Source organism: Pseudomonas viridiflava, assembly GCF_003702045.1.
Classification (GTDB): domain Bacteria; phylum Pseudomonadota; class Gammaproteobacteria; order Pseudomonadales; family Pseudomonadaceae; genus Aquipseudomonas; species Aquipseudomonas viridiflava_C.
On the sequence record NZ_RBTP01000036.1, the window covers coordinates 57,672 to 114,275 of the forward strand.

Consider the following 56,604-nt stretch of genomic DNA (forward strand, 5'->3'; position numbering starts at 1 on the left):
GCGACGATAATGTGCGAGCCTGTCTCGATCCAGCTCCTGTTTGGGCATGTCCCAGTCGGCGTCCCAATACAACGCCGGCACACGTAACGCCATCCATTTGATCGGACGCATAGCGCTGAGAATGGTCGCCAGATAACCCCCGTAGCTGGTGCCGATGACCGCGATGGCTTGCGGGTCGACAGAAGGATGGCTGACCAGCCGATCATAAGCCGCCATCAGGTCTTCAAGGCTCTGCTCCCGTGAGACGGTGGCCCGCAGGCCTTCGGTGCGCTCATGACCGCGCAGATCGAACGTCAGGCACACACAACCCAGTCCGGTGATGTTCTTGGCGCGGGCCAGATCGCGTTGCTGGCTGCCGCCCCAGCCGTGGACGAACAGGATGCCTGGAAATTTCTCGCAAGGCGTGACGATCGATCCGGAGATGGAATACGTATCGACCTTGATTTCGATGGTTTCACTGCGCACGCTCATAAGGCTCAACCTGAATGAATTTGGTGATGAAGCCCACTTGAGGGTCGTCGCCCTCATAGAGCACTTGGGCATCGGGGGGAAGCGTGGTGGTGCCGTAGACCTCGTGACTCGACACGTCGATCCGGTTCAGGTCCGGGTCATCATGAAAGCGCAGCAACGCCTCGATTTCCGCAGGACTGGCACCGCCGATACGCCATGATTGCTCCAACACGCCCGAGCATCGTTTGCCCTGTCCGTTGGTGCCCAAGGCGATGTCGTAGTTTCGCCGCGACGCGATGAAGCCGGGAAAGCAGGCGAAGGCTGCGTTTTCATACGCCAGCGCCTGTTTCAAGGCGAGCCTGACCGTGTCGTCGAGTGGCCGCTCCAGCAGCGCCCGATAATCGCCACGCACCACGTGCAGGCGCGAACCGCCGTAAACGGTTTCCCTTTGGTTATCCTGAGTCAGGGTCTGCGTGCCGTAATAGCTGGCCGTCAGTCCGGCGACGTGTACTTGGCCCACGCTTAACGTCACCACGTCGTGCAGGTTTTCTTCCAGCACCAGCCCGTACTCTTTGACCTCGCGCAGGTTCTGCTGAGCAATGGCCTCGCTTAGCTCGGCTTCTGATGCCACGACCACCTGACCGCGTCCTGCCGTTGCCAGCACCGGCTTGACGCGCAGGGGGCCGCTGGCAAGCATCCGTTTGCCGACGCTCAGCGCGTCCTGCTCATCAAATACCGAGAACCCAGCGAGTACCGCGTGCTGTGCCTGACGATGGAAGTCATCGGACCAGCCGGGCGGTCTGAACGTCGCATTCTCGGGCAGCGGATGCGAAAGGGCTTTGGTTGCCATGAACGGTTCTGCAATCACTCCGCCAAACAGGTCGTCCGCAGAGCGGATGTCAGGATAGGCAAGGGCGGCGCGGTCGATCAGTGTGTCGGAAGGTACGAAGTACAACCCGGCGCCTTGATGCAGGGCGCGGTCATACACACCGACAAACTCTGCCTTCAGCAGCTCCGCCAGTTTTTGCGCAAGCACCTGATGAACCACCACCTCGTGGGTTGAGAGCGTCTTATGGGTAGGCAGCAGAACAACCTCGGACTTGCCTGTGAGTATCCCGTTCATGGACAACTCCTTAAAACGAACTGCAAGGGCAGGCCTCAGGAAGCCTTTTTGAGGGCTGTGATCAGTTCCTGTTTGCTCATGGTCGAGCGCCCGGAAATGTTCAGTCCTCGTGCGCGCTGCATGAGATCGACCTTGGTCTGGGACTCCAGCGGTTCATCAGTGCGCGGCTCGCCACGCTTGGTCGCCACAGCCCGTTTTGCCGAATCCTTGCGCGCGGCGGATTTGCCGGATGCCGATTTATGGGTGCCCGAGCCCCCCTTGCGCTCGCCGCCACCGGACTGTTTGTTCACCGTGGCCCAGGCCCGCGCCTCTGATTCGCTTTTGGAGACGCCTTTGGCCTCGTAGCCCTCTTCAATATGCTCGGCCTTGCGCTTTTGTTTGTCGGTGTATTTGTCTTTGTTCGAGTTCGTGGCAGGCATGACATCTCTCCTCTCGATCCTGAATGACATTCCGGTGCCGTGGTCAGGCGCACCATTACCCACTTGGCGCATTCCACGCAGCCCTTGGAGTTAGGAAGGACGCGGCGGCGAAGGAGTTCAGCAAAAAAGGATGAGCGGCGCAGTGGCAAAAATCTGAAACTCTGCAATTCTTCTGCAATGACGAGGTGTTTACATGCTCGCCATCCCTACCCGATCAAGGAGAAACTCATGTCGACGATTAGCAGATGGGCGTTGCAGGTTATTGCGCTGTTTTTGCTGGGATGGATGGCGACGGTGACCGCCAGCTGGAGCAGCTCGGTAGCGAGCGGGACGAGCAATGATCGTCTTGCCGAAGTGAACATCGGAGCGTTGACCACGGCGAAAGGCTCAGGGTTGGTCCAGACACACGTGCAATGACTTGAAGACTCCGCCCCTTGTTATGGTGCACTTTTTCGCAGGCAAAAAAATGGCCCACAACAGGGTGGGCCAAATGGGATTCATCAAAGGAGTGGGTTCAATTTACCCAGCCTGACGTGAAGAAGATGTGAAATGGATGTCAGCGAAACGAGAACGGTTTTCAGTTTTTATTCAGCGGCAACCGAATAAAAAACGCCGCTGCGAAGGCAGCAGCGTTTCAAGTGTTACGGGAATCAAATGCGGTGAACGCTCAGCGGGCGATGGCCCGTGATTGTCGTTCAGGTGCGGCGCGTTCAATGGGGGCGTGCCGTGTAGAGAACGGCAGCGAATGGGGGGCGTCGATTCTGGATTTCATGCGATCGGCAAATTCTTTGGCTTCCTGCCAGCTCCGGCATGTCACCGGGTAATCGTCCAGCTTCACGACCCAGTGGGCCCCGTAAACACCTTCTTCAATTCGGATAAGCATTATTGGCATCTCCAGTCAGCAAGGATGAGTCTGTGCCGAGCACCGGCGCGAAAGCAGACCGGCAAAATCCTGCGCCGAAAATCCGCGTCGGGCCACTAAAAAATGCAAATCCCGACAAGTGTGCGTTGCAAGCCACACACCTCAGGTTTCCAGGGCGAGACTGACGCAAGCATGTGACAGATTGACGTTGTGAGTGATCAGAATGCCAGTTTGAAGCCGATCATCCCCAGCATGATTGCCAGAAAGGGACGCAGCAGATCATCGGAAACGCGCCCGGCCATGTGACTGCCGAAGTAGATGCCGGGCAGTGAGCCCATCAACAGCCAGCCCAACAGCTCCCAATTCATGTTGCCCATGCTGGCATGACCCAGGCCCGCCACCAGCGTAAGTGGAACCGCGTGGGCGATCTCCGTGCCCACCAGGCGGCGGGTCGGCAATAAGGGGTAAAGGATGAACAACGCGACGGTGCCAAGGGCACCTGCACCGATGGACGTCAGCGCAACCATCGTGCCCAGGATCAGACCGGTGATAACCGTCAGGACGGTCAGGCTGGTGCCGGCAAAAAAGGAGTGTCCATCGCCACGGCCGTGGGCGAAGGCCAGCAATCGTTTCTTGAACAGCACAGCCAGCGCGGTCAGTAGCAATACGACGCCCAGCGCTTGTTTGATAATCGCGTTCAGGGCATCAGGTGCGGCGTGCAGGGTACTCAGGAACCACAACGTCAGCAACACCGCAGGCACACTGCCCAAGGTCAGCAGGCCGGTGACTTTCCAGTCTATGTTGTCGTTCTTCCGGTGGACCAACACCCCACCGGACTTGGTAATCGCGGCGTATAGCAGGTCCGTACCCACGGCAGTTGCAGGGTTGATCCCGAACCACAGCAGGATCGGGGTCATCAACGAACCGCCCCCGACACCGGTCATGCCTACGATAAAACCCACCACCAACCCTGCAACGACAAAACCCAAACCACCCGCTTCCATATCCAACCCTGTCCAGCAAACGTATCAGGCAAAAAGTGGCGGGCAGCATAGCGGCTTATGTTATGACCGGTTATGAAGATGTGTTCTAAGGTTATAACCGTTTGTCCCGTGAGGCGGCCGCGCGTGTTGCTTCAGCGACGCTTTGCAGCGGGTGCGTAGGGCTGAGCCAGCTCACCATCGTGTCGGCTTCGATGGGTTTTGCGATCAGGTAGCCTTGGCCTTCATCGCAGCCCCATTGTTTGACCAGCTTGCGGATTTCATCGGTCTCGATGCCTTCGGCCACAACGCAATAGCCCAGCTTTTTCGCCAGACCAATCAGCGCTTTCACCAGACGTTGATCCGTCTCGTCCGACACCAGGTTACGAATCAACGACTGATCCAGTTTGACGGTGGTCGCGGGCAACTGGCGCAGGTAGTTCCAGTTGCTGTAGCCCGTGCCGAAATCGTCGATTGCCACATCCATGCCCATCTCACGCATACGCTCCAATTGGCTGCGCACTTCGGCCGGGTTCTGCATCAGTGCGCTTTCGGTGAACTCCAGTTCGAAGCGGGTGGGGTGGATGTCATGCTCTTTCAGCAGCCTGATCATCGTGTCAGTGAATGCAGGACCGGTCAGGTCCTCAGGCGTAACGTTGATCGCAATACGGAAATCGAAACCTTCGCTTTGCCACTGGGCAGCCTGCTCGATGGCTGTTTTGAGCACCCACAGACTCAGGGGACGCATGAGCGCGGTCTTTTCCGCCAGGGGCACGAACTCTGCCGGGCCAATCGGTCCCATTGTCGGGTGGTTCCAGCGCAGCAGCGCTTCTACGGACGTACAGTGGCCGGAGACAAGATCAATGCGTGGCTGATAAACCAGTCGCAATTGATCATGAGCATGCACGGCGTGGGTCAGCGAGCTAAGCAGCCTGAAGGCGCGCTGCTGGGCGGCGTCTGAGTGGGGCTCGTACATGGCCCAGCCCGCGTTGCGATCACGCGCGTTGTCTGCGGCGCTGATGACCAGACGCATCCAGTCCTCCTCGCTGCTGGCATCGTTATCCAGAGCCACGACGCCCAAGCCCACCTGCATCTGCACGGGAATGCCGCGACACTGCACGGGCATCTCGAAGTCCTTGAGAATGGCGCGAAACATGTCTTCGTTCGCGGCATCGCCAGGCAGTAGAAAGCCGAAGCGTGTCGGGCTGACCTTGTAGAGCGAGCAGTCGACGGGTAGCAGATTCTGCAACCGTTGCTTGATCGCCATCACCATGTCTTGCGAATAGCTGTAGCCCAGCGCCTTGACGATGTCGTTAAGGAACTCAGGGGTGATCATGTCCACGGCCACCAGTCGGTGAGGCTGCTTCGAGCTGAGTGCCTGGCTGATGTCTTCTTGCAAGCGCGAGCGGTTGTACAGGCCGGTCGGCTGGTCGATGAAGCAGCTCATCCTCAGGCCAACGATGCGCTTCATCACCAGCGAGGCAAAGCGCTTGAGCATGAGCGCCTGCTTTTCGCTCATCGGTGGGCGAGGGCTGGTGTCGATGACACACAGGCTGCCCAGTGCGATCCCGTCGTCCGTGATCAGAGGAGCGCCTGCGTAGTAACGAATGTTTGGGTGCCCCGTGACCAGATTGTTGTCCATGAACCGTTCATCGAGCGTCGCGTTGGGCACCTCGAAGGGCTCATCGGCCAGGATCGTGTAGGCACAGAACGACACATCGCGTGGGGTTTCCTGAGCCTGTAACCCAACCCGGGCACGGAACCATTGGCGATGTTCGTCCACGATGGAAATCAGCGCGATGGGGGCATCGAAGAACTCGGCGGTCATTTCCACGATTTCATCGAAGACATCGTCCGCCGTATTCTCCAGCACGCACAGCTCCGCTATACGCAACAGGCGTTGCGTTTCGTTAAACGGGATGGGGGCGCAAGCGTTCATGGGTTTCTCGGCGGGGGCTACATGGGTGATGACTATATGACATCACAAAGTTCACTTTATCAGCGCACCATTTTTATCTATAGCCCCTGTCGCCTCTCTCAATGCATCAAAAGGCAGGGTTTAGAGCTGAAATAGAGAGGCGAGCCCCTTTTAAATCGGCCGGTCCAGCGCTTTCTGAACAACACTGAACCATTTTTACCATTCGTCGTTCGGCCTTCAGATTTCTGGATCGACTGCCTTCGCGTCGGCTTCAAAACCTTACGACAGCAATAACGCGGTCGGGCGATAACGGAGGACACAACAATGGCTAGCACTGGGGGAAACAATCCCGGCAACTTCGCCAACGACCCCGAACGGGCATCCGAAGCAGGCAAAAAAGGCGGTCAGGCTTCCGGCGGCAATTTTGCCAATAACCCGCAGCGTGCATCCGAAGCCGGAAAGAAAGGCGGGCAGGCATCGGGTGGCAACTTCGCCAATGATCCTGAGCGTGCGTCCGAAGCGGGCAAGAAAGGTGGAAAAGCATCAGGCGGTCAAGCAGGCCGTTCCGAAGACGCCGAGCAGTAGCGTCATTTGCCGAGCAGGCAGGCTTTTCTGGCGAGTGAGCAGGTGTAAGACGGCGTAGCTGCTTCGGTGTGCCGCTGCGTTGCGCTTAATAAGAAGCCCGGTTCATGCCGGGCTTTTTGATGGGCTCTGTCCCCCAGCATCCCACAGCCCGTTAAAGCCCTGGCTTGACGACCGGGAGCGTGCGCCAATCAAGGCGCGGGCGCTCAAGCGTTGGTCTGCTCCGGTTGCAGGTCACCCATCTGTGCCTGCAGCATCGTCAACTGCTGGTGCGCATACAACGTGTTGGCAATCAGCGTGCAGAACACTTTGAGGGTGTCGAGAAGCTGTTCATCGTCGAGCTTTTTCGGCATCAGATCCAGACCGCACAGTGTGCCGAAAAAGTCCCCGGTGGGGAAAATGATCGGCAACGAGAAGTAGCTCTGGAACTTGAACATCTTGGGGATAGCGTGATCGGCGTACACCGGATCGGTTGCCACTTCGTTGATCACGATGGGCTGGTGATTCAATCTCAGTTCGTTACAGAACGTGTTTTCAAGCTTGAGTTCGTGGCCGGCTTCCAGTCCGAAGTTGATCTCGTCATATACCGCGCACGCAGTCCAACTGCTCTCGGTGACTTTGGCGATTGCGGCAAAACGTAGCCCGGTGAGTCGTGTCACCAGCCTGAGCAGGCTGGAGGTGGTTTCGATTTCACTGATGACGGCCAGTTCTGCGGAAGTCAATGTGGTGTTCAATTGCGTTGCCCCGACCTGATCGTTGAGAAGCCGGCAAATTAGTGGACAGTTCTTGAACTGCGTCACACTTTCGCCGACGGTGATCCTGCCATACCTGATCGCGGGTTACATGAAATATTCCAGGAAAATTGTCGGCAGCCCCAATAATGACGGGGCGCTGGCGTCAATGAATGAGCCGCACTTAGATGCACTAACACAAATGCCGACCTGAAAAGGTCGGCATCTTTGTGTGGGGGGCAATCAGGAAACGGTGCTCTGTGGCCTGGCGTCTCACCCGTGCCTGAGAGACGGGGACCTGCCGGGATTTCAGTTGGCGCCTGGGCATTGGACGGGTAAAGCGTCACTGGATCACGTCTTGAATCGCAACACCAGGTCATTCATGTTCACGGCAAGGCGTGACAGTTCGCTACTGGCCAGCAGTGTCTGGCGCGTACCTTCGCTGCTCTGGATAGACAGATTCCGAATGCTGATCAGGCTGCGGTCGACGTCGCGTGCAACGTGCGCCTGTTGCTCCGAAGCAGTGGCGATTTGCAGATTGCGGTCATTGATTTCCAGAACCGAATCAGTGATCTGTCGCAGCGATTGGCCCGCATCCTCGGCGGTCTCGCGTGTACTGTGCACCTCTTGCGTGCTTTTTTGCATGGATTCAACGGTGGCCGAGGAGCCTGCCTGAATCGCGGAAATCATCTGCTCGATTTCCTGGGTGGACGTCTGTGTGCGGTGAGCCAGCGCCCGCACTTCGTCGGCAACCACGGCAAACCCACGACCCTGCTCACCAGCCCGTGCTGCTTCGATCGCGGCGTTGAGCGCCAGCAGGTTGGTTTGCTCGGCAATGGCGCGAATCACATTGAGCACTTTGCTGATGTCCTGGGCTTGAGTGGCCAGCGCCGATACCTGGGCTGAAGAACCCTCGACCCATTGAGTCAAGCCGTGCATGGCGGTCAGCGTTTCGGCGACCCGCTTGTTGCCCAGGTCTGCGGCGACATGGGACTGCTTGGCGGCCTGGGACGTTGATGTCGCGTTGCGTGCGACTTCTTCAACCGCTGCGCTCATTTCATTGACCGCGGTGGCGGCCTGTTCGATTTCGCTGTTTTGCTGTTGGAGGGTACGGTCGGCGCTTTCGGTGATGGACGTCATTTCGACGGCGGCCGTGCTCAATTGTGTCGAGGCACCGGAAATCTGCTGAACAGTGTCGCGCAGGTTTTTCGACATCAAGTTCAATGCGTGCATGAGCCGTGAGGCTTCGTCTTTTCCCGTCACCTCAAGTTGTCGGGTCAGATCGCCTGCGGCGATGTCCTCTGCCAGTTTTAGGGACGAACTGATCGGCTCGACAATACTGCGGGTCAGGGCAATGGCCAGAAACACCGTCAGAATGAATGCGACGACCACAACGACTAAAAGCACGGCGACGCTATGGTCATAAACGGCAGTGGCATCGTCGCCGGAGTTTTTGGCTTCCTGTGCATTATGTTGGCGCAGCGCGGTCAGGGTGTCCTGATAGACGCTGGCACGTTGTGCCTGTTCGGTATTGGCAAACGCGACGGCTTTTTCGTGATCAGTAGTGTCCAGCGTGATGATGCGTTTAACACCATCGATATACTGCGCCATCTTGGCGCTGGCATCATCGAATTGAATCCGCTCTTCCTCGCTCGAAACAAGATTCTTACGGTAGAAGTCGCTGCTCGATTGAAGCGTGACGACGGCCTCATTGGTCTTTACAACAGCCGCCCGGTGCGCGTCTGCTTCGGTGCTGGCAAGCATCCTGATACTTTCCAGACGCGCATGGAGCAGGGCCACTTGAATGTCGTCGATCACCTGAATGCTCGGTAGCGAGTTCAGCGATATATTCTGTTCGGACGCACGCAGGTTGCCCATCTGGACGTACGAAAACACACCCAGGCCCACGAGAAGAACGGTAATGAGCCCAAAACAGAGCGACGCCCTGTGGGAAATAGTGAGTGACCTGAGATTCATATCTGCCTCCGGCAGTAAAAAGTTTGCGGAGAGGTTGGTGCCCTTCCTGTAAACAATATTTCTGCCGGCGTTGACGTTGCTTGAACTAAATCCTGATTAAACTTTATTCATGTTGGCGGGGTGGGTATTTAATAAGAATTAGCGTTTCAGTTGTAAAAATAAGCAGAGCATGTCAACTAATGTGTGCATGGTATTAAGCGTGTTTTTTAACGTATTTGCTCTAAATAATTGATGGCGAGTAGTGGCGGCCTACAAATAGTTCTGGAAATACTGCATTGTCGTATGCCCACCATGCAAAAAAAGATGTGTTCAATGGCGCAGCACCGTCTAGTTAGAGTAAAAACTCCTCATGCCGTTGAGCCTGAAGTTCAAATTTGGATGCCGTGTCCGCCTTATCCAGAAACTTGGCGACAACGCCCATGCACGCCATGCGTTCTTCCACACGGGGCATATGGCTGGACTCTTCGAACACCACCGCCTGGATATTGCAGACTGTAGGCGCTCTCGGAGGTTACGACGGCAGCGATGGGCTGCGCAGCGGCCCTAGGTTTTGTCTGGTGCACCGGGCTTGCAGGGTTTGCTGCCGGTGCCCGGCAGATCGCGGACGAGTCCGCTCCCACGGTTTTGCAGGACGTAGGAACTCTCGGAGTTTACGACGGCAGCGATGGGCTGCGCAGCGGCCCTTTGGTTGTATCTTGACGTATGGATGAAGAGCAAAATTGTTTCTCCAGATTTGCTCGGGCTTTTCAAGCATCGACGGATGCTAAGGTGGCTGCCTTTTTGCGCTGCACAGCGGAGACACACCATGCAAGGAAACAGCGGTCGCACCGAATCCCCTGGCGCACGGGCCTTTATCATCCGTTTTTTTGCCGCCGAGTCTGCTGGCGGGCTGGTGCTGATGGCGTCAGCGCTCATCGCGTTGATCGTCGCCAACTCGCCGTTGGCCGATGGTTATTTCTCGACCCTGCACACCGTCGTTGCCGGCCTCTCGGTCGAGCATTGGATCAACGACGGCCTGATGGCCATCTTCTTCATGCTGGTGGGGCTTGAGATCAAGCGCGAAATGCTGGCCGGCCAGTTGGCGTCATGGAGTCAACGGGCGTTGCCGGGCTTCGCTGCCTTGGGCGGCATGATCGTTCCGGCGCTGATTTATCTGGCGATCAATTGGGGATCTTCTGAAACCATCGGTGGCTGGGCCATTCCTGCCGCCACCGACATCGCCTTCGCGTTGGGCGTGCTGTCGTTACTCGGCAAGCGAGTGCCACTGTCGCTCAAGATATTCCTGTCCGCATTGGCCATTCTGGATGATCTGGGTGCGGTGCTCATCATCGCCCTGTTTTATACCAGCGATCTCTCGGTCCCCATGTTGCTGGCCGCGCTGGGTTCGATCGCGGTGCTTATCGCGCTGAATCGTTCAGGGGTGAGAAAGCTGCTGCCTTATCTGGTCGTCGGTGCGCTGCTGTGGTTCTTCATGCTTCAGTCCGGCGTACACGCCACACTTGCAGGTGTGGCGTTGGCCTTGTGCATCCCCTTGGGCAAGCCTGATGAAGAAGCCCGCTCGCCGCTGTTGTACCTGGAAGAAAAGCTGCACCCGTGGGTCGCGTTTGCGGTGGTGCCTGTGTTCGGATTCGCCAATGCGGGTGTGTCGCTTTCAGGTGTGACCGTCGACACGCTGCTGCAACCCGTCCCGCTCGGCGTTGCCTTGGGGCTGCTGATCGGCAAACAGGTAGGCATTTTTGCATTGGCTGCCCTTGCCATTCGTGCAGGGTTGGCGAAACTGCCCGACGCAAGCAATTGGGGGCAGTTGTACGGTGTCGCCGCGCTATGCGGCATTGGCTTCACCATGAGCCTGTTCATCGGCGCGCTGGCGTTCCCCGGCGCGCCGCATCTGGTCGATGAAGTGAAAGTAGGCGTGCTGATGGGGTCTTTGTTGTCAGCGGTCCTGGGTGTCATCCTGTTGCGTAAATACGGTCACCGGCCCTGACGTCAAGCGCGATGTCAGTGACAACGCTCACTGACACCGCGTAAGGCGACGCTATCCACACGCTTATCGATCAAGCCGCTCTGCGCCAGTGGTGAGTGGCCGCCTGCCGCTCTATCTCGTCCCCAAGTAACGGCAACGTCCGTGCATTGTTTATCCCAGACCTTCACCCGTAACGCCCGACAGTTGCTCAATGTTGTTAACATGAGCGACTCAAACTCGTTTTACCATAGGAACAGCGGGGATATCAGGCGTGCAAAGCGTCTAACATGCTGTACATAGGAGGTTCTTGTGGATAAAAAGCCTGTAGATGAATTACCGGAGTCCGCGCAAGGTGCGGGGATGGAAGGTATACCGGCGCCCAGCGGCGACGCTAATCTGATCGATACCGACTATGTCATTGGTCAGGATAATATCAAAGGTCAGTTTTCCTTCTCTCTTGATATTCACGGCAAAGTTTTCATTATTTCAGCGGCCACTGTTTTGCTTTTTGTCGTTATGACTCTGGCGCTTCAGACCGAAGTAGAGCCGCTGTTCAGTTCCATTCGAAGCTGGCTGACAGGGCACCTGGCCTGGCTGTTCATGAGCGTTGCCAATGTTTTCGTCGTGCTGTGCCTGGGGCTCATCCTGTCACCGCTTGGCAAGGTACGTATCGGAGGCGTGGAGGCCAAACCGGATTACACGTACGTGGGCTGGTTTTCGATGTTGTTTGCCGCCGGTATGGGTATCGGGTTGATGTTCTACGGCGTGGCCGAGCCGATGTCCCATTACGCTGCCGCGATGGGCGGCGTGAATGTCGATGCGTCTGGCGTGCGCACGGATTGGGCGCCATTGGGTGGCACACAAGGTGACATGAAGGCATCTGCCGATCTGGCGATGGCGGCGACTATTTTTCACTGGGGCCTGCACCCGTGGGCCATTTACGCAATCGTGGCGTTATCACTCGCGCTGTTCTCTTATAACAAGGGACTGCCGCTCTCCATCCGGTCGATTTTCTATCCGTTGCTGGGTGAGCGCGTGTGGGGCTGGCCGGGGCATATCATTGATATTCTTGCGGTGTTTGCCACGTTGTTTGGTCTTGCCACTTCGCTGGGTATCGGCGCAGAACAAGCCGCCGCAGGTATCGAATATCTATTCGGTATCAAGTCCAGCAATCTCAGCAAGGTTGTGCTGATTGTCGGTATTACCCTGATTGCCCTTTGGTCGGTACTTGCCGGTCTGGAAAAGGGTGTGAAGATGCTCTCGCAGATCAATATGGGACTGGCGTTGCTGTTGCTGGTATTCATTATTGTGGTCGGTCCGACCCTGGCCATCTTTACCGGGTTCTTCCACAATCTGGTCAACTACGTAGAATATTTACCCGCGCTTTCCAATCCGTTTGGCCGTACCGACACCGAGTTCACGCAGGGCTGGACCGCGTTCTACTGGGCCTGGTGGATCAGTTGGTCACCCTTCGTCGGGATGTTCATCGCGCGCGTAAGCCGCGGTCGTACGGTGCGTGAGTTCCTGGTTTCGGTCTTGCTGGTGCCCACACTGGTCTCTGTACTCTGGATGACCACCTTTGGCGGCACCGCCATCGATCAGGCAACGATGCAGGGACTGATGGGCGTAAAAGACGCGGTACTCGAGTTGAAGCTGTTCGCCATGCTGGGAGAACTGCCGCTCAAAGAAATCACCTCGTTCCTGGGCATTGTTCTGGTGATCGTGTTTTTCATTACCTCGTCCGATTCCGGTTCCCTCGTCATCGATACGATCACCGCAGGCGGCAAAGTCGATGCTCCCGTGCCGCAGCGCGTGTTCTGGGCTGTCATCGAGGGTGTGATCGCCATTGCCTTGCTGTTGGGCGGAGGATTGGTCGCCTTGCAGGCGATGGCTGTTTCAACCGGCCTGCCGTTCGCTATCGTTCTGATGCTGGGCTGCATATCGTTGGTCAAAGGACTGATGTCCGAGCCTCGCTCGTGACCTGAAGCGCGTTGAACGCAGCGAGCCGTCAGGCTCGCTGCTGGCTTCTTCGCCCATCCCCCCCTCAGTTCCAGACCTCACCCAACGGGATCGATGGATCGTAATGGGTGGCTATCTGCGCGTGTAACAACTCTGCCGTGGCCAATGCATCAGTCAATGCATGGTGCGCGTGATACTGCGGCAAGTGATAGCGCGCTCGGCTGTCGGCCAGCCGGATGGAAACGGGCTGACGCCGCAGCAGACGGTCAATCCATCCGCGAGCCTTTCGATGCAGTCTCGCCTCCAGTTGCATGGTATCAATGACCGGAAACTGAAGGCCCTCGCCAATCTGGCGGCGTAATGCCCGATCCAGAAAGTGACGCTCTATGGACCGGTAATGCACCACCATGACCTTGCCTGCCATCGCAGCCAGCAACTGCCCCATCACCTCGGACAGCTGAGGCGCGCCGTGAATATCGGCATGGGTGATGTGGTGAAACACGACGGACTCACTGCTCAGCTCGCTCGGCGGCTTGATCACCCAATACAGCGCCTTGCCACACTGAATGCGCTTGAGCGTGAAGGGCATGATGCCGATGCTGACGATGTTGTCTGATTCGGCGTTCAGGCCAGTGGTTTCAAGGTCCATCGCAAGCAGTTCGACCTCTCCCAAAGGGGTGTCGGCGCCCGGGACCCCTGACCGGTAATAGCGTTGCAGCAGAGGGTTGCGAGACTGCTGCGCCAAGTGATCGAACGCCTCTGGCCAATTCAGCGCCGTAGCGCCTTTGCCAGTCGTTAACGTGCGGCTCATCGCAACGGCCGCGCATGGCCAGGGTAGCGAAAACGCAGAAACTTCTGCGCGCTGCTCAGCACTTGAAACGCCTCTTTCAGATTGTGGCGCTCGCTGGTCGTAAAGCGCTCTGGCTCGATGTAATTGTCTGGCTGTTTCCCGTGTTCCATCGCATCCGTCTGGTGCCTAATCCTCACCATCGATAGAAACTCCAGCGCATACCGCAAATGTTCAAGCCCTTCAGGCTGGATAAGCCGCGTGGCGCTGATCGCGTCCAGTCGGTCGAACGAGTTCTGCGCAGTCGACCCACACGCCAGGGCGTGCACGCGGATCAGGTCTGTCAGCGGCGCAGTGCCGCGTCCTTTCAGGTTGATGATCTGCTTCTGGCGACCATCAGTTTCCATCACGAACGTCCGGAAAAAGCCCAGAGGAGGGGTGCGATTGAGTGCGTTTCTGGCCATCGCCGCCAGAAATTCCGGGGTGTCCTTCGATTTGCTCGCGCAAAGCGCTTTGAGGGATTCCACCATCTCGACTTGCCCGTGGACACCGTCCAGGTCAAAGAAAATGCAGCTGTTCAGCAGGGTGGCGGCATTGGGTTTTTCGATCCACTGGGTGAAGTAGGACTTCCAGACATGCAAAGGCTGACGCCACTGAGCATTGGTCGCCATGATGCCGCCCTTGCAATAGCTGTAGCCACAGGCTGCCAGTCCGTCGCTGACGAAGGTGGCCATCTTCTTGAAGTAGTCGTCGTGCAGGTTCGGGTCGAAGCTGTCGTCCAGTACCAGCGCGTTGTCCTGATCGGTCACCAGCAGTTGCTCGTCTCGCGCCATAGAACCCAGCGCCATGAAGCAATACGGTATGGGCGCAGGCCCGAGTTCACGCTCGCTCAATTCGAGCAAGCGTTGCGTGAACGCTCGACCGATGCCCGAGATGGCGCTGCCGATCATGTGTGCCGTTGCACCGTCGCGAACCATGCGGATGTACGTGCCGCGCAGATCCCGTAGCAATGATTGCAGGCCTGCGACAGACGTCTGGTTGGAGATGCTGTTGACCAGATACAGGCTGCTCTGAGATTCGTGCCGGATGATGTCCGACAGGTTGATCAGTCCCATCGTACGCCCATGATGCACGACCGGCAGATGGTGAATATTACGCCTGAGCATGCATAGCATCGCTTCGAAGACCGAGTCATTGGCCTTGATGGTCACAGGGTTCTCGGACATGACCTGCACGATACCGGTATCGCCACTCAGGTTCGTGGCCACCACGCGGTTGCGCAGATCCCGGTCGGTGACGATGCCCAGCATGCGGTCGGTGCCATCGGCTGATTGATCGATGACCAACACGCAGGACACGCTCTCCTTGCTCATCAACTGTGCGGTTTCCTGCACGCTGGCCTGTGGCGGCACCCATACAAGGGAGCGGGAAATCAATGCCAGGGATTTGATCTGTATGAGCTCGCTTGCACGTCCCTGGGCTTCGACGGCCGACTTGAGCCGCGAATGGCCTTCGGCTTCGACAAAGTCGGCGAAACTGTCGTGACGTTCGCACAGTTCGGCGAACACGTCCGACGGGATGAAATAGATCAGGCTGTCTTCAAGGGCTTTTGCCGGGAAGCGGACCTTGTTGCTTCGCAAAAGTCCGGCCTGGCCGAACACATCGCCTTCGACGAGTCGGTTGTAAAGCTCGCCGCTGCGCCGGTAGATTTCAACCGCTCCGCTGCGCACGTAGTGCAGGTCGGTGATGTCCGATCCAGCATCCAGGATCGTGCTGCCCGCCCTGAAATAGCTGACTTCCACTCTTTGGGCAATTATGTCCAGCGTGCTTTTGGGCAACGCATCAAAGGGAGGGAAGCGATGAAGGTGATCACTGATCTCCTGTAATTCGATCTGCATGACGCCTCGTGAATTAAGGGTGTAGGAACGCGATGCCTGAGCGGTCACGCGCACGGGATGGCTGTGCGCGTGAGGGTTGGACAACGCAATGCATCACGCGTCTCGGTGACCGTTGCCGTTAAGGTGCGTGACAGTCAGCGTCGGCCGAATTTTATTTTTCCCCAGATCAGCCCGATCACAGCTGCAATGGAGGAGGCCGCCAAGACACTGAGTTTGGCCGACGACAGCAGAGACGGGTCCGAGAACGCCAGTGATGCGATGAAAATGGACATGGTGAACCCGATACCGGCCAGCAACCCCACCAGTCCGACCCCTGCCCATGTCACACCCTCCGGCAGCTTGCAGATGTTGAGTTTGACCAGCGCCAGGCTGGCAAGAATCACGCCCAGCGGCTTGCCCAGAACCAGCGCCAGCATGACGCCAATGAACACGCTCTGAGGCATCGCCTCGTCCAGATTGGCACCCGCCAGGCTCACCCCCGCGTTAGCCAGTGCGAACAGCGGCATGACACCGAAAGCAACCCAGGGATGCAGCGCGACCTGAACCCGCAAGACCGGAGGCAATACTTCCCGCTGGGCATGTCGCAGCTGTTTCAACGGCTCTGCCAACGCTTTGGGATCTTCCTTGGCGTGGGAGAAACGCCCCATCAACTCGTGAAATGTACGTCCGATGGTGTCCAGCGGACGCTCTGTGGCGGGTCTGGAATTGACCGGCGTCATCAAGCCCAGGATCACGCCGGCAAGGGTGGGATGAACGCCGGTTTTCAACAGCCCGAACCACACGATTGCGCCAGGCACGACGTAGGCATAAGCCTTGCCGATGCCCATGCGTTGCAGCACGAGCACCAGTGCCAGGCCGCAGACGGCGATGAGCAGGCCGGTGTAGTTCAAGCTTTCGGTATAGAACACCGCGATGATCAGGATGGCGACGATGTCATCGATAATCGCCAGCGCCAGCAACATGATACGTACGCCACTGGGAATCGATTTGCCCAATAGCGCAAGAACGCCCACGGCGAACGCGATGTCGGTCGCCGTCGGTACGGCCCAGCCTGCGTTCGCGGCGGTGCCATGATTGAGCGCGATGAAAATGATGGCGGGCATCATGACGCCGCCCAGTGCAGCGCCGAGCGGCAGGGTGGCCAGCTTCATGCTCGCCAGCGCCCCATCCCTTATTTCCTGACGTATCTCGGCACCCACGACCAAAAAGAAAATGGTCATCAGCCCGTCATTGACCAGAAAGTGCAGCGACTGGGAAATCTGGAAGTCGCCAAAGCCCAGGCTCACCTGGGTGTGCCAAAAGTGATCGTAGGTGTGAGCGACAGGACTGTTGGCCCAGACCAGCGCCGCCAACGCAGCAAGCAGAAGCACGATGCCGCTGACGGCTTCAATGTGCGAGAACCTTTCCAATGCCGACAAGGCGCGCTCTGTCAGGACCTGCGGGCGTGGAATCGAAGGGGTGTCGGGTTTTGTATCAGGCACGGGCACTCTCCGTTGGCGGCCCGACCAACGCGTGAGCTTTAACCTGCACCGTGCGACATGCATCGATACACCCGGGGCGATGATAAGAACCCGTGCGCCGAGATGCAATGAATGACATGGCGTGGGGAGCGTTCGGTCGCGCTATTGCCCGGCCACATGAAGCGCCAAGCGTGCATCGCTTACGCCTGATGCTGGCGCCGGGCATCGCTGAGCATCGAGATCGTCAGCTTGCGAACTTCTACCTTGCTGATCTCGACATGTGAGCGCAGCAGCAACAGCGCTTCATCGCGCTTGCGGGCGTGCAGAGCGTTGAGGATGGCGGCGTGTTCCAGGTAAGTGTGTTCGATGCGTGCGCTCTTGAAGAAGTCCAGCCGTCTGACGATGCGGATGCGCTCGGTGACGTCGTGGTGCACCCGGGCCATTTCCTGATTGCCCGAGGCGGCCACCAGTTGGGTATGGAATTGCTCGTCGAGGTCGGCGACCACCTGCATGTCGGTCTGCCGCTGGCTCTCGTCCACCAGCCAGTGCCCACGCAACGCAGTGAGTTCAGGATGAACCTGAGCAGACGCGCAGATGCGGTCGATGGCTGCGCATTCCAGCACGATGCGTAAATCGTAGAGCTGGTCGATTTGGGTGAAGTCCAGCGGCTTGACCGACCAGCCCCGACGAAACTCCACTTCCAGATAACCTTCGCGCTGCAAGCGATAGAGTGCGTCGCGAACCGGTGTGCGGGACACCTGATAGCGATCGGCCAACTGGTTTTCAGTGAAGCGGTCGTAGGGCAGCAGGTAGAAGTCGAAAATCTCCTGTTTCAGTCGACGGTACACGTCTTCGGCCAGCGCATTGGTGGAGTGAGGTGCGTTCATGGCATTCACTCCAGGCTGCTCAGGTCGATGCTCACATGCGCGGCGACGACTTTCCATGCGCCGTCGAAACGGGCCCAGGTCTGCATCTGGCGCCCCAGTCGCTGGGTGACGCCATCCTGAAACTCGGTGCTGACGGTGGCGAAATCCTCGCCGAACGTGCTGACCACCGTGCGCAGCAATTGCCGTCCGGGACCGACCGGCTGGCAGTGGCGTCGATACCGCGCAATGGCGTCTGCGCCATGCAGGTTCTCTGCAACACCGTAGCGAACGGTGTGTTCCGAATGCCAGAAATAAGCGTCCAGCGTGGTCAGCTCATTGGCCAGCAATGCGCGCTCATAATCGATGAAGGCGTCGGTGACGGCGGCCACCACATGGGGCAGGTTGATATCCATCAGTGTGAACTCCTTGTGTGCAGTGCCTGCTCCAGGGCGGACAACGGCGCGACTCGACCGACGATGCCGCCCTGGGCGGTGATCATGTCGAGCGTCGCTTGCTTGAAGGCGGGAAAGTAACTCTCGGTGGCGTCTTCGATCAACAGGCAGCGATACCCGCGATCATTGGCCTCGCGCATGCTGGTCTGCACACAGACTTCGGTGGTCACGCCCGCAAAGATCAGATGAGTGGTGCCCGCAACGCTCAGTTGCCCATGCAGGCCGGTGGAGAAAAACATCCCCTTGCCCGGTTTGTCGACGACCCACTCGCCCTTCACCGGAGCTAGCTCGTCGATGATCTGATTACCCGGCTGACCGCGCACCAGAATCCGTCCCATTGGCCCGACATCGCCAATGCGCAGGCCGGGCATGCCGTGTTCGAGTTTGGCGGGCGGGCAATCGGTCAGGTTTTTATCATGGGATTCACGGGTATGAATCACGGCGATGCCATGAGCGCGGGCCAGTGCCAGCAGCCGCTGCACGGTAGGGACGATGGCTTGCAGCGGGCGCACGTCGTTACCCAATGCCGCGCCGAAGCCGCCAGGTTCCAGAAAGTCGCGCTGCATGTCGATAATCACCAGCGCGGTGCGGGCGGGCTCGAAAACGAATGGGCTCGGGTTGGCCTGCACCTGGATCATGCGGACTCCTTTTGCAGATGCTCCGCGCCTGCCATGTGTCGGCCCAGCTCGGTACGGTTTGCATCGTGTGCCGATGTTTCGAACACCAGCTCGCCATCGTGAATTACCGTGATACGGTCTGCCAGGCTCAGCAGTTCGTCGAGGTCTTCGCTCAGCAACAGCACGGCCGCGCCGTTGTTTCGGGCATCGATCAGGCGTTGATGGATCAGCGCCACGGAGGAGAAATCCAGACCGAACACCGGGTTGGCCACGATCAGTACGGCGATGTCGCAGGTCAGTTCGCGCGCCAGTACGGCGCGCTGAACGTTACCGCCGGACAGCGTGCCAATGGGGCGGTCCGGATCGTTGGGCGTGACTTGAAAGCGCTCGATCAGACCACGCGCCTGGGCGGCAACCGCACGACGGTCGATGCGCCAGCCCTGACTGCAGAGCGGTGGGCGGTCAAAATTGCGCAGCGCAAGATTGTCAGCGACGCTCAACCCGCCGATGCAGGCGTTGCGCAGCGGTTCTTCCGGCAGGCTGAACACACGCAAGCGCTGCATTTGTTCGCGGCTGGCGTGATAGGGCTGGCCATCGATCAATACGCGTCCGGCGCTGAAAGGCCGCTGGCCCAACAGGGCTTCGGTGAGTTCGCGCTGGCCGTTGCCGGAGATGCCAGCAATGCCGAGGATTTCTCCGGGCCGTATGGCCAGGTTCAGTTGCTTGACCGCCAGCGTGCCTTTGTCGCCCGGCACGTCGAGTTGTTCGACCTGCAACTGCGGCGGGTTTTCAGGCACCGGCGGACGTTGACTGCTGACGCTGCTCGTTTGCGCATGGCCCATCATCCAGGTGGCCATCTCCTGAGTGGTCGTGTCCGCGACCGCGCTGCTGGCCACCCAGCGCCCTTTGCGCAGCACCGTAACGTCATCGGCATAGGTGCTGACCTCGCGAAACTTGTGGGTGATCATCAGCACCGTCAGTTCGCCCCGATGGGCCATCTGCTGCATAAGCCCGAGCACTTCGTCGGCTTCCTGGGGTGTGAGCACCGAGGTGGGTTCGTCGAGAATGACCAACCGTCGCTCCAGATACAGCTGCTTGAGAATCTCCAGCTTCTGCTTTTCACCGGCTGCCAGGCTGCTGACCGGCCGTTGAATGTCGAGGCGAAACGGCATGCGTGCCATGAATGCTTGCAGGCGCTCATGCTCGGCGGCCCAGTTGATGCGCCACGGCAGGTCGCCACGGGACAGCACCAGATTTTCCGCCACGCTCAGGCCCGGCGCGACGGTAAAGTGCTGATACACCATGCCGATCTGCAACTGGTGGGAGTCGCGCGGATTGCGGATCTCATGCTCGCGGTTGTTCACCAGAATGCTGCCCGATTGCAGCGGGCCGTAGCCGATGATGCCTTTGACCAGTGTGCTTTTGCCGGCCCCGTTTTCGCCCAGCAGCGCATGCACTGTGCCGGCCCGCACTTTGAATGACACTTCATCCAGCGCACGAAAGGTGCCGAAGCTTTTGGTCGCACCGATGGTTTCCAGGCTCAGAGCACGCATGTTCACACCCCCAGCACGTCGCGAAGCATCGATGAATGCCCCACGGCGCCAAACACGCCGCCCTGCATCTTGATCATGCTCAGAGCGGCAGCGTGGTTGGTCGGGTCGGTGGCGCCGCAGCAGTCTTCGAGCAGGATGCATTCGAAGCCACGATCGTTGGCATCGCGCATCGTGGTGTGAACGCAGACGTCAGTGGTGATGCCAGTGAGGATCAGGTTTTCGATGCCCCGGGTACGCAGCACCAGCTCCAGGTCGGTGGCGTAGAACGAGCCTTTGCCAGGCTTGTCGATGACGATTTCACCGGGCAGCGGGGCAAGCTCTTCGATCAATTCCCAGCCGGGCTCGCCGCGTACCAGAATCTTGCCGCAAGGGCCGGGATCGCCAATGCCGGCGCCGATGCGCTGCGAACGCCAGCGTTTGTTGGCGGGCAGGTCGCTGAGGTCAGGGCGATGGCCTTCGCGGGTGTGAATGATGGTGAAGTCCAGCGGACGCAGAAGCGCGAGCAACGCTTTGATCGGCTCGATGGGCGCTCGGGTCAGGGCCAAATCGTAGCCCATGCTGTCCACATAGCCGCCGACGCCGCAGAAGTCGGTCTGCATGTCGATCACGATCAGTGCGGTGTTATGTGCGTTGAGCCTGCCATTCCACGGCCACGGATAAGGCTCGGACGCCAGATAGCATTCGTTCATCGGGTCATTCCTTCCAGGTGGTCGGGGTGGGCTTGAACGTACGCTGGGGCGTATCGAAGCCGCAGGCGCTGCCGTCGGTGTGCACCACATCGGCTTCCCACGGCAGTCGATACTGCCCGGCCGCCAGATCGTGCATGTAGGTGTAGGGACAATCCTGCGCGCCGCCTTTGACGGCGACGTAACCACGATGGCCAAACTGATAGATATTGTTCTCCACGCCCCAGTTGACCCGCGCTTCGCGGACCAGGTCCGGGCGCAGTTCGCAGCAGACGATTTCATCCGCGCGTCCACCGCCTTCGGCCATCACAGTGCCGTCGAAGTCGACGAACATCGCTTCACCCATCGAATCGAAGGTGCCGTCCGAGCCACACATGCAGACGCTGGCGGTCTGCATCAGGTTGGTGAAGGCGTTGCTCTGGTTGGTGATCTTCCATGAGTGGCGAATCGGCGCGGTGTAGCCCGCCGTGCGTAGCATGATGTCTGCGCCTTTGTAGGCGCATTCGCGGGCCATCTCCGGGAACATGCCATCGTGGCAGATGATCAGCGCCAGCTTGCTGCCGCGAGGGCCGTCGCACACCGGTATGCCCAGATCGCCAGGCTCCCAGGGTTCGACTGGCACCCAGGGATGCAGCTTGCGGTAGTAAAGCTGAATCTCGCCGAAGTCATCGACGATCAAGCCGCTGTTGAACGGGTTGCCGTGGGGGTTGGCTTCCATGATCGAGAAGCAGCCCCAGATGCGGTGATCGCGGCAGGCCTGACGTAACGCGGCCACTTCGGGGCCGTCCAGGCTGCACATGATCTCTGGTGCCGTGCTCATGGACAGGCCATGCAGCGAATACTCGGGAAACACGATCAGGTCCATGCCGGGGTTGCTGCGCCTTGCCTTGGCGACCATCGACACCACTTTTTCGGTTTGCGCCCACAGCGCTTCGCGGGTATGCGGGTCGGGGAGCGCCAGTTGCGCCAGACCGATCACCACGCCGTTGGGCGATTTGTTCAAGCCACCAAGACCACTGGCCATGTCATGCCTCCTCTTATCAAGCCACACATAATGTTGTGGAAAGGCCTACCACGTCTGCGACGTAGCGCTGTCACGCAGCAAATCTGTGGTTGCCGACCGGGCGGCGTTCCGTTTGTCCGCAAAAATGCGGGTGCATCCGACGAAGACTCAGCGATTGAAATGCTGCATTCGCGGACAAGTCCGCTTCCACGCAGGCTTGCTGCGCGACAGCGTTATGTCTAAGCAGGCCTCTCACAATGCGTTCATCGGGTCATGCTCAGTTCGCCGGGCGCGCCGTTCAGGGTGCGGCCGCGACGGCAGGTCGCATACATCACGCCAAGGGTCAGCGCGTAAGGTGCGGCGGCGAACAGGTAGTAGCCGCTGCTGATACCCACGGCCTGCAACGCCGGCCCAATCGCTCCGGCTGCGCCGAACAGCAGCGATGCCCACAGGCAGGCGAGTGGCCGCCAGCGGGCGAAAATCACCAGCGCCACGGCCATCAAACCTTGGCCGCTGGACAAGCCTTCGTTCCAGCTGCCGGGGTAATACAACGACAGGTAGGCACCGCCGACGCCCGCCAGTGCGCCACCAAAGGCGGTGGCAACGATGCGCACCTTGATGGGTCGATAGCCCAGCGCTTGCGCGGTTTCGGCATGGTCGCCGACCAGTCGCAACATCAGGCCCCAGCGCGTACTGCGCAGCCCCCAGTGCAACGCAAAGGCCAAGGCCACGCCGATGAAAAACAGCACGTTAATGTTCAGCGCCGAGCGCAAGCGTTCCTCGCTGCTCCAAGCCCCCAGCGCCAGTGACGGCAGCATGGGGGCCTGCGGCTGGATGAAAGGCTTGCCGAGAAAGAACGCCAGACCGGTGCCGAGCAGGATCAGCGCAATGCCGAAGGCGATGTCGTTGACCCGAGGCAAGGAGCAGGCAAGGCCGTGCAACAGGCCCAGCAGCAAACCGACGCCCGCTGCCGCACCAACGCCCAGCCAGGCCGAGCCCGTCAGGCACGCGGCGGCATACCCGGACATCGCCCCGGCAACCAGAATGCCTTCCAGGCCCAGATTGATACGGCCACTCTTTTCCGTCAGGCACTCGCCCAGGCTGACGAACAGGAACGGCGTGCCGACGCGGATCGATCCGGCCAGCAGCGCCAGTAAAAAGGTGCTCAGGTCGATATCAGCCACGTTGCAGCGCTCCTTTCTCGGTGTTCTCAAGCGGTTGCGCAAGCCGGATTTTCCAGGCCGCCAGACGTCCGCTCAGCGCTTCCCAAAGCAACAGATTGGTGAACAGCAGCCCTTCAAGAATCAGCGTGGTGGCGTCCGGCAAACCGAGACGACGCTGCAACAGCCCGCCGCTGGCTTCCAGCCCGCCCAACAGAATCGCGCAGAAGATGATCGCCAATGGATGGTGGCGTGCGGCGAACGCCACCAGAATGCCGCTCGTGCCATACCCCGCGATCAGCGCCACGTTGGCGCTGCCTTGCACGGCCGTGACTTCGAACATGCCCGCCAGACCTGCCGCTGCGCCGCCGAGCAGGCAGCTCAACAGAATCAGTCGATCCACCGGCAAACCGATCATCAACGCCGTGCGCACATTGCCGCCGACCACCGCGAGGGCGAAACCCTTGACGCTGTGACGCACCAGTACATAGGCGAGCAGACACGCGACGACGCCCGCCACCAGCCCCCAATGCACTTCGAAGCTGTCGCTGATGGTGCCGACCAGATAGGCGTCATCCAGCGGCGGCGTGGACGGTTTGTTCAGGCTCGCCGGGTCGCGCAATGGTCCTTCGACCATCTGTCGGAACAAGGCCAGTGCGATGTACGACAGCAACAGGCTGCTGATGGTCTCGTTGACGCCCCGGTGCTGGCGCATCCAGCCGCTCAGACCGATCCACAGCGCGCCCGTCAGCATGGCGACCATGCCCATGCAGCCGAGCATCAGCCAGGGCGCTACAGGCGGCAGCCAGAGTGGCGTGACCGCTGCTGCCAGACCGCCAAGCACCAACGCGCCTTCGCCGCCTATGATGATCAGCCCGGCCCGTGCGGGCAGCGCGACACAGAGTGCGGTCAACATCAGCGGCGCGGCACGCTGCAGCGTGTTCTCCAGCGCAAACCAGGAGCCAAAGGCGCCTTCGCCGACCAGTTGCAGGGCTTGCCACGCAGGCTTGCCCTGAACGGTGAGAAACAACAGAAACAGCACGCACGACGACAGCACTGCCAACAGCGTCGGCAGACCAGGCAACAGCGCTCCGGCAAGGCGTCGCAGGGTTCGTGAAACGAACATCGGGCGCTCCTCAGATCTGGCCAACAATGCCTTCCACCAGATAATTCATGCTTTCCAGCGCGATATCGGTCTGCGCCTGGGCGATGCCGTCGGCAATCACCACCTGACCTTTGTTGTCCTTGAGCGGGCCTTTGAAAATCACGAAGCTGCCGGCCAGCATCTGCGCCTTGATAGCGTCGGCGTTCTGCTTGGCTGCGGCGGTGACCGATGCGCCATAGGGGGAGGTCTTGACGAAGCCATCCTTCAGGCCGCCACGCAGAAAGTTGATCATCGGCGCGCCGCTCTGAAGGGCGGCAACATGGGCGCGGTAAGGGGTTTCCCAGTTCCATTCGGCACCGGTCAAATAACCCTTTGGTGCGAGTGCGGCCTGACTTGCGTGATAGCCGCAGGTCATGGCGCCGCGTTTCTCGGCCGTTTCCACGATCACCTTGGGGCCGTCTACGTGGCAGGTCAGCACGTCACACCCCTGATCGATCAGGCTGTTGGCGGCTTCCGCTTCCTTGATCGGCAACGACCAGTCGCCGGTGAAAATCACCGTCGTCACGATGTTTGGGTCTACCGAACGCGCGCCCATCGCAAAGGCGTTGAGGTTGCGCAGCACCTGCGGCACCGGTTTGGCGGCAACGAAGCCAAGCTTTTTGGATGTGCTCATATGACCGGCCACCACGCCGTTGAGGTATTGCGCTTCGTCGATGTAGCCGAAGAAGCTGCCCGCGTTCATCGGGTCGCGCCCTTCTTTCCACAGGCCGCCACAGTGGGCGAACCGCACGTCCGGGTACTTCTTCGCCACCTTGACCACGTGTGGGTCGAAGTAGCCGAAGGAGGTCGGGAAGATCAGCGTTGCGCCGTCCTGGCGGATCATGGCTTCCATCGTCTTCTGCACGGCCACGGTTTCCGGAACGTTCTCTTCCTCGATCACTTTGACATTGGGCAGCGTCTTGATGATGGCGGCGGCCTGCGCGTGGGCCTGGTTGTAACCGAAGTCATCGCGAGCCCCCACATAGATGAAACCCACCACCAGCGGTGCGTCGGCCGCGTACACACGGCCGAACGGCAGCGCCGCGCTGAGTCCGATAAGGCCCGCCAGTTTGATGAAACTGCGACGATCGACATTCGACATTGGTGCTACCCCTGATCAATGAGCCGTGGAAGAAGTGGTGTGGGTGGCGCGATAGGCGCGCCAGCCTTTGAATTCGGTGATGTCCAGCGCGCCCTCAAGCCCGCCCGGTTCGCAGATGAAGCCCTTGACCCATTGGCCATCGGCCAACTGCAACGAGCCAATCCCCAGCGGTGCGGGGATGGCGGCAACGAACTCACCGAACTGGCTGAGGGGCATTTCCCAGACCTCCACTTCAATGTGCTCGCCGTGGGCAGGCACACGCACCAAGCCGGGTTTCGCAGGCGTGGTGTTTGCCAGCGCGTACAGCCGGTAATCGGCACTGGTGGTCGTCAGGCTACGCAGACGAGCGCCGCCTTCCAGCAACTGCCAGTTGAGCGGCTGGCCCTGAAGATGAGCGCCGACCACAGCGACCTGAACGGTAGGCGCAGTGAAGGGCAGGGGGGCCAGCGCCACGCTGTCGCGCTGATCGATCGCACCGAAGTGGGCCTGCCAGCCCGCAGCGATCTCGGCAAGACGCTGGTCGGCGCCCGCCGGACCAATCAGGGTGATTCCCGCAGGCAGACCGTCACCACGCCGATGCGCCGGAATGGCGATTGCGCTCATGTTCATCAGGTTGACGAAGTTGGTGTAATAACCCAGTTGCGAATTGAGTTCGACCGGATTGGCCAGTACCGCCTCTATGGTCGGCATGCACGGCGCAGTCGGCACCACCAGTACGTCGACATCGGTCAGTAACTCGGTGGCCGACCGCGTCAGCTCGGCGAGGCGATAACGCGCCTTGAAACTGTCCACGGCATCGTACTGATCTGCGCTTTGCATAATGCCGCGCACCACCGGGTGAATATCGTCTGAATGGGTATCGAAAAAACCACCTACCGCCGCGCGCCGCTCGGCCACCCACGGACCCTGATAAAGCAGGGCCGCCGCTTCGGCAAAGGCTTCGAACGCGACGTAGGTCAGCGTCACCTGTGGATCGTTTTCAAGCGATTGCACCGCCTTGTCGAACGCCGCTGCCGCTTGGGTATCGCCAAAAAACTCACAGCGCTGCGGCACCGCCACCCGTCGCGTGCGACGCAGCACGGGCAACGCCTGCACCGCAACGCTGGCCGGGTCCTGCGCATCGAAATCAGCCATCACCTGTGCGACCTGCCAGGCCTGCGCCACATCGTTGGCGAAAATCGACGGACAATCCAGCGTCCGACAGGCCGGCACCACTCCGCGACTGCTGAACAGCCCAAGGCTGGGCTTGAGCCCGACGATGGCGTTGAACGCCGCAGGAACACGGCCCGATCCTGCCGTATCGGTGCCCAGCGCAAAACACACATGACCCCGCGCCACCGCAACCGCAGACCCCGAGCTCGATCCGCCGCTGACATACGCCGGATCACAAGCGTTGCGCACCGCGCCATACGGCGACCGAACCCCCACCAGCCCGGTGGCGAACTGATCCAGATTGGTTTTGCCGATCAACACCGCGCCCCTGTCCAGCAGGCGCTGCACCGCATGCGCAGTGACCGTGGGCACGTAGGCGAATGAGGGACACGCCGCCGTGGTGGCCAGGCCTGCGACATCGAAATTGTCTTTTACCGCAAACGGGATACCGAACAGCGGCAGGGTGTCGTACAGCGAGTCGCCCAGCTCCTGCGCAAGTGTTTGCAGGACGTGCGCTCGTTCCAGAAGATGCGCAAGCGGCTCACGGTGGATCCAGACTTCCGGTCGGTCGTCTGCCTCGATGCGGGCATGCAGGTCTTGCAGAAACGTCGCCAGCGTGGTCTGGCCGGTGCGCAGTGACGTCTGAACGGCAACGATATCGAGAGCGGTCATGGGCGTGTTCATTCATGTATACAAGATGAATGAGCTAGAGCAGGATTCGTGCCGGAGAGATTGGAAGCCTTGTTTTAGAGTCGTTGAGGTGAACGCTTAACGGGTGGCGCTGCGCATCCATGCGCCATTGGCGAGCGTCATGAAGAGAGGTGCACGAAAAGGGAACATGCTATTGAAGTCAGGGCAGTCGGTGCCATCCTGGATACTGGAAATGAGCCCGACTGACCTGTTCTACTCCCTGAACTCAGCCAGCAGACAACATCCACTCAAGCGTTTCGCGCAGGAGAGGTGTGCTCCATCCGGGTACTGATCGCTTTAGCCGGACGTTGCTTCCACACAAGGTCTTCACTTCATTGTCGCGAACGAAATCAGGGTTCACGCGAACCTCGATTTCATGCCCGGTGATCTCTTGGCACATGTCGATCACCTCACGCAGCGAGTGCGTCACGCCGGAGCACACGTTGAGGGTCTTCCCCAAGGGCCGAGACTCCAGCAAGCCTCGATAGGCGCTGGTAACGGCACGTACGTCGCTGAAATCACGCCACACGTCCAGGTTGCCCAGTTCGATGGTGCTTTCTCTTCTCGTGAAGTGAGAAACGATCTTGGGCAGCAGGAAGTTCTCTGCTTGCCCGACCCCGGTGTAGTTGAACGGGCGCGTGATCACCAGCGGCAGCCGGGCGTGCCAAAGGCTTGCCATGTACTCCATCGCAAGCTTGCTCACGGCGTAGTCATTGGCGGGCGCGGGAGGTGTAGCTTCATCCAGCATGCCGGAGGACGCATTGCCGTAAACGTTGGCACTGCTGGCGAGCAGAACGCAGTCAGGCGTTTTTCCGCTGGCTGCGATGGCCTCCAACAGGTTACGCGTGCCGATAAGATTCACCTGATAAAAGGCCTCCGGCGACCCATGACCCACGAAGGCCAGAGCAGCCAGGTGGACGACGATATCCGGCTGAATCTCGGCAAGCAGCGCACTCATGCCATCGACATCCAGCAGATCGACCTGATGGTAGTTGTCGCTGTCCGATGGCTGACTGCCCATGCCGACAACCTCGCACCCTTGGGCGGTGAGTTCTGCGGCCATGAAGCTTCCCGTAAAGCCGTGGATGCCCGTTATCAATGCGCGTTTACCGGCGATGCTCATCAGAAGGAAAAACCTTTTTCGTTTCGACGAAGATCCGCTTCAACCATCATGCGGCACAGTTCCTCAAGGTGGGTCTTCGGTTCCCAACCCAGTACTTCACGGGCTTTGGCAGGATTGCCGATCAACAGTTCCACTTCGGTAGGCCGGTAAAACTTCGGATTGACCGACACCAGTACTTTGCCGGTGGCCGCATCCACACCACGTTCGGACTCTGCCTCGCCTTCCCACTGAACCGTCACGCCCGTGGCCTTGAACGCCATGCTCACAAAGCTTCGAACGGTTTCGGTGCGGTTGGTCGCCAGTACAAAGCTGTCAGGCGTTTGGGCCTGTAGCATCCGCCACATGCCTTCGACGTATTCTTTGGCAAAGCCCCAGTCACGCTTGGCGTCCATGTTCCCCAGTTCGAAGGAATCCATGAGCCCCATGCTTATCTTGGCGACCGAATCGGTGATCTTGCGGGTGACGAACTCACGGCCGCGCAGCGGTGACTCGTGATTGAAGAGAATGCCGCTGGCACCAAAAATGCCATAGGACTCGCGGTAATTGATGGTCATCCAGTGAGCGTAGAGCTTGGCCACGCCATAAGGGCTGCGAGGGTAAAAAGGCGTACTTTCGACCTGAGGAATGGCCTGAACCTTGCCGAACATCTCGGACGTGGAGGCCTGATAAAAGCGGATCTGCGGATTGACGATCCGGATGGCCTCCAGCAGGTTGAGTGCGCCTATGCCGGTGATCTGTGCCGTGGTCAAAGGCTGTTCGAACGACACGCCGACGAAGCTCTGTGCCGCCAGGTTGTAGACCTCGGTGGCCTCTGTGTTTTGCAGCAAGCGGATACTGGCGGACAGGTCGGTCAGGTCATATTCGACCAGATTGAGGTTCGCATCGTGTTGAATCCCGAGTTCTTCTATGCGCCAGAAATTGACAGAACTGGTCCGGCGATAAGTGCCGTAAACGGTATAGCCCTTATCGAGGAGCAATTGCGCCAGGTAGGCGCCGTCCTGACCCGTGATGCCGGTAATGATTGCTTTCATATGAGGTGTTTTAACTCCAGCAAGGAACGTGTATCCCGACGCTTTTCGAGGTTGCCTGCGCTTCAAGCGAGGGGGAGTTTCTGGGTGAAAGGCTTGGATACGACGTGCCTAGCCCGGTGGCCATCACGGCCTCCCGGCAAAGGTTAGCCGGTGTTGTGAAAGTTTGCCGCGATCTGACGCGCTTCACATTTCAGACGAAGCGGATTAATCCTGACTACGCTTGTGCCGATATCCCCCGTATAACCCACATATCGGTGCAGTCATGTTCAATACTCGCTTGAAAAAGGAATTACAGGCCCAGCAGGACGAGTTGTCGATGTACCGGCAGATGCAAAAGGGTATCGACGCGTGCATGGTGGCTTTGACGCTGGATGCCAATTACCGCATCGCGCATGCCAACGACAATTTCCTCAAAATGCTGGGGTACGGGGGTGAGCAGCTACTGGGGCGGGAGCTGGATCAGTTGGTCCCGGCGTACGTCAAGCAGCTCCCCTGCTATCGCAATCTGAGGGCCGCGGTGCAGAAGGGCGAGTCGGTCATCGACAATTACCGCTTTCTGCGTGCCGACGGCAGCCTGGCGTGGATACGCGCCATGTGGCAGCCGGTGCTGGATCAAAACGGTAAGCTGGAAACCCTGCGCTGCTATGGCTCGGACATCACTCAAACGGTCGAGGTAGCAGCTGAAAACTCGGCGTTCATCCAGGCGCTGCTGCGCTCCACGGCTGTGATTGAGTTCGATCTGGGCGGGCATGTGCTCACAGCGAATGAACAGTTTATGCGCGGCATGGGCTACAACCTGGCGCAGATCAAAGGCAAGCACCACAGCATGTTCTGTGATCCGCATGAAGTGAATCAACCCTCGTACAAGGATTTCTGGGCAACGTTGAACCGGGGCGAGTTCGTGGCCAGCCGGTTCAAGCGTGTCGACAGCAGTGGCCGTGATGTCTGGCTGGAAGCGACCTATAACCCGGTTCACGATGCCCAGGGCAAGCTCTATAAGATCGTCAAGTTCGCGACCGTGGTGACTGATCAGGTCTCGCGGGAAGAAGACGTCAGTCAGGCCGCGAGCGTGGCCTTCGAGATTTCCCAGCAGACCGACGTCAGCGCCCAGCGCGGCGCAGAGGTGGTGCAGAACACCGTGCAAACCATGCGCAAGATCTCCCAGGAGATGGAGTCGGCGTCGTCAGGCATCGAGGCGCTGGGCAAGCAATCGTTGCTGATCAGCTCCATCGTGCAGACCATCGGCGGTATCGCCCAGCAAACCAACCTTCTTGCCCTCAACGCTGCCATCGAAGCCGCCCGTGCGGGCGAGCAGGGACGAGGGTTTGCGGTGGTGGCGGACGAAGTCAGGCAATTGGCTGGTCGCACGAGCGCGGCGACGGAAGAAATCGTCAGCGTGGTGCAGCAAAATCAGGCGCTGGCAGACGAAGCCGTACGCGGCATGGCCAACAGCCGCAGCCAGGCGGAGCAAGGCTTGATGCTGGCCAACGAGGCGGGCTCGGTGATCATCGAGATTCAGGAAGGTGCCAAGCAAGTAGTGGGCGCGGTCGGGCGGTTTGCCAATCAGTTGAAGTGACAGGCTAGCCCCCATGAGTGTATTCAAGTGCGAAGGGATGAGCCCTGTGTTCTCTGTCGGCCAGAGCAGGGCCCTCAGTCCTCAAGCGCTGTAAACCTATACATGCACCGCACCGGTTTTTCCTGCTTCGACCACAAAACGCTTGAGCGTCGACACGGTAGCCGCCGGGTTGAGCACATCCGAAACGACCTGAAAGCGCGTCTGCATCTGTTGTTCACTCATGTCCACCGACACATAGCCGCGTTGCCGGCTGTCAAAGAATTTGACGTGCGGATTGAGCCCGAGAATAGAGTTGAAGGCTTCATACGGTGGCCCTCCGGAGGTCACCGAAGTGCCGACGAATTCGGTGGCAACGATTTTGGAGTCCGGGTCGTTGGCATCGGCGTGCAGGTCGGTGGTCCAGAAGGAATGGATGTCTCCGCCCCAGAACACCGGGTTGCGGGTCTGGTGGCGCTCCAGTGAGGCGAGCATGCGTTCGCGGGTAGCGATGTAGCCATCCCAGCCGTCGGTCCAGCGGCCTAGCGCCTGAGTGTCCGGGTTGCGCTGGGTCAGCGGGGCAACCAGCAAGTCCTGGGCAATCACATTCCATTGCCCGGCAGAACGGGCGAAGCTGCGGTCCAGCCAGGCTTCCTGCTCCCAGCCGAGCATGGTGCGTTTCGGGTCGCGCAGGTCCGGGCAATCATTACTCACGACACGGCCTTTATGGCTGCCGTTGGCCTGAATGCACGGCTGTTCGGAACGGTACTGTCGACCATCCAGGACGTTAAAACGCGCCAGACGTCCGTAGTCCATATGACGGTAAATGCGCATGTCCGCGCCTTTTGGGAGGCTGCTGGCGCGCAAGGGCATGTGCTCGTAAAACGCCTGATAGGCCGCGGCCCTGCGCCGCAGAAAGCTTTCGGTGGAAACACCGGGATCCTGGGACCATTGGGCGGCGTAGTCATTCTGCACTTCATGATCATCCCAAGTCGCCACGCTCGGCGCGCAGGCATGCAGCGCTTGCAGGTCCGGGTCGGTCTTGTACTGGGCGTATCGATTCCGGTAACCGGCCAGGTCCATAGGCTCGGGCGTCACATGGCGGCGTGGGAGGTTGGCCTTCTGCGAGGAGATTCCAGACTCGTAAATGTAATCGCCTAAAAAGAACACCAGGTCCGGCCGCTCATCGGCCAGATGCCGGTACGCGCTGAAATACCCCGCCTCCCAGTGCGAGCAGGACACGAATCCAAACCGGGCCGTCGGCATGGCGGCTAACGGCGGCAAGGTGCAAGCCTGGCCCACTGTGCTTTGCGCACCCAGGCTTTCGAACTGATACCAGTAAGGGCGGCCGGGTTGCAAACCGCCCACTTCCACGTGAACCGAATGGGCAAAGCGCGGTTGAGCCATCGTCTGCCCGGTGCGAACGATCCGGGTCATCGCTGCGTCGCTGGCGATTTTCCAGCGCACGGCCACCGCCTTGTGCAGACCGCCGTCACCGCGCTCTGTCGTCACCTGCGGGGCCAGTCGGGTCCAGATCACGAAACCGTCCGGCAACGGATCGCCGGATGCCACCCCCAGTGTGAACGGATAATCGACACCCGCGCTGCGGGCAAACGGGCTCAGTATCGACAGCAGGGCGGCACCAGCCACTCCCGTGATGATGCGACGACGATCCGGATCAAAGTCAGTCATGACGCGCCTCCAAAGACTCGTACTGCGAACGCAACAGCCCGAACACCAGCATGTCCTTGAACACGCCGTTTTTGAGAAATACCTGTTTCATGTGGCCTTCATAAGCCAGGCCGCAGGCCTGCAATACCTTGGCGCTGGCCACGTTGTCGCTGAAGCATTGGCCTGCGATGCGATTGAGGTTCAGGGCCGTAAAGCCATAGTCCAGCAAGCCTTGTGCGGCTTCGCGCATGTAGCCGTTGCTGCGATAGGGGGCGCCCATCCAGTAGCCCAGGCCAGCGCTGCGATGCGCCGCGGCCAGGCGCATGGAAACGACGCCGATCAGTGTTTGAGTGTCAAGATGCACCCCCAGACACAGCGCCTTGCCGGCGGCGAACTGCGGTGCGCCCTCTGCAATAAAGGCATGGGCGTGTTCCAGCGTGTACGGGGAGGGCAGCATGCCGGTCATGGCAGCCGTCACCGGGTCATCAGCCAGTTGCGCCAGACTCGTCGCCTGCTCGGGTCTCAAGGGGGCGAGCAACAGGCGCGAGGTCTGAATACTGGGCAGCTCGGTACTCATCTGAGGTTTCCGTCGAGTTAAATGCCCGAATCTGCCGCGCCTGGATGTCGGTTTCGTGACAGGCGCAAGAAACCTTTAAGTGTCACCAAATGTGCGTTTCTGAGCCACGCAATGGTCATCAAAAGCTAACTGATCGGACATATTCGGTTGCTAGATTCTCGGCCTCTGACAAGCGGTGGAAGACGGCATGAGAACGTGGGACGAACCTAAGAAACGCAAGGCGCACATCGAACTGATCCCGATGATCGATGTGATGATGTTTCTGCTGGTGTTTTTTGTGCTGGTGAGCCTGAACGTGATTCCGGCGCTGGGCATGAAAACTCAGTTACCCAGTGCCAGCAGCTCTCAGCAGCTCAAGCCGCAGAACAAATCGATCCTCACCCTGGGGCTCAATGGCGAACTGCAGCTCGACGGCAAAGCGACCACGGTCGACGCGCTGGTGCCTGCATTGAAAGCGCTGGAAAAGCCTGACACCAAAACCACCATCATCGTTAACAGCGACAAGGGCGTTGAAGTGGCGCGACTGGTCGAGATCATGGACACCCTGCGCCTGGGTGGTTTCACGTCCGTGTCCATCGCCACGCGTAAGTCCTGATCATGTACGTCCTGTTTCGCATACGTCAGTGGCTGGGCGGCCTGCCCGCCCTGTTGGCGCTCATCGCGATCGTGATGGGAATGCAGACCCGACCGTTGAAAGTGGAACCGGTTTACGACGAGTCGGCCGTTGAGCTGGCCTTGGTCGAGCCGGAGCCGACTGTGCCGGAGCCTGTTGTGCCGCCAGACACTCAGCCGGTCGAGCCTGTTCAGCCTGATGAACCGCCACCGCCGCCCGTGCCTGTCGTCGACAGCGAAGAGGCCGAGCCGCCGCCACCGCCGCCCAAACCGGTGCCCAAACCCGAGCCCAAGCCGAAGCCAGAACCCAAGCCTCGTCCTAAACCGGTGCCCAAGCCTACGCCTGCGGTAGCGAAGCCCGCCGAGCCCGTACCTGTGCCTCGCCAGCCGGTGGTCAGTGCGCCTGCCGCTCCGGTTGCGCCCCCCGCGCCACCGGCTCCGCCCAAGGTCGATACGCAGGGGCTGGAAGGTGGCTACCTGAAAGGCCTGCGCAACGAGCTGGACGGTTACAAACAGTACCCCACCGGACGTCAGGCATCGCTGGAGCGCCCCAGTGGCGAGGTGATCGTCTGGCTGCTGGTTGATCGTCAGGGACGCGTGCTGGATTCAGGCATTCAGAGTCAGGCCTCCAGCATGCTGCTCAACCGCGCAGCGACCAGCAGCCTTCGACGCATCAAACAGGTCAAGCCATTTCCCGAGCAAGCCTTCGGCGGACGCAGCGAGCAGCGCTTCACCGCTACCTTCAACTACAGCGTGCAGTAGTACTGACAAGGAACAACGTGATGAAGTTTTCCAGAATTCACCTTGCTTTGGTCGCCGCCGGCATGAGCCACGGTATGGTCATGGCTGACACCAGCAGCGACGTCGGCACCATCGGCGTACAAGGCAAGGCAACTTCAGGCGGCGGTTACATGGTCCAGGAGGACAGCATCAAGGCGCGCTCCACGGTGACCAAGGAAGCACTCGACAAGCAGACCGCAACAGGCAACGCGATCGACAAGCTCAAATACACCCCGGGCCTGAACATCTCCAGCGAGGACGCCACGGGCCTGTCCGGTTTCAAGTTCACCATGCGCGGCCTCAACTCCGATCAGGTGGGGATGTCGGTCGACGGCATGCCAATCAATGATTCCGGCAACTACGCGCTGTATTCCAACCTGCTGGGCGACCCGGAAAACATCGACCAGATTTTCGTCACCCAAGGCTCTGCCGAGAGCGACGGCCCGCACATCGGTTCCAGCGGCGGCAATATCGGCATCGTGACGATTCGGCCGACCAAGGAAACCGGAGCGTTCGTCAAACAGGTGGCAGGCAGCAATGGCACCTACAAGACCTTCGCCAGGCTGAATACCGGTGAGGTTAACGGGCTGAGCAACTGGCTGTCGCTGTCGCACACCGAAGGCGAGAAGTGGCGTGGCGACGGTGCGGTGCGCGCCGACAAGGTCGAATGGAACAGCTTTTTCGACATGGGGTCGGGCAACACCGCCAACCTGATCCTCAAGTACCACGAGCAGGACAACAACAGTTACAGCCAGCTCACCAAAAGCCAGTTTCAGCAGGGCGGGCGCAAGTTCGACCCGTACCCGTCTACCCCGGCACTGGATGGCAACGGTAAGCAGTCCAGCTATTACGAGTTGGCGCAGAACCCCTTCCAGACATTCACCGGTGTGCTCAACACCCAGTTCAAACTCGCCGACAACCTGTCGCTGTCGGTCATTCCGTACTATTTCTGGGGCAATGGCAGCGGCGTGGGAAGCTCCTCTTACGCCCTCAACCGTGGCTCCAATCAGGGTGGCGTCTTCGACCTGAGCAACCAGCCGACAGCTGCGACGTTCAATGCAGACGGCTCGTCGACCACCGGCGTTTACTACCGTCCATCGCGCACACAAACCTGGCGCCCGGGCATCACCACCAAACTGAACTGGGACGTCAACGACGAGCACAGCGTGCAGGTCGGCTATTGGTATGAGCGCGCACGCCAGTTGCAGACCCAGCCATTCATTCGCTTGAAGAGCAACGGCAAGCCGCAGAGCATCTGGCCTGATTCGGACTACGTGGTCGATGCCAACGGCAATGAAATTCAGGGCCGTGACCGTTACACCGTGACGCCGGCGCAGAAAGTCTGGGCGCAGGACACCTGGTACTTCGCCCCGGACTGGACCCTGATTGGCGGTCTGGCCTACATGAATGTCGAGCGTGAAGGGGATAACCACGGCAGCCTGACCGAGCGTCCGGAAAAACGTGATCAGACCTACAACAAGCTGTTGCCCAACGTTGGCCTCAAGTACCAACTGGATGAGCGCGACCAGTTGTTCTACAGCCTGTCGCGCAACATGCGGGTGCCGCAGAACTACGTGCTTTATGACCAAGGCGCAGGTTCGATCAACAGCAAGCCGGAAACCAGCTGGAACCACGAATTGGGCTGGCGCTTTACCGAGCAGGACATGACCCTGGCGGCAACCCTGTTCTACATGCAGTTCAAGGATCGACAGGTGTCGTCCAAGGACATCAACGGCGACTTCGCAGACATCAACGCCGGTGCAGTGGACAACAGCGGTCTGGAGCTGGAGTGGAGCGGCCTGCTGCCGCATCACTTCAACTACTACACCTCCTACACCTACACCCGCGCCAAGCAGAAAGATGACCTGACGGTGTTCAATAACGGCACCGCCATCGAGCTGCCCACCAGCGGCAAGCAATTCGCCAACGTGCCGAAAAACATGCTGGCGGCCAACCTCGGTTACGACGATGGCAGCTACTACGGCACCTTCGGCGGCAAGCTGACCAGCAAGCTCTACGGCGACCTGACCAACGACGAAAGCATTCCCGGCCGCGCCATTTTCAACCTTGGTGCCGGTATCTACCTGCCTGTGGACAAGAAAGTGGTCAAGGACGCGACCTTGCGCCTGAACGTCGACAACCTGTTCGACAAGAAATACCTGGACGGCGTGTACACCACCAAGACCAACGCGGCGACCTACAGCGGTTTCCGCGATGGCGACCCGGCCTACATCGTCGGCGTGGAACGTACGGTGACCGTCTCTCTGGAAGCCAACTTCTAACTCTCATTGACCCGAGGTCTGCGTCATGGATATGAACCAGCTGCACAACATCACGTTTTATGTGATGTACGCCGCCATCGCGATCGCGATCTTCGTCGCCATCGAGCGAGGCATTTATTTTGCCTATGTGCGCCGTCAGGCCCGCGATCTGCAGGCGGCGCTCAAGACAACCGTACACAGTGAAAAAGACCTGCCCCAGGCACTGACGCGTCGGCCTGGTCTGCCGCTGGAAATGATCCTCCCGGTCCTGGCGCAGAAGAGTGCACAGGGTTCTCGCAGGGATCTGGATGACGTCATCGAAACCCAATACCTGAGCACACGGGCACCGCTGTCCCGTAGTCTCTGGCTCATCGAAACCATCACCACGGCCGCACCGTTGTTGGGCCTGCTGGGGACCATTCTGGGGATCATCGACACGTTCAAGGCCTTGGCCAGCGCGGGTGTCTCGGACCCGGGACAGATTTCCGCCGGCATCGGTACGGCTCTTTACGCGACAGGCCTGGGCATTGCCATTGCCCTGTTCTGCGTGGTGTTTCACAACTTCTTCCAGAACAGCCTCGAGCGCATCAACGATCAGCTCAAGATTTTGCTGATCCGCGCTTCCAGCGGTGCGCGGGTTGAAGAAGAAACAGTCCATCCGGTCGCTGCGGCCCCACTGAACTACCGGACGGCCTGATCGGCATCCGGCGTGCAGTTCTGATGCGCGCCGGTGCTTTGGGTCTCTGCGACGAGATACTTATGGCCTTCATGCTTCCCTTACGCTGCACGCCGCTGCGCCACCTCGGTCTGGCGGTCGCGTTCTGGCTGTTGAGCTCGGTGGCCCACGCCGAGTTTTCCATCCAGGGCTTTGAGCTGGTCCACACCGTTCCGGTGGGCACCGATCTTCAAACCCCGGACCTGCGTGCGCCCGGCGATGTTTGGCGTGAGCTGTTCAATAACGCGCAGAAGCGCATCGACATCGAACAGTTCTACGTTGCCGATCAATCGGGCTCGGTCATGGAAAAGGTCATCGAAAGCCTGCGGGCTGCCGGGCAGCGGGGTGTTCAGATCCGCTTTCTTCTCGAAGAGAAGGGCCTGAAACTGTCCGATCCAAAAACGCTTGAACAGTTGCGCGCCATTCCAAACCTCACGCTGCAGGTGCTGCCGTACGCCAAACTGACCGGCAACGGCATCATCCACGCCAAGTTCTTTGTGGTGGACGGCCAACAGGCATTCATCGGCAGCCAGAACTTCGACTGGCGCTCGCTCGAACACATCCACGAAACAGGGCTGCGCGTGAGTGAGCCGAATCTGGTGCGACAGGTTCAAGCCATCTTCGATCAGGACTGGCGTGCGCAGGCGGCGCTTGCCGAGGGCAAACCGGTTCCAACGCCGACGCCCGCAGGCGAACCCCCACGTGTGGGTAACTACCTGGTGGCCAGTCCGCAACGCTATAACCCGCCCAGGGTGATCGATTCGCAAGTCGAGCTGCCGCGTTTGCTGGCCGATGCCAAGCGCGAAGTGCGTGTGCAACTGCTGGACTATGCCCCTTTGTCTTATGGCCCGGACAAAAGCCGCCCCTATTACCCGGTCATCGACAACGCCATCCGCAGTGCTGCGGCGCGCGGTGTTTCGATCAAGCTGATGGTTTCAGACTGGAACACCGGCATGCCGGAGGTTGCGTACCTGAAGAGTCTGGCACTGGTGCCCAATGTGCAGGTGCGGATCGTCACGCTGCCGCTCGCCGTTCAGGGCTTCATTCCTTATGCGCGGGTGATCCACAGCAAGACGATGGAAATCGACGATCAGGTGGCATGGGTTGGAACCAGCAACTGGCTAGGCGGCTACCTGGACAACTCGCGCAATCTGGAAGTGGTGATGCATGACAGCGGCATGGCCAAGCGTATCGGTGAGTTGCATCGCCAGCTGTGGGACGGGCCGTACGCGACGCCTCTGGATATCAACCGCGATTATCCTGAACCGCACCCTGGTCAGCCGTGACGTCAACGCAAGCTGGTAAAACAGCTGGCATCCGTTCAGTGAGCGGATGCCAGCGGTAGGCGCATCAGTTCCCTTCAAGCAACGTACGCAGCATCCATGCAGCCTTCTCGTGAACCTGCATGCGCTGGGTCAGCAGGTCGGCGGTAGGTTCGTCGCTGACTTTTTCCAGCAGCGGGAACAGGCCGCGAGCGGTGCGGACCACGGCTTCCTGACCTTCCACCAGTTGCCTGATCATCTCGGCAGCGTCCGGTACGCCTGGCTCTTCCTTGATCGAAGAAAGGCTCGCGTAGGTGGTGTAAGTGCCCGGTGCCGGGAAGCCCAGTGCGCGAATACGTTCTGCAATGGAATCGACGGCGGTGGCCAGTTCGGTGTACTGCTCTTCGAACAGCAAGTGCAGGGTGCGGAACATCGGGCCGGTGACGTTCCAATGGAAATTGTGGGTTTTCAGGTACAGCACATAGGTGTCGGAAAGCAGGTGTGACAAGCCGTCGACGATCTGTTGACGATCCTGCTCATTGATGCCGATTTCAATACGCATATCAGTCCTCACTGGGTCAGATGTATTTAAACGTTGAGTTCATTGTAAAAAACCCGGATCTCCAGCGGAAATCACCATTGGCAATGACCATCATCTGAACAACCTATGGGATGAGTCGTTCAATGGTCTGTCCATCAGCCCTTTGTCCCAGCGCCCGCTTGGGCCACAATGGCGTTTTTTACCTTCAGGCCTGCTGCGGCTGTACAAGGATTTGCGCTGATGACGTTCTCTTTCAAACCCTGGCACCGGCGCCTGGCGCTGGTCCTGCCACTGGCGGCGATGCTTGTGGCGTGCGACAAGACCGACAAACCGGCCACCCCGGCGAAACCGCCGCACACCACCTACGCTCAAGCCGACTGGAATGCGCTGCCAGCAGTGTCTGACGAAGACCTGCAGGCCGGTTTCGCCTCATGGCGCAGTGCGTGTACGCGTCTGAAAGCGGATGCTGTCTGGGGGACAACCTGTGGCGCGGCTGTCAACCTGGCGCCTGCGCCGAGCGCCGAAGAAATCCGTACGTTCCTACACGATCAATTGCAGGTCTACAGCCTGCGTGCCGACAACGGCAGCGCTGACGGCCTGATCACCGGTTATTACGAGCCGGTCTACCCCGGCAGCCTGGCTCAAACGCAAACCGCCAGGGTGCCGGTGTATGGCGTTCCCGATGATCTGATTGTGGTCAATCTGGACAGCGTTTACCCCGAGCTCAAAGGCAAGCGTCTGCGTGGACGGCTTGAAGGCCGTGTGCTCAAACCGTACGACGACGCCGGCACCATCGGCGCCAACGGTTTGAATGCGCCCATCGTTGCCTGGCTGACCGATCCGATGGACCTGCAATTTCTGCAAATTCAGGGCTCGGGCCGCGTGCGTCTGGAAGATGGCTCGCAGGTGCGTCTGGCTTACGCCGATCAGAATGGCCGACCTTACAAGCCCATCGGACGCTGGCTGGTGGAGCAGGGCCAGTTGAAGAAAGAGGAGGTCACGATGGGGGCCATTGCAGGATGGGCCAAGGCCAATCCGCAGCGCGTCCCTGAATTGCTGGCGAGCAATCCCAGCTACGTATTTTTCGGTCGCAACCCCGACAGCAACGAAGGCCCGCGCGGTTCGCTGAACGTGCCGTTGACGGCCGGTTACAGCGTAGCGATCGATCGTAAGGTCATTCCGCTGGGCAGTCTGCTGTGGCTGTCGACCACCCGGCCGGACGGCGCCAGCATCGTGCGCCCGGTAGCTGCTCAGGACACTGGCGGTGCGATTGCTGGCGAAGTACGCGCCGATCTGTTCTGGGGAACGGGTGAAGAGGCGGGCAAGCTGGCAGGCGACATGAAACAGAAGGGCAATATCTGGCTGCTGTGGCCCAAGGGCATGGCGGTGCCGGTTACTGAGTGAAGCGTGTCGGATAGGGTTGTCTTGCAGCAAACACAGGCGTGTGGGAGTGAGCTTGCTCACGAAGGGGCCTGTCGACCCAGTCGAGAGGCAGCGTTGCAATAAAGCCTACGTGAGCAAGCTCACTCCCACAAAGTCTGATTTATTCAGTGCGCTACGCATCATCTGAGGGTACGGAACTTACCTGAACCACTGCTTGCTCTTTCAGGGCGTGAATCGGCCCAAACGGGCATCCACCACAAAATCCAGATTCCGGGCGGTTGCCACGACAGTGGCGAACTCGGGATGCCGCACGTTGAGCAGGTAATTGGATTCGCGCGGAATGATTACGCTGGGTACGGCCAGCGCCAGGCTGTCACTGGACGCCAGCCAGGCGTCGCCGAACGATGCCGTGGCAGGCGGGGCGGGTTCCTCGCGCCAGTCGAGGGGCAAGGTGTCGAGGCGTGCATTGAGGACATGCTCTTCGGCGATCTGCAATTCCAGCATCGCGTAGTGCTGGGCCACGGCCGCATTGCCCAGATGCACCAACACTTCCAGCAGTGCCAGCGATTCGCTGCCTGCGCAATACACGCAGGCATTGCCCTTGCTGTTCCAGCGTCCGCCGTAGAGTTTCGCGCCTTCGCCGTCAAACGCCTGGGCCAGCCATTTGCGTTTGACCAGGCGATAGACAGTAATCAAGCCACGACCCCGTGCTCAAGACGACCGATCAGGTCAAGCACCGCTTGGGCTTCGGCGGAGGTGGCGAGCATTTCCAGCGGGCGTCGATTGCCCAAGCCATAGACCGGGTTCGCCAACCAGCGACGAGTGGCCTCTGTGTCATCCTCGAACAGGTCGAGGGTTGCCTTGTAGACCGCCGCGAGGCGAAACAGACGATCACTTTCTTCCGCGTTGAACTGACGCACTTTCAGCCGACGCTGCAGCGTCGCGGGGGCAATTCCCAAGTGTTCGGCGAGTGTTGAGCGGTTCAGGTCGGTGTAGTGCGCCAGACGTTCGAATATTTCATACGGCAACCCATTGCGCAGTGCCGTGTAAAGGCCATCGCCACGGGGAGGAATACCCAATTGTTGCCAGAAATCCTGCTCTTGCAACGCCGCCGGATGGTAATCGCGAATGGCGAGGGACATAAGCCACCTTTTCTATCGAATGATCGTTTAGAAAACTATCACTTGATAATAGACCTGTTGTGTCCGCAGCGAAAGTGCCCGGGAAAAAACCAGCCCTTCAGGCCCGTGCTAAAAAACGTTTGGTTTCAATACGTGGCAGCTTATGAAACTCTTCTAGTATGCATAAACCAGCGCTCGCCATCGACGGTGTGCAGCCCTGTATTTCGACAGTAGCAGGAGTGATATCAATATGATATTGATTTGTCTGGCCCGTCACGTTATCAAAACTGACGTGCGGCTATCGTCCTGATGTTATCTGCCCGATGCTTTGCGCCTGGGGCAGCCTGATTTTTTGCAGTGAGAACTACACGATGTCCACTCTTGCGCTATTGATATGCGACGACTCCAACATGGCGCGCAAACAGTTGATGCGGGCATTGCCTGCCGACTGGGATGTATCGGTGACGATGGCGACTCAGGGCCAGGAAGGTCTGGAGGCGATCCGCAGCGGTCTTGGGAAAGTGGTGCTGCTGGACCTGACCATGCCGGTCATGGACGGCTACCAGACCCTCGCCGCGATTCGTGAAGAACAACTGGATGCCAAAGTGATCGTGGTATCCGGCGATGTGCAGGATGAAGCCGTGCGTCGCGTCATGGAACTGGGCGCGCTGGCGTTCCTGAAAAAGCCTGCCGATCCCGACGAACTCAAAAATACGCTGGAACGCCTGGGCCTGCTGGGAAAACCTTCGGCGTTGCCTGTCGCTGTTGCCAAACAGGCCCCTGCAGGGCAGGGCATCATCAGTTTTCAGGATGCCTTCCGCGAAACCGTCAACGTGGCGATGGGTCGGGCGGCCGCGCTATTGGCCAAGGTGCTGGGTGTATTCGTGCAATTGCCCGTGCCCAACGTGAATATGCTCGAAGTGGGCGAACTGCACATGGCGCTGGCGGATGCTCACAGTGACCAGCGTCTGACCGCTGTCTGCCAGGGTTATATCGGTGGCGGGATTGCCGGTGAAGCGCTGCTGATCTTCCATGATTCGGAAATCTCCGGCGTGTCGAAGCTGATGGGCGGCAACTCGCCTGACTCCTCCAACATGGAAATGCTTCTGGACCTGTCGACGATCCTGATCGGCGCCTGCCTGAGTGGCATTGCCGAGCAGATCGACATCGCGTTCTCTCAAGGTCACCCGCAATTGCTGGGCGCCCAGGGCGGCATCGATGAATTGATTCGGATCAACAGCCAGCGCTGGAAAAAGACACTGGCGGTGGAGATCAGTTACACCGTCGAAGGCCACAACATTCATTTCGATCTGCTGATGCTGTTCACCGAAGACTCGGTCGATCTGCTGACGAAAAAACTCGCCTACCTGATGAGCTGACCCATGAGCAACGCTATCGAAATCAACGAGCTGCATTGGTTGCTGGCCGTCACGCAAAATATCGACGTGGGCATCGTGGTGCTCGACCTGAATTATCAGGTGACGGTCTGGAACACGTTCATGGAAAACCGCTCGGGCGTGGTGCCTTACGTGGCCATTGGCAAGACCTTTTTCGAGCTGTTTCCTGACGTCAACCAGCCGTGGTTCAGCAAGAAGATCGACAACGTCGTGACCCTGGGCACCCCCGCCTTCACGATCTGGGAGCAGCGGCCCTATCTGGTGCGGTTCAAGAATTACCAGCCCATCACCGGGCAGGAAGAATTCATGTACCAGAACACCACGCTGTTTGCGCTGCGCTCGACCACCGGTCAGATCAGCCATGTGTGTCTGGTGATATACGACGTCACGGACGTGGCGACCAATCGTCACCAGTTACAGGCGGTCAACGCGCAATTGCAAAAATTGTCTGGCGACCAAGGCTGAGGCTTTGCCTGTTCGCTCGACAAACGCCCTGTGGCCCACTGAATGAACACGGATTTTGGAAGCGGTGTCTGACCGCAACGCTGTCTGGCAGCAAGCACAAATTGTGGGAGGCGACTGGTTGGCGATCTGGGAACCGGCAGTAAGACCTGCGCATGCGGTGAGTCAGATGCATTCAAGGGCTGCTACGCAGCCCATCGCTGCCGTCGTAACCTGCGAGAGTTCTCACGCCCTTCGGGCAGAAGCCATTTCAGCGTTTATTCAGCCGATGTATTTTGCTTGAGAGCTGCCTCCCACCAGCCGATGAACTATGGATGTGGAAGCTGACCTGCCCTCAACGACTTGCCAAAAGGCGTGCGTTCATCAATGAACGCCGCACCTTGCTCGTGCTAGGATCGCGATTTTTCCGCTGACGCTCAGGGACATTATGCGATCTCAAGCCACTCTCACTGTTTTGCCTGTCGAGCGCCCGCTGGTCGGGCGTGTCAGCCCGCCCGGTTCGAAATCCATCACCAACCGCGCCCTGCTGCTGGCGGGTCTGGCCAAAGGCACCAGTCGCCTGACCGGCGCGCTGAAAAGTGACGATACCCGCGTGATGTCCGAGGCCTTGCGCCTGATGGGCGTGCAGGTCGATGAGCCGGATGACAGCACCTTCGTGGTCACCAGCTCCGGCCGCTGGCAGGCCCCGCAACAGGCGCTGTTTCTGGGCAATGCCGGAACCGCGACGCGCTTTCTGACGGCAGCGCTGGCCAACTTCGAAGGCGACTTCGTGGTCGATGGCGACGACTACATGCGCAAACGGCCCATCGGTCCGCTGGTCGATGCCTTGCAGCGCATGGGGGTTGATGTCAGCGCACCGACCGGCTGCCCGCCCGTGGCGATCAAAGGCAAGGGCGGTCTGGCTGCCGGACGCATCGAGATCGACGGCAACCTGTCCAGCCAATACGTCTCGGCGCTGTTGATGGCGGGCGCGTGTGGCCAAGGCCCGCTGGAAGTGGCTCTGACCGGCAGCGAGATCGGTGCACGCGGCTACGTGGACCTGACGCTGGCGGCGATGCAGGCGTTCGGTGCTCAGGTTCAGGCCATCGACGACGCGACCTGGAAAGTGTCAGCCACCGGCTATCGCGCCACGGACTTCCATATCGAGCCGGATGCGTCCGCAGCGACCTACCTGTGGGCCGCTCAGGCACTGACGCAGGGCGCTATCGATCTGGGTGTCGCCACCGACGCCTTCACTCAGCCCGACGCTTTGGCCAGTCACCTCATTGAAAGCTTCCCGAACATGCCGGCGGTGATCGACGGCTCGCAAATGCAGGATGCCATCCCGACGCTGGCCGTGCTGGCCGCCTTCAATAACCAGCCGGTACGTTTTGTCGGCATTGCCAACCTGCGCGTGAAAGAGTGCGACCGGATTTCGGCGTTGTCTCACGGTCTGTGCGCGATTGCGCCGGGGCTGGCGGTTGAAGAGGGGGATGATTTGGTGGTGCATGCCAACCCGGCGCTGGCGGGCACCACGGTTGATGCCTTGATCGACACTCATGCCGACCACCGGATCGCCATGTGCTTTGCATTGGCGGGCCTGAAAATCGGCGGCATTCGCATTCTGGACCCGGACTGCGTCGGCAAGACGTACCCTGGCTACTGGGACGCGCTGGCCTCGCTGGGCGTTGGCATTCAGCGCTAAGCCGCGGCCTGGTATCGGGACAGAAGCCGTTCGTCAGATTTTGAAGAACGGCTGCATCATACGCGCCAGCCACCCGTGGAAACGCAGCGGCGAGTCAGTGGCGAGCAGGCAGATGCACTCTCCATAGGCGATAGGCTGATGCTGGACGTCACTGTCCAGGTCGGCCACGTCGCCTGGCTTGAAATCCCCCAACTCGTCGTAATACGAACCTTTGAGCACCATCGTGATTTCGCTGCCACTGTGGCTGTGCATCGGCATGCTGACGCCGGGAGCGATTTTCAGCAGCATCAGGTTGCCTTGCTCGATCCCCTGAGCCTGCACGCGCTGAACGCCCGGAAGCAGCGTTTTCCATTTCAGACCGCTGAGGTATTGGCCAAAATGCGTTTGCAGGCAGGCCGGCATCAAATCGGGGTCCTGATTGGACGCCAGTTGCGGATTGATCGCGGGGTTCTGCTGCGGCGCGGGTTCATCCAGTCTGCTCAGCATGGCCGCTCGACCATGCAAGGGCACCACGGTGCTGCTGTGCTTCTGCATCAGTACACCGCCGATCTGTTCGGCCTGCCGCAAACGCGTGCGGCAGACAGGGCAGCGTTCCAAGTGAGCGGTCGTGACCAGCGAGATGCCTTGCGACAGCGCGCCTGCGCAATAGCTGATCAGTGTCGAGTCGTCCGGGTGGCGTAAGGTATTCATCAGGACTCCTCGATCCGCGAGCGCAGTTTTTGAAAGGCCAGCCTCAGGCACGACTTCACGGTGCCCAACGGCATGTCGAGGCGCTCCGAAATTTCGCGATGGCTGAGTGCTTCGAAATAAGACAGGCGTAACACCCGCTCCTGGTCGGTCGGCAGGTTCTGGATGGCGATGGCCAGTTGCTGCTCCTGACGCTGGCTGTACTCAATCGTCCTGTCCTGTGGCGCTTCCAGCCGTTCGAGCTGTTCCAGCGAGTTTTGCACCTGCACCCAGCCCCGGTCCTTGCGCACGCTGTCGATGTACAGGTTGCGGGCAATCCGAAACAGCCAGGTGCCCAGGCTCGCCTTGCTCGGGTCGAACGTATCGGCCTTGTGCCACAGCCTGAGCAGCACTTCCTGCACCAGTTCTTCCGCCTGGCCTTCCGGCACATTCAGCCCCGTCAGATAACGCAACAGACGTGGGGCGAAGTGATCGTAAATGCGCATGAAGCTGTCGCGGTCCTGCTGGAGGGCCACGGCGTTGACTTCATTGATCCAAAGTCGGTTGATCGGCGAATCGCTGGATGGGGTGGACAAGTGGCAGTAGGTCCTGAGACGGGCAGTAATGCTCATGATCCACCTTCTGATCGCCAATGTCTGGAATTGGTTCGTTACGCCTTTGTGTTACGCACGCGCCGGGGGAACGGATCACAGGGAAGAGAAGGGGAATTGGAGAGATTTTTACCCGGTCTTATGGGACAGCCACTTCAACTGCCGTAAACCGCTGATTGAGCGACCCGGTCGTCTACGCGCAAGCCTTCGTCTCGACGGAATTCGCGCAGGTTGTTTGTGATGATTTCTAGCTCAAGAAAGCGGGCATGCTCCGCAATCATCTGATCGTAAGGAAAAAGGGGGGCCAGACCTGGCCATTTCTGCCCTGATCATGCCGGTATGAGCAGCAGCATTACTGTCGTATCTGATCGTTGGGCCGCTCTCGTTCTGTCATGAAATCGGCGCTGACGCTGCTCCCATCGAACTCGCGGTTCCACGTTTTTCACCCGCTGGAGAAATGATGCGGGTTCTGCCTACAGCGACAACATGCCCCCCGTTTCACATCGTCTGGCAGCGCCAATGCCTTTGGCAGCCGAACGGCTTGGCTGCGATTACCGTTGAATACCGTTGACTGACCCACGAGAGGTCACGTCGTGGCTGGGCAAGGGATGGGTCAATGGGATATCCCGGGTTCTAATCGCCAACAGTCTATAGCGCCCGGTAGCGCAAGCTGAACGCCAGCGTCATGGATTCCCCGCGCTGCAACAGCTTCAAGCCCGGATGTCCGGGCAGGTGGTGAGCGTTGACCGGGTGGCTGACCGGCTCAAAGCAGAAGAAATCCAGCCCCGGCGGGCAGAACACCAGAAAGTACTCGCTGCCGCTGGCCTCGCAGTGCAGTTCGTAGCCCAGATCGGGCTGGCGGATGACGCTGTGGCCATCCCAACCGGTGAAGCCGTTGTCCAGCTTGGTGTGGGGTAGGATGTTGCCGTTCCGGAAGTCCCATTCAGCCGGCAGGTCCCTCAATTCAACCGGCAGGCCTGCGTCGTCGCACAGCCATACCTGCGAGGCGTTGGCCTGTAAGCGTGTGCCGGGCGTGCGTGGCAGGTAAGGGTGCAGGCCGAGTCCATGCCAGAGGGCGCGACTGTCCAGATGGATGGTGCGCAGTTCGATGCTCAACTGGCCGTTGCACAGCGTGTAGCGCAACTGGGCTTGATAGGCGAAGGGGATCAGGCTGTCGAGTTGCAGGCAGACGTGCGCATCGGTCTGTTCGATCACGTCCCACGGCTGCTGCCAGGCGCTGCCGTGGATGGGCAGCGCGTCGTTGGCGCTGTTGGGCGACAGGGCCAGCCAGCCGTCGGGCGTGTCGAAGCCGCCGCTGCCGATCCGGTTCGACCACGGCGCCAGTGGATACAGGGCCAGTTTGCGAGGCGTGCCTGCGGCCAGCGCTTCGTCGGTGCAGGGTCGCAATAAGGGCTGGCCGCTGCTCAGGACCGTCCAGCTTACGACACTGCCGCCGATCTCGGGGGCGAGGGTCAGCCGGGTCAGGCCGTCTTCAAGGGTCAGAACGTTTGTGGCCATGATGCGGGACCTTTTCGGGGCTTGGCTTCGAGGATGGGGCTGGCGTGGCGCGACGCCAAGTCAGCATGACAATCCCGCTGACGACGATCAATCCGCCGATGACCTGGCCGCTGCTGAGCAGTTGATCCAGAATCAGCCAGCCAAACAGCAGGCTTGCCACCGGTTCGATGTTCATGACCGGCGCATTGCGAGCGATGTCCAGGCGCGCCATGCAAATGAACAGTAGGGAAAAACCGATCCCATACAGCAACACCAGACTGGCCAGCGCGGTCCACCCGACGCGGCTTGCCGGCAGGTCGACGCCACCGGGCAACAGTCCGCTGGCGCCGGCCAGGGCTGCGGCGATGAACACCACGACCATCGTCAGCATGCTGCGCACGGTGCCGCGCATGCTCGACAGCTTGTTGTCGGTAATCCACAGCGCGAAGGCGAACACCACCGCAGCGGTAAACGCGTAGGCGACGCCTTCCAGCCATTGCGGCTCGCTGGTGCCGGGGTTGGACAGCCGGTGCGGCACGTCCAGCGCCAGCACCAGACCGAACAGGATCAGGCCCATCAACGCAGCGGCCCGACGCGTCGGCGCAGCGCCGCCCAGCGCCCAGGTCAGCAGCGCCAGCAGAATCGGCGAAACGTTGACCACCAGCAACGCCAGCGCGACCGGAATACGCGCCACGGCCGAGTAGATGCAGAAGCTCTGGGTCGCGATCAGCAATCCCAGCAGCAGTTGCCAGCGCCAGGTGCTGGCGGGCAGGTTGAGCCGTTCGCGTTGCAGCAATACCAGGCTGATCAGCACCAGCAGCGTGACACCGGAGCGGCACAGAATCGCCAGCAGCAGGCCGGTGTCATGGTCGAAGGCAATGCGTGCGGCAATGTGATTGCCCGCAAACGAGCAGGCCAGCAGCGCCAGTATCAGGACGGCGATGTGGCGGGGAAACAGGGCAGGGGCGGACATGCGGAACCAGCCTCCTTGGCTGGAAAAAACAGTGCTGTCATGACCCTCGCGAACAGACGTTCGCGAGGGCTGACAGTCAATAACGAGGGTTTAGAGCACAGCGCCTGGCAGCCACAGTGAGATGGCCGGGACGTAGGTCACCAGCATCAGCACCATGAACAGCGCCGCGTAGAACGGCAGCAGGGCTTTCACGGTCGCTTCGATGGTGACTTTGCCCACCGCAGCGCCCACGAACAGTACTGCACCCACCGGGGGGGTAATCAGGCCGATGCCCAGGTTGACCAGCATGATCATGCCGAAATGCACCGGGTCAACGCCGACACTGGCGACGACGGGCAGCAGGATCGGGGTGAGGATCAGGATCAGTGGTGCCATGTCCATGATGGTGCCCAACAGCAGCAACATCACATTGATGCACATCAGGATCACATACCGGTTATCCGACAGGGTCAGGAACGCCGTGGTGATCTTCATCGGGATTTCCATCAGCGTCAGGATGTACCCGAAGCTGGCGGCGAAACCGATCAGAATCATCACGATGGAAATGGTCCGCGCCGCCCGGTGCATCAGCTTGGGCAGGTCGCGCCATTTGTAGTCGCGGTAGATGAACATGGTCACGAAGAACGACCAGACCACGGCAATGGACGCCGATTCGGTCGCGGTGAACACGCCCGACAGGATACCGCCCAGAATGATGACCAGCGCCATCATGCCCCACAGCGCTTCACCGGCGATTTTCAGCGCCTGACGCATCGGGATCACTTCGCCTTTCGGGTAGTTGCGCTTGCGGGCGAAGATCATGCACAGGCCCATCATCACCGCGCTGAGCAACAGGCCCGGCATGATCCCGGCCATGAACAGCGAAGCGATCGATACGGTGCCGCCAGCGGCCAGTGAGTAGAGCACCGAGTTGTGGCTGGGTGGCGTCAGCAGAGCCTGCACCGAGCCGCTGACCGTGACAGCGGTCGAGAAGTCCCGAGGATAGCCGTTGCGTTCCATTTCCGGGATCAGCACCGAACCCACCGAAGCGGTATCGGCCACGGACGAACCGGAGATGGCGCCGAAGAAAGTCGAAGCCACGATGTTGACCAACGACAGCCCGCCGCGCACGAAGCCCACCAGCACCCCGGCAAAAGCCACCAGCCGTCGCGACATGCCGCCTTCGGCCATGATGGCACCTGCCAGCACGAAGAACGGAATCGCCAGCAGCGAAAATTTGTTCACGCCGCCCGCGATCTGAATCATCAGGGCGTCGGCGGGAATCTCGATCCACCAGGCACCGATCAGTGCCGACAAACCCAGCGCGTAGGCCACGGGCATGCCGATCAGGATCAATGCGATAAAGCTGCCCAACAGTACTAATGCGTCCATTTATGCGGCACCTTCGCTTTCTTCAATAACGTCGAACCGCATGACGGAGCGGTGGCTCTGGTCACCCAGAAACATCCTTTCCAGCACGAAAATCAGGGTCACGATGCCGCCGATGGGAATCGGCAGATAAGAGATGCCTACCCGCAGAGACGGGATTTCACCCAAAAACTGGTTCCAGGTGGTGGCGCACAGCTTGAAGCCTTTGAAAATCATGAACAGTGCAACGATGGCCATCAGGATCTGCACGACGACCGCAGCGATTTTGCGAACCTGCACGGGCATGCGGTCGACCGCCATCGACACGGCCATGTGTGCGCCAGCGCGATAACTGGCTGCAGCGCCGAAGAAGGTGAACACCACCATCAGGAGAATGGCGACCGGTTCCGGCCAGCTAGAGCCGCTGCCCAGCACGTAACGGGCGAAAATGCCCCAGGGAATGATCAGGGTCATGATCAGGACCGAGAAGCCCGCAATCCCGATAGAGACCCTATAAAGCGTGTCGTTGATGCGCAATAACGTATTTTTCATGGAGGCTCACCACAGCGGCGGCGAACGAGCTCTCGCTCGCCCCCGCGGCGTTATCGGACTGTCTTATTGGGCAGCTTGGGTTTTTGCCATCAGCGCAGGATCGGTCTGGACCGCTTCGATACGGCTGATCAGATCCTTGTAAGGCGCGCCGTATTTGTCACGCACCGCTTGGGTGGCGTCGTAGAACGCTTTTTTCTGCTCGGCAGTCAGGGTGATGAATTCAACACCCGCGGCCTTGAGCTTGGCCTCGTCAGCAGCCGAGGCTGCGTCCCACAGCTTGCGCTCTTCCATCTGCGCTTCGCGCGCCAGCTTCTTCACCAGGGTCTGTTGATCCGGTGTGAGCTTGGTCCAGGTGGTTTTCGACATCACCACCGGTTCCGGCAGGATCAAGTGCTCGGTCATGGTGTAGAACTTGGCGTTCTGGTAGTGGTTGTGCTGGAAGTAGGTCGGTGGGTTGTTTTCCGCACCATCGATCACGCCGGTTTGCAGGGCGCTGAAGATCTCGCCGGTGGCCATCGCAATGCCGTTGCCGCCCATGTCGTTGATGGTGTCGATGAACACCGGGTTGCCTTGCACGCGAATCTTCATGCCCTTGAGGTCGGCGATGTTGCGCACCGGCTTCTTGGTGTACAGGTTGCGTGTACCACCGTCCATCCAGGCCAGGGCGACCATGTTGAAGTTGGAGTTGGTGATCTTGTCGAGCATTTCCTGACCGATCTCGCCATCGATGATGGTGCGCATGTGCGCCTGGTCACGGAACACGAACGGCAGGTTGAACGCGTTGACGTCCGGCACTACCGGGCCGACGATGCCGAGGCTGACGCGGGTCATCTGGATGGCACCGGATTGCACTTGCTCGACGACTTCCTTTTCCGAACCCAGAACGCCACCGGCGAACATCTTGAAGCTGACCTCGCCGTTGGTTTGTTCTTGCAGCTTTTTACCCATGTTCTGCTCAGCGACCACGGGCGGGTAGCCGGCCGGGTGTACTTCGGCAAATTTGATTTTGACTTCAGCCTGCGCCATGCCGGACATGCAGAACGCCAGCGGAAGTGCAGCGATGAGAAGTGTGCGTTTGAAATCCATGAATGTCTCCGATTTTGTTGTTTTTGGTCGGTGCTGTTGGCTTTCAGTGTTGTTGTGTCAATCCCGGAAAACAGACTCCTCCAAGCCTTTGACGCCGGGCCGAAGAGCGAATACGCCACCGGCGAGTGGCTGGTCGCTCAGGTCGCCGCCAGGGCGGATTGACGTCACGAACAGGGTTTCCATATTCGGGCCGCCAAAGGCGCACATAGCGGGTTTTTTCACGGGCACGACCAGCGAGCAGTCGAGCTTGCCCTGTGGGGTAAAGCGGTGAACCAGGCCTGCATCGTTGCCGCAGATCCAGTAGCAGCCGTCCGCGTCGATGGCGGCGCCATCCGGGCGGCCCAGATAGTTGTTCATGTCCACGAACAGGCGGCGGTTGTGGGGGGTGCCGGTATCAGTGTCGTAGTCGAAGGCCCAGATCTTCTGCACGCTGGGGTGCGAATCCGACAGGTACATCGTTTTGCCGTCCGGGCTGAACGCCAGACCGTTGGGCACGATGAAGTCTTTCAGTACCGGTTCCAGCGTCTGCTGTCCGACGCTGTAGCGATACATCGCGCCGACCACGGCGCCCGCGCTCATGTCCATTAACATGGTGCCCGCCCAGAAACGCCCCTGACGGTCGCAACGACCATCATTGAAGCGCATGCCGGACTGTGCGTGCGTGACCTCGACCAGAGGCGTGGCGGTCATGTTTTCACCGTCGCCGGGCTGCAGGTGAAACAGGCCGCTTTCCATGCCTGCCACCCAGCCACCTTTGTCGTCGGCCGCAATACAGGCCAGCATCTGCGGGGCTTTCCAGTGGCGGGTGCTGCCATCGCGTGCGTTCCAGCGATGCAGGTGACCTGCCGGAATGTCGACCCAGTACAGCGCCTGGTCGCGGCTGCTCCAGACAGGACTTTCACCCGTGGCGTTTTGCGCGTCGAGAATCAGTTCGGCATCCATTGCGGCTTGTGTCTCCTGGGAGGCTGGTGGTAGAGGGGCGATCGTTACTCGTCGCCGAACGGTCCGGAGGCCACGAAGGCACCGCCCTGATAGACCATCGCCGGGTCGTCGGCGGCCGGCATCGGCTGGGCGTCAACCTTGTCGCGAAACACTTCGGAGCTGTCCTTGGGGACATAGCCCAGATGGCTGGCCAGACGGTTATCCCACCACACCGTCTTGTTGTCCGAGACGCCGTACACCACGGTGTGGCCGACATCCGGCGTGTACAGGGAGCGTTCGAGCAGTTGGGTCAGGTCGTCGAAGCTGAGCCAGGTGCTCATCATCCGGCGGTTCTGCGGTTCCGGGAATGAGGAGCCAATGCGGATGCTGACGGTTTCGATGCCATAGCGATCGAAGTAGAAACTGGCCATGTCCTCGCCATAGGATTTGGACAGACCGTAGTAGCTGTCCGGGCGGCGCGGCGAATGGGCGTCGATGGTTTCGTCCTGCTTGTAGAAACCGATCACGTGGTTGGAGCTGGCGAAGATCACGCGCTTCACACCGTGACGGCGGGCGGCTTCGTAGATATGGAACACGCCGCAGATGTTGGCACCGAGGATTTCCTCGAAAGGCCGTTCTACGGAAACGCCGCCAAAATGCAGAATGGCGTCGACGCCCTCGACCAGCTCATGAACGGCATTCTTGTCGGAGAGATCGCAGACCTGGACCTCTTCATGGCTGCCCTCTGCGGGTGCCATCTCGGCGATGTCGGACAGCCGAAGGATGTTTGCGTACGGGCGCAGCGTTTCGCGTAATACCTTGCCCAGGCCACCTGCCGCACCTGTCAGCAGGAGGCGATTGAAGGGAGTTTGCGTGGTATGAGCCAGTGCCATGAGGAATTTCCTGATTGTTATTTTTGTCATCTGTTGTCGTATGACTTGCCGGATTATCGGCAGCCCTTACGCTGATTGTCAACGCGTCCAAAGTATTAAGTCGTCGGTTCACGAACCGCCGCGCAGACGCCTGCGCATGTCCAGGCCCCTCCACTGGAAGGGCCTGGCAAGGTGCATCAGAGCAGCGACAGGGGGTAGCTGACGAAGACACGGTTTTCGTCGAACTCATTGGTGCTGAAGTCGCGTCGTATGCTGGAGTTACGCCACTTGACGTTCAGGTTCTTGAACGTGCCGCTTTGTACGGTGTACGCCAGTTCCGACTCGCGGCCCCACTCTTTGCCGTCGGTGATGTTGCCGGTGTGTACGTTGTCGCCGCTGATGTAACGATTCATCAGGGTCAGCCCCGGCACGCCCAGCACCGCAAAGTTGTAGTCGTGACGCAACTGCCAGGATTTTTCCTTGGCATTGTCGTAACTGGAGTTATAGCTGTCGTTGGCCAGCGTGCCACCGCTCGTGCCGTTGACGCGCATCCAGGCGGTATCGCCCGTGAGCTTTTGCAGCCCGACATAGAATGTGCTGCCTCCGTAGCGAGCCGAGAGCAGCGCATAGGTCGTCTTGTTGTCCAGGTCGCCGGCCAGCTTGTTGCCGTCTTCCTTGCCAGTGAAGAAGCCCAGGTTGGCACCCAGCGTCCAGTCACCGAGCGGCTGGCTGTGCACCAGATTGAAGAACTGCTGCTGGTAGATGTCCTGCAGTTCCGAGTACCAGACCCCGACCTGCGTGCGCTTTTCATTGAAGACATATTCGCCGCCGCCGAAATTGAATCGGTCGGAAGTGAACGCGCCGCGACCGTTCATCGACATGTCTTCCATGCTGGCGTCGTTACGCGGACTGTTGCCGCGGAACTGGCCGCCGTACAGCGTCAGACCGTCGATTTCCTTGGAGGTAATCTGCCCGCCGCGAAAGGTCTGGGGCAGCGAACGCCCATCGTCCGAGCGCAGAATGGGCAGCACCGGCATCCATTCACCGACTTTCAGTTCGGTCTTGGAAATCCGCGCCTTGCCCGCCACACCCAAGCGTCCGAAATCGTCAGCCGGACGACCGTCGCTGTGGATCGGCAGCAACTGCGTGCCGCCCGTCCCGCGTCCGCCATCAAGCTTGATCGAATACAAGCCCAACACATCAACACCAAAGCCCACGGTGCCTTGGGTGAACCCGGACTTGGCATCAAGAATGAAGCTTTGCGTCCACTCCTCAGCCTTGCTTTGCGGGGCTGCACTGCTGGGGAACGCAGGGTTGGTGAAGTTGCGGTTGAAGTAGGCGTTACGCAGGTTGAGCGTGGCTTTGGTGTCGTCCACGAAGCCTTCGGCCATGCCGATCATCGGGCAGAGCAGCGTCATGCTGCCAACGCCCAGCAGCAGGCGTGAACGAGTGGTGTGAGATGTCATTATTGTTGTGCTCCCTTGTTTACGAAACCGTCCTCTTTTTCTGGTCATGCGCAGGCAACGACCGACGACTACGAGGATTATGTGATGCCTGTTTTCAGGCATGGCCCCGACTGATAAGCAGCCGGAAACCGTTCGCTGGCGATCAGCGAAGGCTATAAAACATACGTGTCATCGGGTGATGCGAAAGGATAGAACCCTGCTGCGGCGACAGCGATCCAGGTGGTCACGCAAGGTCGAGCGAAGGTGCAGACGCGAGTCTTCATGTAATGGGCCCCGATTTTGTTTTTATTGTGTTGGCGTCATAGGTTGTCGTACAACCGCGCTGATTATTTGCAGGGTGCACAGGGTTTGTCAACGAGCCGTTAGTCGAAGTTTTCGGCCTTGCACAGGCTTCGCAAAGCCGTACGTGAATGAGAGTGAACGCGGCCGGGGCCCTCAGAGTCCACCTGACACCTATTCACTTTTTCGGAGCGTATTACATGAATCGTTTCACCCAGAAAGTTGTTGTGGTCACAGGTGCCGGTTCCGGGATCGGTGAAGCCACGGCCAAGCGTTTTGCCCGGGAAGGCGCACACGTGGTGTTGGTCGGTCGCAACGAAGAGAAGCTGAATAAAGTGCATGCCCAACTGGAAGGCGAGGGGCATCTGGTCAGGGCTGCCGATGTCGCCGATTTGAGCGATGTGGAAGCGCTGTTCAAGGAGGTCGCCAGTCAGTTCGGCCGTCTGGACGTGCTGGTCAACAACGCAGGCATCGTAAAATCCGGCAAGGTCACCGAGCTTGAGGTGCAGGACTGGAAAGAGCTGATGTCGGTGGACCTGGATGGTGTGTTCTATTGCACGCGCTCGGCCATGCCGGCGCTGATCGTCAGCAAGGGCAGCATCGTCAATGTGTCTTCGGTGTCGGGCCT

General features: G+C 59.6%; 51 protein-coding genes and 7 pseudogenes (2 of these 58 running past the window's edge). 17 read left to right on the top strand and 41 right to left on the bottom strand.

What is annotated here, in order from left to right:
• The 3 genes in view from ALP40_RS12145 to ALP40_RS12155 are tightly spaced (at most 29 nt apart) and all read right to left on the bottom strand, a layout consistent with a single transcriptional unit that may run on beyond the window.
• Positions 1 to 471 carry the 5' portion of a S9 family peptidase gene (locus tag ALP40_RS12145; RefSeq protein WP_122208513.1) on the bottom strand. Its footprint begins 300 nt before the window's first position, so 471 of the gene's 771 nt are visible here — the first part of the coding sequence; it begins with the start codon at positions 469 to 471; its stop codon lies off the left edge, out of view.
• Positions 455 to 1,579, bottom strand: coding sequence for a DUF3182 family protein (locus tag ALP40_RS12150; protein ID WP_409077516.1), 1,125 nt, complete (start codon positions 1,577 to 1,579; stop codon positions 455 to 457). The genes ALP40_RS12145 and ALP40_RS12150 overlap by 17 nt, the downstream gene beginning before the upstream one ends.
• A 29-nt stretch (positions 1,580 to 1,608) precedes the next feature.
• Positions 1,609 to 1,992, bottom strand: coding sequence for a Rho termination factor N-terminal domain-containing protein (locus ALP40_RS12155; protein ID WP_122208515.1), 384 nt, complete (start codon positions 1,990 to 1,992; stop codon positions 1,609 to 1,611).
• Positions 1,993 to 2,220: 228 nt separating this feature from the next.
• Between ALP40_RS12155 and ALP40_RS12160 the strand changes: the two genes are divergently transcribed.
• Positions 2,221 to 2,409 (top strand): hypothetical protein, encoded by a 189-nt coding sequence (locus tag ALP40_RS12160; RefSeq protein WP_122208516.1) that lies wholly within the window; start codon positions 2,221 to 2,223, stop codon positions 2,407 to 2,409.
• Between the two features lie 250 nt (positions 2,410 to 2,659).
• Here ALP40_RS12160 and ALP40_RS12165 read toward each other — a convergent pair whose 3' ends face one another.
• From ALP40_RS12165 to ALP40_RS12175, 3 genes are all read right to left on the bottom strand, one after another.
• Positions 2,660 to 2,875 (bottom strand): hypothetical protein, encoded by a 216-nt coding sequence (locus tag ALP40_RS12165; RefSeq protein ID WP_122208517.1) that lies wholly within the window; start codon positions 2,873 to 2,875, stop codon positions 2,660 to 2,662.
• A 197-nt stretch (positions 2,876 to 3,072) separates the two neighbouring features.
• Complete coding sequence (locus ALP40_RS12170; RefSeq protein WP_122208518.1) at positions 3,073 to 3,858, bottom strand: sulfite exporter TauE/SafE family protein; 786 nt, start codon at positions 3,856 to 3,858, stop codon at positions 3,073 to 3,075.
• 91 nt (positions 3,859 to 3,949) lie between these two features.
• Positions 3,950 to 5,773, bottom strand: a complete 1,824-nt coding sequence (locus ALP40_RS12175; RefSeq protein ID WP_122208519.1) for a sensor domain-containing phosphodiesterase — start codon at positions 5,771 to 5,773, stop codon at positions 3,950 to 3,952.
• A gap of 303 nt (positions 5,774 to 6,076) precedes the next feature.
• Here ALP40_RS12175 and ALP40_RS25825 point away from each other — a divergent pair.
• Positions 6,077 to 6,241 (top strand): annotated as a pseudogene (locus ALP40_RS25825) (general stress protein); the annotation flags it as partial.
• Positions 6,242 to 6,337: pseudogene (locus ALP40_RS25830) on the top strand (KGG domain-containing protein); the annotation flags it as partial. It abuts the pseudogene before it with no gap.
• A 203-nt stretch (positions 6,338 to 6,540) separates the two neighbouring features.
• On the opposite strand, the gene ALP40_RS12185 reads toward ALP40_RS25830, so the two are convergent.
• The 3 genes and pseudogenes from ALP40_RS12185 to ALP40_RS26135 form a co-directional block, all read right to left on the bottom strand.
• Positions 6,541 to 7,068: a GAF domain-containing protein gene (locus ALP40_RS12185; RefSeq protein ID WP_122208574.1), complete on the bottom strand. Its 528-nt coding sequence runs from the start codon at positions 7,066 to 7,068 to the stop codon at positions 6,541 to 6,543.
• Between the two features lie 348 nt (positions 7,069 to 7,416).
• The gene (locus ALP40_RS12190) at positions 7,417 to 9,042 is read right to left on the bottom strand and encodes a methyl-accepting chemotaxis protein (protein ID WP_122208521.1); all 1,626 of its coding nucleotides are present in this window, start codon (positions 9,040 to 9,042) and stop codon (positions 7,417 to 7,419) included.
• 331 nt (positions 9,043 to 9,373) lie between these two features.
• Positions 9,374 to 9,514, bottom strand: a pseudogene (locus ALP40_RS26135) (alpha/beta hydrolase); the annotation flags it as partial.
• Between the two features lie 333 nt (positions 9,515 to 9,847).
• On the opposite strand from ALP40_RS26135, the gene nhaA (ALP40_RS12200) reads away from it, so the two are divergent.
• Positions 9,848 to 11,026, top strand: coding sequence for a Na+/H+ antiporter NhaA (nhaA, locus tag ALP40_RS12200; RefSeq protein ID WP_122208522.1), 1,179 nt, complete (start codon positions 9,848 to 9,850; stop codon positions 11,024 to 11,026).
• A gap of 339 nt (positions 11,027 to 11,365) precedes the next feature.
• The gene (locus tag ALP40_RS12205; protein ID WP_122208523.1) at positions 11,366 to 12,985 is read left to right on the top strand and encodes a BCCT family transporter; all 1,620 of its coding nucleotides are present in this window, start codon (positions 11,366 to 11,368) and stop codon (positions 12,983 to 12,985) included.
• Between the two features lie 64 nt (positions 12,986 to 13,049).
• Here ALP40_RS12205 and ALP40_RS12210 read toward each other — a convergent pair whose 3' ends face one another.
• The 15 genes from ALP40_RS12210 to gmd form a co-directional block, all read right to left on the bottom strand.
• The gene (locus tag ALP40_RS12210) at positions 13,050 to 13,775 is read right to left on the bottom strand and encodes a 3'-5' exonuclease (RefSeq protein WP_122208524.1); all 726 of its coding nucleotides are present in this window, start codon (positions 13,773 to 13,775) and stop codon (positions 13,050 to 13,052) included.
• A complete protein-coding gene (locus ALP40_RS12215; protein ID WP_122208525.1) occupies positions 13,772 to 15,649 on the bottom strand; it encodes a DUF294 nucleotidyltransferase-like domain-containing protein in 1,878 nt (625 codons plus the stop codon). The genes ALP40_RS12210 and ALP40_RS12215 overlap by 4 nt, the downstream gene beginning before the upstream one ends.
• 134 nt (positions 15,650 to 15,783) lie before the next feature.
• Positions 15,784 to 17,067 carry a Na+/H+ antiporter NhaA gene (gene nhaA / locus ALP40_RS12220; RefSeq protein WP_258198137.1) on the bottom strand — a complete coding sequence of 428 codons (1,284 nt, stop codon included), beginning with the start codon at positions 17,065 to 17,067 and terminating at the stop codon, positions 15,784 to 15,786.
• A gap of 242 nt (positions 17,068 to 17,309) precedes the next feature.
• Positions 17,310 to 17,996, bottom strand: a complete 687-nt coding sequence (locus ALP40_RS12225) for a GntR family transcriptional regulator (protein WP_122208527.1) — start codon at positions 17,994 to 17,996, stop codon at positions 17,310 to 17,312.
• A gap of 5 nt (positions 17,997 to 18,001) precedes the next feature.
• On the bottom strand, positions 18,002 to 18,388 hold the full coding sequence (hpxZ, locus tag ALP40_RS12230; protein ID WP_122208528.1) for an oxalurate catabolism protein HpxZ: 387 nt from the start codon (positions 18,386 to 18,388) through the stop codon (positions 18,002 to 18,004).
• On the bottom strand, positions 18,388 to 19,065 hold the full coding sequence (locus ALP40_RS12235) for a cysteine hydrolase family protein (protein WP_122208529.1): 678 nt from the start codon (positions 19,063 to 19,065) through the stop codon (positions 18,388 to 18,390). Before ALP40_RS12235 ends, hpxZ begins: the two co-directional genes overlap by 1 nt.
• Entirely contained in the window at positions 19,062 to 20,597 is a 1,536-nt protein-coding gene (locus tag ALP40_RS12240) for an ABC transporter ATP-binding protein (RefSeq protein WP_122208530.1), read from the bottom strand. The genes ALP40_RS12235 and ALP40_RS12240 overlap by 4 nt, the downstream gene beginning before the upstream one ends.
• A gap of 2 nt (positions 20,598 to 20,599) precedes the next feature.
• Positions 20,600 to 21,286, bottom strand: coding sequence for a cysteine hydrolase family protein (locus ALP40_RS12245; RefSeq protein WP_122208531.1), 687 nt, complete (start codon positions 21,284 to 21,286; stop codon positions 20,600 to 20,602).
• A 4-nt stretch (positions 21,287 to 21,290) separates the two neighbouring features.
• Positions 21,291 to 22,307 (bottom strand): formamidase, encoded by a 1,017-nt coding sequence (locus ALP40_RS12250; protein WP_122208532.1) that lies wholly within the window; start codon positions 22,305 to 22,307, stop codon positions 21,291 to 21,293.
• Between the two features lie 242 nt (positions 22,308 to 22,549).
• On the bottom strand, positions 22,550 to 23,470 hold the full coding sequence (locus ALP40_RS12255) for an ABC transporter permease (protein ID WP_122208533.1): 921 nt from the start codon (positions 23,468 to 23,470) through the stop codon (positions 22,550 to 22,552).
• Complete coding sequence (locus ALP40_RS12260) at positions 23,463 to 24,572, bottom strand: ABC transporter permease (RefSeq protein WP_122208534.1); 1,110 nt, start codon at positions 24,570 to 24,572, stop codon at positions 23,463 to 23,465. Before ALP40_RS12260 ends, ALP40_RS12255 begins: the two co-directional genes overlap by 8 nt.
• A 10-nt stretch (positions 24,573 to 24,582) precedes the next feature.
• Entirely contained in the window at positions 24,583 to 25,692 is a 1,110-nt protein-coding gene (locus ALP40_RS12265; protein ID WP_122208535.1) for a BMP family ABC transporter substrate-binding protein, read from the bottom strand.
• A gap of 15 nt (positions 25,693 to 25,707) precedes the next feature.
• The gene (gene atzF / locus ALP40_RS12270) at positions 25,708 to 27,516 is read right to left on the bottom strand and encodes an allophanate hydrolase (RefSeq protein WP_181115820.1); all 1,809 of its coding nucleotides are present in this window, start codon (positions 27,514 to 27,516) and stop codon (positions 25,708 to 25,710) included.
• A gap of 244 nt (positions 27,517 to 27,760) precedes the next feature.
• Positions 27,761 to 28,657 (bottom strand): GDP-mannose 4,6-dehydratase, encoded by an 897-nt coding sequence (locus tag ALP40_RS12275; protein ID WP_122208537.1) that lies wholly within the window; start codon positions 28,655 to 28,657, stop codon positions 27,761 to 27,763.
• Complete coding sequence (gmd, locus tag ALP40_RS12280; protein WP_122208538.1) at positions 28,657 to 29,688, bottom strand: GDP-mannose 4,6-dehydratase; 1,032 nt, start codon at positions 29,686 to 29,688, stop codon at positions 28,657 to 28,659. The genes ALP40_RS12275 and gmd overlap by 1 nt, the downstream gene beginning before the upstream one ends.
• 352 nt (positions 29,689 to 30,040) lie before the next feature.
• On the opposite strand from gmd, the pseudogene ALP40_RS26140 reads away from it, so the two are divergent.
• Positions 30,041 to 30,676: pseudogene (locus ALP40_RS26140) on the top strand (PAS domain-containing protein); the annotation flags it as partial.
• Between the two features lie 153 nt (positions 30,677 to 30,829).
• Positions 30,830 to 31,264: pseudogene (locus tag ALP40_RS26145) on the top strand (methyl-accepting chemotaxis protein); the annotation flags it as partial.
• A gap of 96 nt (positions 31,265 to 31,360) precedes the next feature.
• Here the strand turns inward: ALP40_RS26145 and ALP40_RS12290 are convergent.
• Positions 31,361 to 32,932, bottom strand: a complete 1,572-nt coding sequence (locus ALP40_RS12290) for an alkaline phosphatase (protein WP_122208540.1) — start codon at positions 32,930 to 32,932, stop codon at positions 31,361 to 31,363.
• Positions 32,925 to 33,488 (bottom strand): GNAT family N-acetyltransferase, encoded by a 564-nt coding sequence (locus ALP40_RS12295; RefSeq protein WP_122208541.1) that lies wholly within the window; start codon positions 33,486 to 33,488, stop codon positions 32,925 to 32,927. Before ALP40_RS12295 ends, ALP40_RS12290 begins: the two co-directional genes overlap by 8 nt.
• A 187-nt stretch (positions 33,489 to 33,675) precedes the next feature.
• On the opposite strand from ALP40_RS12295, the gene ALP40_RS12300 reads away from it, so the two are divergent.
• The 5 genes from ALP40_RS12300 (at position 33,676) to ALP40_RS12320 (ending at position 39,142) form a co-directional block, all read left to right on the top strand.
• Positions 33,676 to 34,083 (top strand): biopolymer transporter ExbD, encoded by a 408-nt coding sequence (locus ALP40_RS12300; RefSeq protein WP_003380333.1) that lies wholly within the window; start codon positions 33,676 to 33,678, stop codon positions 34,081 to 34,083.
• A gap of 2 nt (positions 34,084 to 34,085) precedes the next feature.
• Complete coding sequence (locus tag ALP40_RS12305; protein ID WP_122208542.1) at positions 34,086 to 34,862, top strand: energy transducer TonB; 777 nt, start codon at positions 34,086 to 34,088, stop codon at positions 34,860 to 34,862.
• A 20-nt stretch (positions 34,863 to 34,882) separates the two neighbouring features.
• Positions 34,883 to 37,162 carry a TonB-dependent receptor gene (locus ALP40_RS12310; RefSeq protein ID WP_122208543.1) on the top strand — a complete coding sequence of 760 codons (2,280 nt, stop codon included), beginning with the start codon at positions 34,883 to 34,885 and terminating at the stop codon, positions 37,160 to 37,162.
• Positions 37,163 to 37,187: 25 nt separating this feature from the next.
• Entirely contained in the window at positions 37,188 to 37,838 is a 651-nt protein-coding gene (locus ALP40_RS12315; RefSeq protein WP_122208544.1) for a MotA/TolQ/ExbB proton channel family protein, read from the top strand.
• Between the two features lie 62 nt (positions 37,839 to 37,900).
• Positions 37,901 to 39,142, top strand: coding sequence for a phospholipase D-like domain-containing protein (locus tag ALP40_RS12320; RefSeq protein ID WP_122208545.1), 1,242 nt, complete (start codon positions 37,901 to 37,903; stop codon positions 39,140 to 39,142).
• Positions 39,143 to 39,206: 64 nt separating this feature from the next.
• Here the strand turns inward: ALP40_RS12320 and ALP40_RS12325 are convergent, their stop codons facing one another.
• Positions 39,207 to 39,680 carry a Dps family protein gene (locus ALP40_RS12325; RefSeq protein WP_122208546.1) on the bottom strand — a complete coding sequence of 158 codons (474 nt, stop codon included), beginning with the start codon at positions 39,678 to 39,680 and terminating at the stop codon, positions 39,207 to 39,209.
• Positions 39,681 to 39,899: 219 nt separating this feature from the next.
• Here ALP40_RS12325 and ALP40_RS12330 point away from each other — a divergent pair, with 219 nt between their 5' ends.
• Positions 39,900 to 41,063, top strand: coding sequence for a murein transglycosylase A (locus ALP40_RS12330; RefSeq protein WP_147478315.1), 1,164 nt, complete (start codon positions 39,900 to 39,902; stop codon positions 41,061 to 41,063).
• Positions 41,064 to 41,264: 201 nt separating this feature from the next.
• Here ALP40_RS12330 and ALP40_RS12335 read toward each other — a convergent pair whose 3' ends face one another.
• A complete protein-coding gene (locus ALP40_RS12335; protein WP_122208548.1) occupies positions 41,265 to 41,738 on the bottom strand; it encodes an RES family NAD+ phosphorylase in 474 nt (157 codons plus the stop codon).
• Positions 41,735 to 42,184: an antitoxin Xre/MbcA/ParS toxin-binding domain-containing protein gene (locus tag ALP40_RS12340; protein ID WP_122208549.1), complete on the bottom strand. Its 450-nt coding sequence runs from the start codon at positions 42,182 to 42,184 to the stop codon at positions 41,735 to 41,737. The genes ALP40_RS12335 and ALP40_RS12340 overlap by 4 nt, the downstream gene beginning before the upstream one ends.
• 350 nt (positions 42,185 to 42,534) lie before the next feature.
• Here ALP40_RS12340 and ALP40_RS12345 point away from each other — a divergent pair, with 350 nt between their 5' ends.
• The 3 genes from ALP40_RS12345 (at position 42,535) to ALP40_RS12355 (ending at position 45,706) form a co-directional block, all read left to right on the top strand.
• Positions 42,535 to 43,542 carry a response regulator gene (locus ALP40_RS12345; protein WP_122208575.1) on the top strand — a complete coding sequence of 336 codons (1,008 nt, stop codon included), beginning with the start codon at positions 42,535 to 42,537 and terminating at the stop codon, positions 43,540 to 43,542.
• 3 nt (positions 43,543 to 43,545) lie between these two features.
• Positions 43,546 to 44,025 (top strand): PAS domain-containing protein, encoded by a 480-nt coding sequence (locus ALP40_RS12350; RefSeq protein WP_122208550.1) that lies wholly within the window; start codon positions 43,546 to 43,548, stop codon positions 44,023 to 44,025.
• A 424-nt stretch (positions 44,026 to 44,449) separates the two neighbouring features.
• On the top strand, positions 44,450 to 45,706 hold the full coding sequence (locus tag ALP40_RS12355) for a 3-phosphoshikimate 1-carboxyvinyltransferase (protein ID WP_122208551.1): 1,257 nt from the start codon (positions 44,450 to 44,452) through the stop codon (positions 45,704 to 45,706).
• A 33-nt stretch (positions 45,707 to 45,739) separates the two neighbouring features.
• Here ALP40_RS12355 and ALP40_RS12360 read toward each other — a convergent pair whose 3' ends face one another.
• The 12 genes and pseudogenes from ALP40_RS12360 to ALP40_RS12415 form a co-directional block, all read right to left on the bottom strand.
• A complete protein-coding gene (locus ALP40_RS12360; RefSeq protein WP_122208552.1) occupies positions 45,740 to 46,396 on the bottom strand; it encodes a ChrR family anti-sigma-E factor in 657 nt (218 codons plus the stop codon).
• On the bottom strand, positions 46,396 to 46,908 hold the full coding sequence (locus ALP40_RS12365; protein WP_181115870.1) for a sigma-70 family RNA polymerase sigma factor: 513 nt from the start codon (positions 46,906 to 46,908) through the stop codon (positions 46,396 to 46,398). Before ALP40_RS12365 ends, ALP40_RS12360 begins: the two co-directional genes overlap by 1 nt.
• Before the next feature lie 230 nt (positions 46,909 to 47,138).
• Positions 47,139 to 47,346, bottom strand: a pseudogene (locus ALP40_RS25835) (VapC toxin family PIN domain ribonuclease); the annotation flags it as partial.
• A pseudogene (gene vapB, locus ALP40_RS12375) lies at positions 47,336 to 47,563 on the bottom strand (type II toxin-antitoxin system VapB family antitoxin). The pseudogenes ALP40_RS25835 and vapB, both read right to left, overlap by 11 nt.
• A gap of 68 nt (positions 47,564 to 47,631) precedes the next feature.
• Positions 47,632 to 48,501 carry an aldose 1-epimerase gene (locus ALP40_RS12380; RefSeq protein ID WP_122208554.1) on the bottom strand — a complete coding sequence of 290 codons (870 nt, stop codon included), beginning with the start codon at positions 48,499 to 48,501 and terminating at the stop codon, positions 47,632 to 47,634.
• Positions 48,476 to 49,453 carry a DMT family transporter gene (locus ALP40_RS12385; RefSeq protein WP_122208555.1) on the bottom strand — a complete coding sequence of 326 codons (978 nt, stop codon included), beginning with the start codon at positions 49,451 to 49,453 and terminating at the stop codon, positions 48,476 to 48,478. Before ALP40_RS12385 ends, ALP40_RS12380 begins: the two co-directional genes overlap by 26 nt.
• 90 nt (positions 49,454 to 49,543) lie before the next feature.
• Positions 49,544 to 50,824 (bottom strand): TRAP transporter large permease, encoded by a 1,281-nt coding sequence (locus tag ALP40_RS12390; RefSeq protein ID WP_122208556.1) that lies wholly within the window; start codon positions 50,822 to 50,824, stop codon positions 49,544 to 49,546.
• Positions 50,825 to 51,352: a TRAP transporter small permease gene (locus ALP40_RS12395; protein WP_122208557.1), complete on the bottom strand. Its 528-nt coding sequence runs from the start codon at positions 51,350 to 51,352 to the stop codon at positions 50,825 to 50,827. It abuts the gene before it with no gap.
• 63 nt (positions 51,353 to 51,415) lie between these two features.
• Entirely contained in the window at positions 51,416 to 52,438 is a 1,023-nt protein-coding gene (locus ALP40_RS12400; protein ID WP_122208558.1) for a TRAP transporter substrate-binding protein, read from the bottom strand.
• A gap of 57 nt (positions 52,439 to 52,495) precedes the next feature.
• Positions 52,496 to 53,380 carry a glucurono-1,5-lactonase gene (locus tag ALP40_RS12405; protein WP_122208559.1) on the bottom strand — a complete coding sequence of 295 codons (885 nt, stop codon included), beginning with the start codon at positions 53,378 to 53,380 and terminating at the stop codon, positions 52,496 to 52,498.
• A 44-nt stretch (positions 53,381 to 53,424) separates the two neighbouring features.
• Entirely contained in the window at positions 53,425 to 54,252 is an 828-nt protein-coding gene (locus tag ALP40_RS12410) for an NAD(P)-dependent oxidoreductase (protein WP_122208560.1), read from the bottom strand.
• A gap of 176 nt (positions 54,253 to 54,428) precedes the next feature.
• Complete coding sequence (locus ALP40_RS12415) at positions 54,429 to 55,697, bottom strand: OprD family porin (protein WP_122208561.1); 1,269 nt, start codon at positions 55,695 to 55,697, stop codon at positions 54,429 to 54,431.
• A gap of 479 nt (positions 55,698 to 56,176) precedes the next feature.
• Between ALP40_RS12415 and ALP40_RS12420 the strand changes: the two genes are divergently transcribed.
• Positions 56,177 to 56,604: the 5' portion of an SDR family NAD(P)-dependent oxidoreductase gene (locus ALP40_RS12420; RefSeq protein WP_122208562.1), read on the top strand. 337 nt of this gene lie beyond the right edge of the window; only the first 428 of its 765 coding nucleotides appear in the window; it begins with the start codon at positions 56,177 to 56,179; its stop codon lies beyond the right edge, outside the window.

Coding starts and splice junctions, on each gene's coding strand:
- ALP40_RS12155 (WP_122208515.1), bottom strand. CDS start 1,992: ATGCCTGCCACGAACTCGAACAAAGACAAATACACCGACAAACAAAAG.
- ALP40_RS12160 (WP_122208516.1), top strand. CDS start 2,221: ATGTCGACGATTAGCAGATGGGCGTTGCAGGTTATTGCGCTGTTTTTG.
- ALP40_RS12165 (WP_122208517.1), bottom strand. CDS start 2,875: ATGCTTATCCGAATTGAAGAAGGTGTTTACGGGGCCCACTGGGTCGTG.
- ALP40_RS12170 (WP_122208518.1), bottom strand. CDS start 3,858: ATGGAAGCGGGTGGTTTGGGTTTTGTCGTTGCAGGGTTGGTGGTGGGT.
- ALP40_RS12175 (WP_122208519.1), bottom strand. CDS start 5,773: ATGAACGCTTGCGCCCCCATCCCGTTTAACGAAACGCAACGCCTGTTG.
- ALP40_RS12190 (WP_122208521.1), bottom strand. CDS start 9,042: ATGAATCTCAGGTCACTCACTATTTCCCACAGGGCGTCGCTCTGTTTT.
- nhaA (WP_122208522.1), top strand. CDS start 9,848: ATGCAAGGAAACAGCGGTCGCACCGAATCCCCTGGCGCACGGGCCTTT.
- ALP40_RS12205 (WP_122208523.1), top strand. CDS start 11,366: ATGGAAGGTATACCGGCGCCCAGCGGCGACGCTAATCTGATCGATACC.
- ALP40_RS12210 (WP_122208524.1), bottom strand. CDS start 13,775: ATGAGCCGCACGTTAACGACTGGCAAAGGCGCTACGGCGCTGAATTGG.
- ALP40_RS12215 (WP_122208525.1), bottom strand. CDS start 15,649: ATGCAGATCGAATTACAGGAGATCAGTGATCACCTTCATCGCTTCCCT.
- ALP40_RS12225 (WP_122208527.1), bottom strand. CDS start 17,996: ATGAACGCACCTCACTCCACCAATGCGCTGGCCGAAGACGTGTACCGT.
- hpxZ (WP_122208528.1), bottom strand. CDS start 18,388: ATGGATATCAACCTGCCCCATGTGGTGGCCGCCGTCACCGACGCCTTC.
- ALP40_RS12235 (WP_122208529.1), bottom strand. CDS start 19,065: ATGATCCAGGTGCAGGCCAACCCGAGCCCATTCGTTTTCGAGCCCGCC.
- ALP40_RS12240 (WP_122208530.1), bottom strand. CDS start 20,597: ATGCGTGCTCTGAGCCTGGAAACCATCGGTGCGACCAAAAGCTTCGGC.
- ALP40_RS12245 (WP_122208531.1), bottom strand. CDS start 21,286: ATGAACGAATGCTATCTGGCGTCCGAGCCTTATCCGTGGCCGTGGAAT.
- ALP40_RS12250 (WP_122208532.1), bottom strand. CDS start 22,307: ATGGCCAGTGGTCTTGGTGGCTTGAACAAATCGCCCAACGGCGTGGTG.
- ALP40_RS12260 (WP_122208534.1), bottom strand. CDS start 24,572: ATGTTCGTTTCACGAACCCTGCGACGCCTTGCCGGAGCGCTGTTGCCT.
- ALP40_RS12265 (WP_122208535.1), bottom strand. CDS start 25,692: ATGTCGAATGTCGATCGTCGCAGTTTCATCAAACTGGCGGGCCTTATC.
- atzF (WP_181115820.1), bottom strand. CDS start 27,516: ATGACCGCTCTCGATATCGTTGCCGTTCAGACGTCACTGCGCACCGGC.
- ALP40_RS12275 (WP_122208537.1), bottom strand. CDS start 28,657: ATGAGCATCGCCGGTAAACGCGCATTGATAACGGGCATCCACGGCTTT.
- gmd (WP_122208538.1), bottom strand. CDS start 29,688: ATGAAAGCAATCATTACCGGCATCACGGGTCAGGACGGCGCCTACCTG.
- ALP40_RS12290 (WP_122208540.1), bottom strand. CDS start 32,932: ATGACTGACTTTGATCCGGATCGTCGTCGCATCATCACGGGAGTGGCT.
- ALP40_RS12295 (WP_122208541.1), bottom strand. CDS start 33,488: ATGAGTACCGAGCTGCCCAGTATTCAGACCTCGCGCCTGTTGCTCGCC.
- ALP40_RS12300 (WP_003380333.1), top strand. CDS start 33,676: ATGAGAACGTGGGACGAACCTAAGAAACGCAAGGCGCACATCGAACTG.
- ALP40_RS12305 (WP_122208542.1), top strand. CDS start 34,086: ATGTACGTCCTGTTTCGCATACGTCAGTGGCTGGGCGGCCTGCCCGCC.
- ALP40_RS12310 (WP_122208543.1), top strand. CDS start 34,883: ATGAAGTTTTCCAGAATTCACCTTGCTTTGGTCGCCGCCGGCATGAGC.
- ALP40_RS12315 (WP_122208544.1), top strand. CDS start 37,188: ATGGATATGAACCAGCTGCACAACATCACGTTTTATGTGATGTACGCC.
- ALP40_RS12320 (WP_122208545.1), top strand. CDS start 37,901: ATGGCCTTCATGCTTCCCTTACGCTGCACGCCGCTGCGCCACCTCGGT.
- ALP40_RS12325 (WP_122208546.1), bottom strand. CDS start 39,680: ATGCGTATTGAAATCGGCATCAATGAGCAGGATCGTCAACAGATCGTC.
- ALP40_RS12330 (WP_147478315.1), top strand. CDS start 39,900: ATGACGTTCTCTTTCAAACCCTGGCACCGGCGCCTGGCGCTGGTCCTG.
- ALP40_RS12340 (WP_122208549.1), bottom strand. CDS start 42,184: ATGTCCCTCGCCATTCGCGATTACCATCCGGCGGCGTTGCAAGAGCAG.
- ALP40_RS12345 (WP_122208575.1), top strand. CDS start 42,535: ATGTCCACTCTTGCGCTATTGATATGCGACGACTCCAACATGGCGCGC.
- ALP40_RS12350 (WP_122208550.1), top strand. CDS start 43,546: ATGAGCAACGCTATCGAAATCAACGAGCTGCATTGGTTGCTGGCCGTC.
- ALP40_RS12355 (WP_122208551.1), top strand. CDS start 44,450: ATGCGATCTCAAGCCACTCTCACTGTTTTGCCTGTCGAGCGCCCGCTG.
- ALP40_RS12360 (WP_122208552.1), bottom strand. CDS start 46,396: ATGAATACCTTACGCCACCCGGACGACTCGACACTGATCAGCTATTGC.
- ALP40_RS12380 (WP_122208554.1), bottom strand. CDS start 48,501: ATGGCCACAAACGTTCTGACCCTTGAAGACGGCCTGACCCGGCTGACC.
- ALP40_RS12385 (WP_122208555.1), bottom strand. CDS start 49,453: ATGTCCGCCCCTGCCCTGTTTCCCCGCCACATCGCCGTCCTGATACTG.
- ALP40_RS12390 (WP_122208556.1), bottom strand. CDS start 50,824: ATGGACGCATTAGTACTGTTGGGCAGCTTTATCGCATTGATCCTGATC.
- ALP40_RS12395 (WP_122208557.1), bottom strand. CDS start 51,352: ATGAAAAATACGTTATTGCGCATCAACGACACGCTTTATAGGGTCTCT.
- ALP40_RS12400 (WP_122208558.1), bottom strand. CDS start 52,438: ATGGATTTCAAACGCACACTTCTCATCGCTGCACTTCCGCTGGCGTTC.
- ALP40_RS12405 (WP_122208559.1), bottom strand. CDS start 53,380: ATGGATGCCGAACTGATTCTCGACGCGCAAAACGCCACGGGTGAAAGT.
- ALP40_RS12410 (WP_122208560.1), bottom strand. CDS start 54,252: ATGGCACTGGCTCATACCACGCAAACTCCCTTCAATCGCCTCCTGCTG.
- ALP40_RS12415 (WP_122208561.1), bottom strand. CDS start 55,697: ATGACATCTCACACCACTCGTTCACGCCTGCTGCTGGGCGTTGGCAGC.